Here is a 57,097-nt window from a genome sequence, read left to right on the forward strand (position 1 = left end):
TCATGCGCTTTTCGTCAACGGCGACGCGGGCGGCGGAGCCTTCGAGTTCTGCGAGGCCTTCGGCGACGTCGAGTTTGTCGAGGGCGGCCTTGGCGCGCACGATGGCGGCGGAGTCATTGGCGGTGACGGCGCGGGCTTCGATGGCGGCAGCAGCGCCGGCGCCGTCGAGGCGGTCCATGTTGGCTTCGGTGGCGTGGCCGGCGTTGGCGCCTTTGGCAACTACTTCGCCGTCTTCTTCTTTGTCGAACTCGTCCCAGCTCAGCATGACGTGTCGTCTCCTGCGTGAGGGCTCTAAGGTGCCCGTGTGAAACCGGATGGTTGGGTGTTCACACGGCCCAAAGGCCGCGGTGGATCTTAAGGAATCGTTTGTTGCAGCTAACGCACGCATTAAACGGAATCAGGGTTACGGGTGTTCTGCTTGAGGCTTGAGGGGCGGAGCAATGCTTACTGGCTCCAGCGGGGGCCTCAGGTCTGGCTCTTCGTCCCAGTGTAAAGGGATATTGCAGGCCCGATTTACCCGCGCATTATAGGGAAAAATTCGACTTTGTGTTGCGGCGGATGGTCTCGGTGAGCGGCCAAAATGGTGGTGTTTGCAGCCAAGGTCCGGGTTTACAAGGCTTTGCCTGGCTTGGATTTTTTTGACGGGCGGTAGGCGTTTGTTTCAGCGCGCCGAACTGGGGCAGATTCGGTCTGGAAGTTCTTGCGCCGTTTGGCGCAAGAACGGGTCGCGGGGGGTTACTGGGCTGCGGCTTTGATGCTGGCAAACATCTGCTTGCCAGCCTTGGCGGGGTCCGCGTCTTTATTGCTCATGAAGTTGCTGACCACATCAAACACCGCCCCTTGCACCGCCTGGGACGTGGACATGTTGAAGGCCATGCTCGGCTCCAGCGTGCCGGCGTTCTCGGCTTCGGCGAAGTCCTTGGCGGAAGCCTGGGCACAGCTGTCGAACTGGCTCATGTCCAGGCCCTTGATCACCGGGATGGAGCCTTTGTTCTGGTTGAACACGCTCTGGAATTGCGGCTCCAGGGCGATCTTGGCCAGGTCGTCGCGAGCCGCGTTGTTGCCCGGCGTATCATTTTTACTGGACGGTTTGAACATGGCCAGTGAGTCGATGGTGTAGCTATAAATGCCTTGTGAGCCGGGGAAGGGCACGCATTCATAATCGGCCCCGGCTTTTTTACCCGCCGCGGTCCACTCACTCTTGGCCCAGTCCCCCATGATTTGCATGCCGGCCTGGCCATTGATGACTTTGGCGGTTTCCATGTTCCAGTCCTGGCCTGCGCCGTTGGGGTCCATGTAGGTCTTCAGCTTGCGCAGCGCGACGAAGACTTCGGTCATTTTGGGGCCGGTGAAGGTGGCTTCGTCGTTGTCGATAAAGGCTTTCTGGAAGCCATCGGCGCCCAGGATGCTGAGCACCAGGCCTTCAAATACGGTGGTGTCCTGCCAGGGTTGGCCGCCGTGGGCGATGGCGATGAAGCCGGCGGCCTTGAGTTTGTCGCCGGCGGCGTAGAGTTCTTCCAGGGTGGCCGGGGCTTTGGACACGCCGGCTTTCTTGAGCACCTCGGGGTTGATCCATAACCAGTTGATGCGGTGGATGTTGAGCGGTACGGCGACGTAGTGGTCGTCGAACTTCATCAGTTGCGCAATGCTTTCGGGCAGCAGGCTGTCCCAGTGATTGGCCTTGGCGACGTTGTCGACGCTGGTCAGCAGGCCCAGCTTGCCCCACTCCTGAATGTCCGGAGCTTTGATCTGCGCGGCAGAGGGCGGGTTGCCGGAGACGGCGCGGCTCTTGAGGACGGTCATGGCAGCAGCGCCACCGCCGCCGGCCACGGCACTGTTTTGCCAGATGAAGCCGTCTTTCTCGATCAGTTGTTGCAGCACCTGTACAGACTTGGCTTCCCCGCCCGAGGTCCAGTAGTGGACGACTTCAACAGTGCCTTTGCTGTCGGCTGCGTGAGCGGCGAACGTGCAAAGGCTGGCGAGGGAGATGGCAACGGCAAGGCGATGGGGGATTTTCATGTGGGATAACCCTTTTTGTTGTTTTGGGGAGCGGTGCTTATTCCAGCCCCAGCCCTTTGCGGCCGAGGGTGTTCAGTTGCGGCGTCATGAAGCGGTCTTTCCACTCTTTCTCGTAGTCCTCCCGGGCAAAGTCATCCGGCGAAACCCCTTGCTCGAACGCCCTGAGCACATCCTTGGCGTACCGCAGGTTTTTCGGGCACATGGGCGCGGCGGGCACGTACATCACGTTGCCCCAGCCCTGTTGGTTTTCGACGGGGGCGACGCTGTGGATCACGTCGCAGTGCCACCACACCGAATCGCCGGCCTGTACGTCCGGAATCGGGGTCATGCCCTGGACCAGCAGCGGGTGCCATTTCTCTGAAACTGGCAGCACCTTGCCCGGCGCGACGCCGCACAGCTCATCCTCGGGGACATCGTCCAGCAACGGGCGCAGCAGCATGTATGCCATGGCTTTGGGGATCGGCAAGGTATGCAGCACGCCCTGGTCGGCCTGCATGTCGCACAGTGCGGTCCAGCCCTGGAAGGTGCGGAAGGCCGAACATTTCACTGTGTCCTTGTAGGCGTATTCATCGACTTCGGTACGATGGGCGGCGTCCCAGGGGTCGTAGGACTTGAAGTCGTTGCGGTAGATCTTGTCGAACAGCTTGAGGTAGGCGGGGTGCAGCCAGCGTTCCAGGGCGCCCGAGTCGGTGTGGGGGCCAAGCCCTTTGGAGGTGGTGCCGGGTGGGCGGCGGCGGACGCGGTCGGGGTACAGCGCATTGATGTCTGGGTCGAACCATTGCCGGCCTTGGGAGTTGTAGGTCCACAGGCGGTTCAGGAACGACTGTGCGGCGCCCATGCGCTGGTGTTGGCGCAGTTGCATCTGGGCGTCGGACCAATAGATGGGGAATATTTCCGGGCGTGAGGCTTCGAGGTTGCCGAAGAAGTTGTCAGCCGGGCCGCGATACACCTCGTCGAAATGGTTGTGGTCGAGGTAGTCCAGCAGGCTCTTGTCCCACGCGAGCACCTGTTCCCTGGGGAAGTGGTTGCGGATCACCAGGCAGCCCCGGCGCTTGATGAGGGCTCGTTGTGCTTCGGTGACCTGGCCGGTGGCGATGGTTTCAAAGTCGAGTTCGGGCCAGGCAGACTGCTGGGCCTTGATCGAGGCGATTTCAGCCCTGATGAACTCGCTGACCTCGGCGAACAGCGCAGGCACGTCGCCGATCTGCGCGCGCAGGGCCTTTTTCATGGCGACGATGCTGCGCTTGTAGTCGTCCGGCAGCTCGGCACATTCGAAGGCGTGGTAATTGCTCATTGGGTGACCTGTATTGTTGTTGTGCATACAGGTATGGAATCACCTCGGCCCGTCTGGGGGGCAGCCTGGTTTGCAGCGTTTGGCAGTACGATTGTGGCGTTTGTTTCGAGGCGTATAGAAGAATCGGCTTATTGAAAGTGATGCCCGTGTTGAAGCCGAAACTGTGACGGCGTCATGCCCTTGTGCGCCTTGAACTGCCGATTGAACAACGCCTGGGAGGCATAGCCGACCTGTTCGGAAATCGCGCTGACCGCCAGGTTGCCCCGCATCAATAAAGCGCAAGCATGTCCGATGCGTAGCCGGACGATGTAGTCCAGCGCCGTGCAGCGTGTGTGTTTGCGGAACATGCGATGGAAGGCTGAAACGCTGACGCAGGCCATTTGCGCCAGCTCGGGAATGCCGACAGGTTGCGCATAGTGGCCGTGCAGGTAGTCCAGAACGCGGCGGATGCGCGCGTCTTCAACGATGTGAGGGGCGGCGTTTTCCGTCGCGATGCGCTGCGCGGCGATATCCCGGGACAATGTGTTGAGCACGCTGAGCAACGAGATCAGTCGCTGGGAAGCGTCTTGCTCGACCATTGCTTCGATCACCGGGCGCAGCGCCCGGGACGTAGCATCACTGAAACTCAACGCCTGTCGCGCTGCAGCCAATAGCGCACGCGTCGACCCCATCTCCGGAAACAGTTGCACCAGCGAGTCCGCCCAGGCCTCGGAAAACCAGATGACCAGGGCAATGTGCGGTTTGGCGGGGTCGATCAGCTCGGCGGAAGACCAGCTATGGGGCACGTTCGGGCCCACCAGCACCAGGTCGCCGTCATCGTACAGCGCCACATCGTTGCTGATATAGCGGTGCCCGCGGCTGTTGAGGGTGAGGGTCAGTTCGTATTCGGGATGGTGATGCCATTCAAACGGAATCGCCTCCGGTAGACGCCTGTTCAGCAGGGTCCAGGAGGTGTTCGCCTCGGTGGGGATTTTTTCGAAACTGGCTCGCATGAATGCATCCTGCCTTGCAGGTGAGGTGGCGGCGCCACAATCGTAGCATTCGATTCAAGCGGTAGGGGATAAGCCGGCTCTTTGCCGCAAGAACGATTTCTTGCGGCGAGTAAGATCAGGTTCAGTTCAAACTAACGAAGTTATTATCCGTTAGAGCAACCGTTACCCATGACCTGATATTGAAGAATATGACGCTGACCTTGTGAGTCTTCATATTCCATTTTTACCGGTACAACTTTGCATACATCCGGGACTTCACTCATGGACACTACTTTGGCGACGTCCAGATGGGTGCTGTAAGTGTAATCCTCAACAATCGGGGTGCTCTGGCTGGCTACGTCAGTCGGGGCTTCGTCGGCCAGGGCGGCGGTGGCGCACAAGCTGCTAAGGGCCATAACTAATAACGCTTTCATTTGACTATTTACCTTTTGGCGGTCGAAAGGGGTCACGGGGCCCTTGTGAGGCCACGTGTGTAACTTGATTGGGAAGTTCGGATTAACGTTGCCTTCGTGGGGGCTGTTACGTTGTTAATCACAGTGCCTTGATGGCGAGGTTGATTTTAGGCGTCCGAGTTATATTCATATACCCGTGCTTTTGATAAACACTATTGGTGGTTTTTGTAACAATCGCGAAATGAAGGTTTTTTCAGAAACCTGCAAAGCGCCACGGGCCGCGGGCCAGAGCGCTGCCAGTGGATAGGTGGGCAATTTGTAGGGGCTTGTTACTACCATCGTCGAATGGTTCTATAGGTCCGGCCCGGCTACAACAGGGCCATACAACAACAACTATGTCACCGAGGTAAGAAAGATGAGTGCGGCTTCTCTGTACCCCGTTCGCCCCGAAGTAGCAGCCAATACGCTGACCGATGAGGCGACCTACAAGGCCATGTACCAGCAGTCGGTGGTCAACCCCGACGGTTTCTGGCGCGAGCAAGCCAAGCGCCTTGACTGGATCAAGCCTTTCACCACGGTGAAGCAGACCTCCTTCGACGATCACCATGTCGACATCAAATGGTTTGCCGACGGCACCCTCAACGTTTCCTACAACTGCCTGGACCGCCACCTCGCCGAGCGTGGCGACCAGCCAGCAATCATCTGGGAGGGCGACGACCCTGCCGAAAGCCGCACCATCACCTACCGCGAGCTGCATGAAGAAGTCTGCAAGTTCGCCAACGCCCTGCGCGGCCAGGATGTGCACCGCGGCGACGTGGTGACTATCTATATGCCGATGATTCCCGAAGCCGCGGTCGCCATGCTGGCCTGTGCCCGGATCGGTGCGATTCACTCGGTGGTGTTTGGCGGGTTCTCGCCAGAGGCCCTGGCCGGTCGGATCATCGACTGCAAATCCAAGGTGGTGATCACCGCCGACGAAGGCATTCGTGCCGGCAAGAAGATTTCCCTGAAGGCCAACGTCGACGACGCCCTGACCAACCCGGAAACCAGCAGCATCCAGAAAGTCATCGTGTGCAAGCGCACCGGTGGCAACATCAAGTGGAACCAGCATCGCGACATCTGGTACGAAGACCTGATGAAAGTGGCGGGCACCGTGTGTGCGCCGAAAGAGATGGGCGCCGAAGAAGCGCTGTTCATCCTTTACACCTCCGGCTCCACCGGCAAGCCGAAGGGCGTGCAGCACACCACCGGCGGCTACCTGTTGTACGCAGCCCTGACCCACGAGCGCGTGTTTGACTACCGCCCGGGCGAAATCTACTGGTGCACTGCCGACGTCGGCTGGGTCACCGGCCACACCTATATCGTCTATGGCCCACTGGCCAACGGCGCGACCACGCTGATGTTCGAAGGCGTGCCGAACTATCCGGACATCACCCGGGTGGCGAAGATCGTCGACAAGCACAAAGTGAACATCCTCTACACCGCACCGACCGCGATCCGCGCCATGATGGCTTCCGGCACCGCCGCCTGCGAAGGCGCCGATGGCAGCAGCTTGCGCCTGCTGGGTTCGGTGGGTGAGCCGATTAACCCGGAAGCGTGGGACTGGTACTACAAGAACGTCGGCCAATCCCGTTGCCCGATCGTCGATACCTGGTGGCAGACCGAGACCGGCGGCAACATGATGAGCCCGCTGCCGGGCGCCCATGCGCTCAAGCCGGGTTCGGCGGCGCGCCCATTCTTTGGCGTGGTACCGGCGCTGGTGGATAACCTCGGCAACCTGATTGAAGGCGTGGCCGAGGGTAACCTGGTGATCCTGGATTCGTGGCCGGGCCAGGCACGTACGCTGTATGGCGACCATGACCGGTTTGTGGACACCTACTTCAAGACCTTCCGTGGCATGTACTTCACCGGTGACGGTGCGCGCCGTGACGAGGATGGCTACTACTGGATCACCGGTCGGGTGGACGACGTGCTGAACGTCTCCGGCCACCGCATGGGCACCGCCGAGATTGAGAGCGCCATGGTTGCGCACCCGAAAGTTGCGGAAGCGGCGGTGGTGGGTGTGCCTCATGACATCAAGGGCCAGGGCATCTATGTGTATGTCACGCTGAAAAACGGCGAAGAGCCGAATGAAGCGTTGCGCCTGGAGTTGAAAAACTGGGTGCGTAAAGAGATCGGGCCGATTGCTTCACCGGATGTGATCCAGTGGGCACCGGGCTTGCCGAAAACCCGTTCGGGGAAAATCATGCGCCGGATCCTGCGCAAGATTGCCACCGCTGAATACGACGGGTTGGGCGATATCTCCACCCTGGCGGATCCGAGTGTGGTGGCGCATTTGATCGAGACGCACAAGACCATGAACGTCGCGTAAGGCGGGTTTGTGGGACGAAGCCCCATTCGGCGTAGGCCGGGTGGGGCTTTTTTGTGCGATCGGACAGGCGACCTATAACCCCTGTGGGAGCGGGCTTGCTCGCGAAGGCGGTGTATCAGTTAGTGGTGTGCTGGCTGACACACCGCCTTCGCGAGCAAGCCCGCTCCCACATTTTGATTGCATTCCAAGATTGGTCATTCAGTGGCGCGACTTACACAAGGCCAATAAATATCGGATTGTGTTGTAGGAAGTTTCTGAATGTTACCGAGCCCGGCAAATGTGTAACCTCATGCCCAAACATGAGGCAAAGTGCTACGCCTTTGCCCCGAAAACCCGCGTCTTAGACGCCCTGAAAAATTAGATCCAACGCTACACTTGCCGTGCTAGAAGGGTTTGCGAATAATAGGCCCGCAACTTGCAGCGTTAACAGGTTTAATATCTTTTGCCTCTGCATAAAATCAAGAGGCTGTCAATGTGCTGGAACCGCTTTCTCGGTGCTTCTGTAAATTGTTGTCGCATTGAGGAAATATCGGCTTCCGGCCTGTCGTTAGAATGCCGATCACTCGCTCGTCGTCGCCGATGCTGAACTGGCGCAGGACGCAGCACCGCTATTCGGTTTCACTCATTCGCATCGTGGGCCCTGGCTCATACTGCTGTTTTGCCCTATACCGATGGAGTCCCAAGATGAAGAAACTCGTGCTGTTGGGCGCCCTGGCGCTGTCCGTGCTGTCCATGCAGGCTTTCGCCGAAGGCAAGCCACTGAAGATTGGTATTGAAGCGGCTTACCCTCCGTTTGCCTCCAAGGCACCGGACGGCAGCATCGTCGGTTTTGACTACGACATCGGCAACGCCCTGTGTGAGCAGATGCAGGTCAAGTGCACCTGGGTCGAGCAGGAATTCGACGGCCTGATCCCGGCGCTGAAAGTGCGCAAGATCGACGCCATCCTGTCCTCGATGTCCATCACCGACGATCGCAAGAAGTCCGTGGACTTCACCAACCGCTACTACCTGACCCCAGCTCGCCTGGTATTGAAGGAAGGCACTGCCGTCAGCGACAGCCTGGATGAATTGAAAGGCAAGAAAATCGGCGTGCAGCGCGGTTCGATCCACGACCGTTTCGCCAAGGAAGTGCTGGCTCCCAAAGGCGCCACCATTGTTCCTTACAGCTCGCAGAACGAAATCTACCTGGACGTAGAAGCCGGTCGCCTTGATGGCACCGTAGCCGACGCCACCCTGTTGCAGGAAGGTTTCCTCGACACGCCAGCCGGTAAAGGCTACGCGTTCACCGGCCCGGCCTTCACTGACGCCAAGTACTTCGGCGACGGTATCGGCATCGCGGTACGTAAAGGCGACAAGGAAAACCTGGACCGCATCAACGCTGCAATCGCTGCGATCCGTGCCAACGGCAAGTACAAGGCAATCCAGGACAAGTACTTCAACTTCGACATTTACGGCCCAGAAGCCAAGTAAACCGTCGCAGCTGTCTGTCCAGAATGGCGCAAGCACCAGGATCTCTGAAGTTTGCGCCATTTTTTCATCCCCCTTTTCGAGGACCTGAATCATGTTGAAAGGCTACGGGGCTGTCATCCTCGATGGCGCTTGGTTGACGCTTCAGCTCGCCTTGTCGTCCATGGCCCTGGCCATTGTTCTGGGTCTGATCGGGGTCGCGTTGCGCCTCTCGCCGGTGCGCTGGTTGGCCTGGCTGGGCGACCTGTACTCCACGGTGATCCGCGGGATCCCCGACCTGGTGCTGATCCTGCTGATTTTCTACGGTGGTCAGGACCTGCTTAACCGCGTTGCGCCGTTGCTCGGCTACAACGACTACATTGACTTGAACCCCTTGGCCGCCGGTATCGGCACCCTGGGTTTCATCTTTGGCGCCTACCTTTCGGAAACCTTCCGTGGCGCCTTCATGGCCATTCCCAAGGGCCAAGCCGAAGCCGGCCTGGCGTATGGCATGAGCCCGTTCCAGGTGTTTTTCCGGGTGATGGTGCCGCAGATGATTCGGCTGGCGATCCCCGGGTTTACCAACAACTGGCTGGTACTGACCAAGGCCACCGCATTGATTTCGGTGGTGGGCCTGCAAGACATGATGTTCAAGGCCAAGCAGGCGGCAGACGCCACCCGCGAACCTTTTACCTTCTTCCTCGCAGTGGCGGCGATGTACCTGGTGATCACCAGCGTGTCGTTGCTGGCCCTGCGTCATCTTGAGAAGCGCTACTCGGTAGGCGTAAAGGCGGCTGATCTATGATCTTCGACTACAACGTCATCTGGGAGGCCATGCCGCTGTACCTCGGCGGCTTGCTGACCACCCTGAAACTGCTGGCCATTTCGCTGTTCTTCGGCTTGCTCGCGGCCTTGCCCCTGGGCCTGATGCGTGTGTCCAAGCAGCCGATCGTCAACGGTGTTGCCTGGCTCTACACCTATGTGATTCGCGGCACGCCGATGCTGGTGCAGCTGTTCTTGATCTACTACGGCCTGGCCCAGTTCGAAGCGGTGCGCGAAAGCTTCATGTGGCCACTGCTGTCCAGCGCGACCTTCTGCGCGTGCCTGGCGTTTGCCGTGAACACCAGCGCCTATACCGCCGAGATCATCGCCGGCAGCCTCAAGGCCACGCCCCACGGCGAGATCGAGGCAGCCAAGGCCATGGGCATGTCGCGCTACAAGCTGTACCGCCGGATCCTGCTGCCATCGGCCCTGCGCCGGGCGCTGCCGCAATACAGCAACGAAGTGATCATGATGCTCCAGACCACCAGCCTTGCGTCCATCGTCACCCTGATCGACATCACCGGTGCCGCACGCACGGTGAACGCCCAGTACTACTTGCCGTTCGAAGCCTATATCACTGCGGGTGCGTTCTACCTGTGCCTGACCTTCATCCTGGTGCGCCTGTTCAAGTTGGCCGAAGGCCGCTGGCTGAGCTACCTGGCTCCACGGAAGCATTGATATGGAACGTATCGATCACCTGTTGCCCTGGGGTCACCTGGGCTGCGAACGCCAGCTGACGGTGTTCCGTTTCGGCAGCGGCGAGCGCAAGGCTTATATCCAGGCCAGCCTGCACGCGGATGAATTGCCCGGCATGCGCGCCGCCTGGGAGCTGAAAAAGCGCCTGACGGAACTGGAACAGCAAGGCGCCCTCAACGGCGTGATCGAGCTGGTTCCCGTCGCCAATCCGATGGGCCTGGGGCAACTGCTGCAAGGCAGTCACCAGGGCCGTTTCGAGATCGGCAGCGGCAAGAATTTCAACCGCGACTTCGTTGAGTTGAGCGAGCCGGTTACCGAGTTGCTCAACGGCAAGCTGGGGGATGATCCTCACGCCAATGTGCGCTTGATCCGCCAGGCCATGAGCGATGCGCTCAATGCGTTGCCGGCGCCGAGCAGCCAGTTGCAAGGCATGCAGCGGGTGTTGCTGAGCCATGCCTGCACCGCCGACGTGGTCCTCGACCTGCATTGCGACGCCGAAGCCGCGTTGCACATGTACGCGCTGCCGCAACACTGGCCGCAGTGGCGTTCGCTGTCGGCGCACCTGAATGTGAAGGTCGGCCTGCTGGCGGAAGATTCCGGCGGCAGTTCGTTTGACGAAGCCTGCTCGCTACCGTGGCTGCGCCTGTCCCGGGCGTTCCCCGAGGCGCAGATTCCCCTGGCGTGCCTGGCGACGACTCTGGAGCTGGGTGGCCAGGCCGATACTGGCCGTGACGAAGCGATTTTCCACGCTGAAGGCATCCTGGCGTTCCTCGCCGAGCAAGGCCTGATCCGTGGTGAATGGCCCGCGCCGCAGCACGAGCCCTGCGAAGGCCTGCCCTTCGAAGGCACCGAGTTGTTGTTCGCGCCCCACGCCGGCGTGATCAGCTACCTGCGTAAAGCCGGTGACGTAGTCGAAGCCGGCGACCCGATATTTGAAGTGATCGATCCCTTGTCCGACCGCGTGAGCATTGTTTGCGCGGGCACGCCTGGGGTGCTGTTTGCCGTTGAACGGCTACGTTATGCCCAAGCGGGTTTCTGGCTGGCCAAGGTGGCGGGGCGCGAAGCGCTGCGGCACGGGCGCTTGCTCAACGACTGACCAACTGTTTTTGTGAGAACCGACCGCATGTACAAACTTGAAGTCCAAGACCTGCATAAACGCTATGGCAGTCATGAAGTGCTCAAAGGTGTTTCCCTGGCCGCCGCGGCCGGTGATGTGATCAGCATCATCGGGTCCAGTGGCTCGGGCAAAAGTACCTTTTTGCGCTGCATCAACCTGCTGGAGCAGCCCCACGCCGGCAAGATTCTGCTCAATAACGAAGAGCTGAAACTGGTGGCCAACAAAGACGGCGCCATGAAGGCTGCAGACCCGAAACAGCTGCAACGCATGCGTTCGCGACTGTCGATGGTGTTCCAGCATTTCAACCTGTGGTCCCACATGACCGCGCTGGAAAACGTCATGGAAGCACCGGTGCACGTCTTGGGCATGTCGAAAAAAGACGCCCGGGAAAAGGCCGAGCACTACCTGGCCAAAGTCGGTGTGGGCCATCGTAAGGATGCGTTCCCTGGCCACATGTCCGGCGGTGAACAGCAACGCGTGGCGATTGCCCGTGCCCTGGCGATGGAGCCTGAGGTGATGCTGTTCGACGAACCCACCTCGGCCCTTGACCCGGAGCTGGTGGGCGAAGTGCTCAAAGTGATGCAGGACCTGGCCCAGGAAGGCCGGACCATGGTGGTGGTGACCCACGAAATGGGCTTTGCCCGTGAAGTCTCCAACCAACTGGTGTTCCTGCACAAAGGCATCGTCGAAGAGCGTGGCAACCCGCGCGAAGTGCTGGTCAGCCCACAGTCCGAGCGTTTGCAGCAGTTTCTTTCCGGCAGCTTGAAGTAAACAGAACTGCTTTTATGCACTGAATTAGTGCAAGCTTCACAATCCTGAGGTTGCCCAATCCCCTGTGGGAGCGGGCTTGCTCGCGAAAGCGGTGTATCAGTTGATACATCCGGTGACTGATCCACCGCATTCGCGAGCAAGCCCGCTCCCACATTTGGATCTTCACCCGCTTTAGAGATTTGTGTTGGTTTACGGGCTAGCATTGGCCTTTGTCTTCATTACTGTTACTCGCTTCGGATAGCACTCCATGACTGCCCATCGAATTGGTTTCCTGATTTGGCCCAGCACTAAAGCACTGACGCTTGCGCTGGCTGAGGAGGCCTTGCGCGTTGCTCAGCGGGTGCATCCGGACGTGGTGTACGAACTCTCGTTTTTGCAGGCCGAGCCGCCAATGGACGGCGCCTGGCAACTGCCGGGTGAGCCCTGGGCTGGCAAGCTGGAAGGTTTCCAAAAGCTGTTCCTGCTGGCCGATGAGCCACCGACCGTCATCGCCTCCCAGCTCAGCACCGCCCTCAAGCAACTGGTGCGTGCCGGGTGTGTGATCGGCGGCCTGTCGGCCGGTGTGTATCCGCTGGCCCAGCTCGGTCTGCTCGACGGTTACCGCGCCGCTGTGCACTGGCGCTGGCAGGACGATTTCGCCGAGCGTTTCCCCAAGGTCATCGCCACCAGCCATCTGTTCGACTGGGACCGTGACCGCCTGACCGCCTGCGGTGGCATGTCGGTACTCGACCTGCTGCTGGCAGTGCTGGCCCGTGACCACGGCGCCGAACTGGCCGGGGCAGTCTCGGAAGAACTGGTGGTGGAGCGCATCCGCGAAGGCGGCGAGCGCCAGCGCATTCCGCTGCAAAACCGCCTGGGTTCCAGCCATCCAAAGCTGACCCAGGCGGTTTTGCTGATGGAGGCCAACATCGAAGAGCCGCTGACCACCGACGAAATCGCCCAGCATGTGTGCGTGTCCCGACGACAGCTCGAGCGGATCTTCAAGCAATACCTCAATCGCGTCCCCAGCCAGTACTACCTGGAACTGCGCCTGAACAAGGCCCGCCAGATGCTCATGCAAACCAGCAAGTCGATCATCCAGATCGGCCTGTCCTGCGGCTTCTCCTCGGGGCCGCACTTCTCCAGCGCCTACCGCAACTTCTTCGGCGCCACCCCTCGTGAAGACCGCAACCAGCGCCGCAGCAGCAGCCCGTTCGAATTGTCGTCGGTGCCGTCCGAGCGGGGCTAGGCATCAATGCTCGGCCGGCATCTCCAGGCATGGCGCTGTTCCTGTGCGCGGATGAGATCAACAGCAGACCAAAACGGCCATCGGCGACGGCATTGGATAGTTGTGCCTCACCGACCGCCCAAAACCGGCCCGGGCGGTTTAAACTGCGCCATTGCGATGCTATTTGTCGCATTGGCGTAAACCCGCGAAAATCGCGGGTTGGCGCTATAAGAAGTTGTCGCTTGGCGGCAAGGCCGCGCTGAAAACTGTCCTTACAATCCCTGCATCGCCCGCCAGTTTCAGGCAGGCGTTCCTCTTCAGGAGACTCCGATGTCCGTTGAGCAAGCCCCGGTGCAACGTGCCGATTTCGACCAGGTCATGGTTCCCAACTACGCACCTGCCGCTTTCATCCCCGTGCGTGGCGCAGGTTCCCGCGTATGGGACCAGGCGGGCCGAGAGCTGATCGACTTTGCCGGCGGCATCGCGGTCAACGTATTGGGCCACGCCCACCCGGCGCTGGTCGGTGCACTGACCGAACAGGCCAACAAGCTGTGGCACGTGTCCAACGTCTTCACCAATGAGCCGGCCCTGCGCCTGGCCCATAAGCTGATCGACGCCACGTTTGCCGAGCGTGTGTTCTTCTGCAACTCCGGCGCCGAAGCCAACGAGGCCGCCTTCAAGTTGGCCCGTCGTGTCGCGTTCGACCGCTTCGGCACCGAGAAATACGAAATCATCGCCGCGCTGAACAGCTTCCACGGCCGTACCCTGTTCACCGTGAACGTGGGTGGCCAGTCGAAGTATTCCGACGGCTTCGGTCCGAAAATCGTCGGCATCACCCACGTGCCTTATAACGATCTGGAGGCGCTGAAAGCCGCCGTTTCGGACAAGACCTGCGCCGTGGTGCTGGAGCCGATCCAGGGCGAAGGCGGCGTGCTGCCGGCAGAACTGTCGTACCTGCAAGGCGCCCGCGACCTGTGCGACGCGAACAACGCGCTGCTGGTGTTCGACGAAGTGCAAACCGGCATGGGCCGCAGCGGCGAGTTGTTCGCCTATCAGCATTACGGCGTCGTGCCGGACATCCTCACCAGCGCCAAGAGCCTGGGCGGCGGTTTCCCGATTGCCGCCATGCTGACCCGCGAAGACCTGGCCAAGCACCTGGTGGTCGGCACCCACGGCACCACCTACGGCGGCAACCCGCTGGCGTGCGCGGTGGCGGAAGCGGTGATCGACGTGATCAACACCCCGGAAGTGCTGGCTGGCGTTAATGCCAAGCACGACTTGTTCGTTTCCCGTCTGGAGAGGATTGGCCAGCAATACGGCATCTTCACCGAAGTGCGTGGCCTGGGCCTGCTGCTCGGTTGCGTGCTGAGCGATGCCTGGAAAGGCAAGGCCAAGGACATCTTCAACGCCGCCGAGCGCGAAGGCTTGATGATCCTGCAAGCCGGCCCGGATGTGGTGCGTTTCGCCCCGAGCCTGGTGGTGGAAGATGCCGATATCCAGGAAGGCCTGGACCGCTTCGAACGTGCGGTGAAAAAGCTGACGCAAGCCTGATGGACCGTTGGGTGCCCGGCGAGTCGGGCGCCCAACACAAATTTTGTATGCCGGACTCTTTAGTTGAAGCTGTGAAGATCAAATGTGGGAGCGGGCTTGCTCGCGAATGCAGTGGCTCAGTCACCTGAAATGTTGAATGACACACCGCTTTCGCGAGCAAGCCCGCTCCCACACTTGACCTCACTGATTTCAAGATCGTGTCCGGCATTTTTTCCTGTGAGTTTTTCGAGTTAAGGAGTGACACCATGCTGGTGATGCGCCCCGCGCAAATGGCTGATCTGGGCGAGGTACAGCGTCTGGCTGCGGACAGCCCGATTGGTGTCACCTCCTTGCCGGATGATGTCGAACGCCTGAGCGACAAGATCGCTGCGAGCGAAGCGTCCTTCGCCGCCGAGGTCAGCTTCAACGGTGAAGAAAGCTATTTCTTCGTCCTGGAAGACACCGACGCCGGCAAGCTGGTGGGCTGTTCGGCCATCGTTGCCTCGGCCGGCTACTCGGAACCGTTCTACAGCTTCCGTAACGAGACCTTCGTGCACGCTTCCCGCGAGCTGAAGATCCACAACAAGATCCACGTGCTCTCGCAGTGCCATGACCTCACCGGCAACAGCCTGCTGACCAGCTTCTACGTGGTGCCGGAGCTGGTGGGTTCGCCGTGGTCGGAGCTCAACTCCCGTGGCCGCCTGCTGTTCGTGGCCGGCCACCCGGAGCGCTTCGCCGATTCGGTGGTCACCGAGATTGTGGGCTACAGCGACGAGAACGGTGATTCGCCGTTCTGGGACGCCATCGGCCGCAACTTCTTCGACCTCAACTACGCCGCTGCCGAGCGCCTGTGCGGGTTGAAGAGCCGGACCTTCCTCGCCGAGCTGATGCCGCACTATCCGATCTACGTGCCGCTGTTGCCCGACGAAGCCCAGGAAGCCATGGGCCAGGTGCACCCGCGGGCGCAGATCACCTTCGACATCCTGATGCGCGAAGGCTTCGAGACCGACCATTACATCGACATCTTCGACGGCGGCCCAACCCTGCATGCGCGCGTCTCGGGCATTCGCTCGATCGCCCAGAGCCGTGTGGTGCCGGTGAAGATCGGTGAGATGGTCAAGGGTGTCGGCCGCCAGTACCTGGTGAGCAACGGCCAGTTGCAGGATTACCGCGCGGTGATGCTGGAGCTGGACTACGCGCCGGGCAAGCCAGTGACCCTGGACCTGGAAACCGCCGAAGCCCTGGGCGTCGGCGAAGGTGCCAGCGTTCGACTGGTAGCGGTTTAAGAATGAGTTTCGCGGGTGGCTTGCAAGGCGGCCCGTTTGAGGAGATAGCATGATCGTTCGTCCCGTACGCAGCAGCGATTTACCGGCCCTGATTGATCTGGCGCGCAGCACCGGCACCGGCCTCACCACCTTGCCGGCCAACGAAGAGCGCCTGACCCATCGGGTCGGCTGGGCTGAAAAGACCTTTCGCGGCGAAGCCGGGCGCGGTGATGCGGACTACCTGTTCGTGCTGGAAAACGACGAAGGTCGCGTGGTGGGGATTTCCGCCATCGCCGGTGCAGTCGGCCTGCGCGAACCCTGGTACAACTTCCGGGTCGGCCTGACGGTCAGCGCCTCCCAGGAGCTGAACATCTACCGTGAAATCCCGACGCTGTTTCTGGCCAACGACCTGACCGGCAACTCCGAGTTGTGCTCGTTGTTCCTGCACGCCGATTACCGCAACGGCCTTAACGGCCGCATGCTGGCCAAGGCGCGCATGCTGTTTATCGCGGAATTCCCGCAGCTGTTCGGCAACAAGATCATCGCCGAGATGCGCGGCATGTCCGACGAAGCCGGGCGCTCGCCGTTCTGGGAAAGCCTGGGCCGGCACTTCTTCAAGATGGAATTCAGCCAGGCCGACTACCTCACCGGCGTGGGCAACAAGGCGTTTATCGCCGAGCTGATGCCGAAGTTTCCGCTGTACACCTGCTTCCTGTCTGAAGACGCGCGCAACGTGATCGGCAAGGTCCACACCGACACCGAGCCGGCCCTGAGCATGCTCAAGAGCGAAGGTTTCAGCTACCAGGGCTACGTCGACATCTTCGACGCGGGCCCGGCGGTGGAGTGTGAAACCACCAAGATCCGCGCCGTGCGCGACAGCGAAGCGCTGGTGCTGGCGATTGGTACGCCGGGCGACGACGCCACGCCGTTCCTGATCCATAACCGCAAACGTGAAGATTGCCGTATCACCGCCGCGCCGGCGCGGTTGGCTGCGGGCACCCTGGTGGTCGATCAACAGACCGCCAAGCGCCTGCAACTGATCGCCGGTGATCAAGTGCGTGCCGTACCGTTGTCCGCTGCCCGGGAGTCGAAATAATGAATTCGCTATACATCGCAGGTGAATGGCTGGCTGGCCAGGGTGAAGTGTTTGAGTCGCTGAACCCGGTGACCCAGCAGGTGGTGTGGTCGGGTAATGGCGCCACCGCCGAGCAGGTCGAGTCCGCCGTCCAGGCCGCACGCCAGGCGTTTCCGGCCTGGGCCAAGCGTTCGTTGGAAGAGCGCCTGAGCGTGCTGGAAGCCTTCGCCGCCAACCTGAAGAGTCGTGCTGACGAACTCGCCCGCTGCATCGGTGAGGAAACCGGCAAGCCTTTGTGGGAATCGGCGACTGAAGTCACCAGCATGGTCAACAAGGTCGCGATCTCGGTGCAAAGCTACCGCGAGCGTACCGGCGAGAAGAGCGGCCCATTGGGCGACGCCACTGCCGTGTTGCGCCACAAGCCCCACGGGGTGGTGGCGGTGTTTGGCCCCTACAACTTCCCGGGTCACTTGCCTAACGGGCATATCGTGCCGGCCTTGCTGGCGGGTAACACCGTGCTGTTCAAGCCGAGCGAGCTGACCCCGAAAGTCGCCGAGCTGACCGTGCAATGCTGGATCGACGCCGGCCTGCCGGCGGGCGTGTTGAACCTGCTGCAAGGCGCACGGGAAACCGGGATCGCCCTGGCGGCGAATCCGGGCATCGACGGTCTGTTCTTCACCGGCTCCAGCCGCACCGGCAACCATCTGCACCAGCAATTCGCCGGGCGCCCGGACAAGATCCTCGCGCTGGAAATGGGCGGCAACAACCCGCTGGTGGTGGACGAAGTGGCCGATGTGGATGCGGCCGTGTACACCATTATCCAGTCGGCGTTTATCTCCGCTGGCCAGCGTTGCACCTGTGCCCGTCGCCTGCTGGTGCCGGAAGGCGCCTGGGGCGATGCGTTGCTCGCACGCCTGGTGGCGGTGAGCTCGACCATCGAAGTCGGCGCATTTGACCAAACGCCTGCGCCGTTCATGGGCTCGGTGATTTCCCTCGGTGCTGCCAAGGCGTTGATGGATGCCCAGGAATTGCTGTTGGCCAATGGCGCCGTGGCGCTGTTGGAAATGACTCAACCCCAGGCCCAGGCTGCGTTGCTGACGCCGGGGATTATCGATGTGACCGAGGTCACGGAACGCGCTGACGAAGAGCTGTTCGGCCCACTGCTGCAAGTGATCCGCTACGCTGATTTCGAGGCGGCGATTGCCGAGGCCAACAACACTCAATACGGCTTGGCGGCCGGGTTGCTGTCGGATTCCGAGGCGCGTTACCAGCAGTTCTGGCTGGAAAGCCGCGCCGGGATCGTCAACTGGAACAAACAGCTGACGGGTGCTGCGAGCAGCGCGCCATTTGGCGGGGTAGGGGCTTCGGGCAACCATCGCGCCAGCGCCTATTACGCGGCGGACTATTGCGCGTACCCGGTGGCCTCCCTTGAGACCCCGAGCCTGGTGCTACCGGCGACGTTAACCCCGGGTGTGACGCTGATCTAAATGTGGGAGCGGGCTTGCTCGCGAAGGCGGTGTGTCATTCAACATTTCAGGCGACTGAACCACCGCTTTCGCGAGCAAGCCCGCTCCCACACTTGATTTGTGGTGTGTTCAAGTAATTTGATGCCTATAAAAATACAGATGTTCGTGGAGCCTCGCCGATGAAATCCTGTGAAGTCAATTTTGACGGTCTCGTGGGGCCGACCCATAACTACGGCGGTTTGTCCTACGGCAACGTCGCGTCCCAAAGCAACAGCCAGCAGTCCTCCAACCCGAAGGAAGCTGCGCTGCAAGGCTTGGCGAAGATGAAGGCCCTGATGGAAATGGGCTTTGTGCAAGGTGTGCTGGCGCCCCAGGAACGTCCGGATGTGGCCGCCTTGCGCAACCTCGGTTTTGCCGGCACCGACGCACAAGTCATCCAGCAGGCCGCCAAGCAAGCCATGCCGCTGCTGGTTGCCAGTTGCTCGGCGTCGAGCATGTGGGTGGCCAATGCCGCGACCGTCAGCCCGAGCGCCGACACCTTTGACGGCCGCGTGCATTTCACCGCAGCCAACCTCAACTGCAAATACCACCGCAGCATCGAACACCCGACCACCAGCCGCGTGCTGGGGGCGATGTTCGCTGACCAGAAGCACTTCGCCCACCACGCCGCATTACCGGCGGTGGCGCAGTTCGGTGACGAAGGCGCGGCCAACCACACGCGTTTCTGCCGTGACTATGGCGAGGCGGGCGTAGAGTTTTTCGTGTTCGGCCGCAGCGCGTTCGACACCCGCTACCCGGCGCCGCAAAAGTACCCGGCACGCCAGACCCTCGAAGCTTCCCAGGCGGTCGCGCGCCTGCACGGCCTGCGGGACGACGGCGTGGTCTACGCCCAGCAGAACCCGGCGGTGATCGATGCCGGTGTGTTCCACAACGATGTGATCGCGGTGGGCAATGGCGAGGTGCTGTTCTATCACGAGGATGCCTTCCTCAATACTGAGCAGATGCTCGGTGAATTGCAGGGCAAGCTCGGCAAGCTCGGTGGCAATTTCCAGTCGATCTGCGTGCCACGGGCCCAGGTGGGGGTTGAAGACGCGGTGCGTTCCTACCTGTTCAACAGCCAGCTGCTGACCCGCGCCGACGGTTCGATGCTGCTGATCGTGCCGGAAGAATGCCGCGCCAACGAGCGTGTCTGGCAGTACCTGCAAGGCCTGACGTCCTCCGGCGGGCTGATCCGCGAAGTCAAAGTCTTCGACCTCAAGCAAAGCATGCAGAACGGCGGTGGCCCGGCGTGCCTGCGCTTGCGTGTAGCCTTGAATGAAACCGAACTGGCGGCGGTCAACCCAGGGGTTATCATGACGGCGCCGTTGTACGACACGCTGACCCAATGGGTCGACAAGCACTACCGCGACAGCCTGCGGGAAACCGACCTGGCTGACCCGCAATTGCTGCTTGAGTGCCGGACGGCACTGGATGAACTGACGCAAATCCTTAAACTGGGCTCGGTTTATCCTTTCCAGATCAATTAACGCCGCACGGCTGAGAACTATTTATGACCACCGACACCCTGAAACTGATCCTTGAAGATACCGACGGCACCCAGCTGGAAACCTCCTGCACCCGCGTCGCCGTGGTGTGGCAGGGCAAGGAGATCTGGATCCAGCACGACGGCCGTGGCCAACTGCTGATCGGCGTGGACGTGGAAGAAGGCGACGCGGAATACGCCAACCTGCTGATGCGCCCATTGGCCACCAACCTGATGAGCCTGCAACTGGAAATGGAACCGGCCGACGTTGAAGGTGATGACGACGATCACGTCCACGGTCCTGGCTGCAACCACTAAGGAAGCTGCGTATGCTCGCCCTCGGCAAACTGCTTGAACTGACCCTCGCCGGTCGCGAACCGGCGCAAAAAATTCAACTGACTGTCGAGGGCGTGCAACTGCGCTGGCTCAGTGAGGGCGCGCTGGAAGTGCGGCCTCCTGAGGCGCGGGACAACGGCAGCGACGTACTGCTGTCGTCCGGCATCCATGGCAACGAAACCGCGCCGATCGAATTGGCCGACCGCTTGCTGCAGGGCATCGCCCGTGGGGAGATCAAGCCCCGTACCCGTATTCTGTTCCTGTTCGGCAACCCCGAGGCCATGCGCCGCGGCGAGCGTTACCTCGAACTGGACGTCAACCGGCTGTTCAATGGCCGTCACGAACAAAACATCGGCCCCGAAGCCATGCGCGCCGCCGAGCTTGAGCAGTTGGCCCGCACCTTCTTCAGCGTGCCTGGGCGTAGCCGTTTGCACTACGACCTGCACACCGCCATCCGTGGCTCGAAGATCGAGCAGTTCGCACTGTACCCGTGGAAGGACGGTCGCCAGCATTCACGTCGTGAACTGGCGCGCCTGCGAGCCGCTGGCCTGGAGGCGGTGCTGTTGCAGAACAAGACGTCGATCACCTTCACGGCGTTTACCTACGAGCAGCTGGAGGCCGAGTCCTTCACCCTGGAGTTGGGCAAGGCCCGGCCGTTCGGGCAGAACCAGGGCGTGGACGTATCGCGCCTGGAAACCCGCCTCACGCAGATCATCGAAGGCAACGAGCCGGCCACCGAGAGCCTGGATGGCCTGCAGCTGTTCAGCGTCTCCCGGGAAGTGATCAAGCACAGCGATACCTTCGTCCTGCATTTGCCGGCGGACGTGGAAAACTTTTCGGAGTTGGAGAAGGGTTATCTGCTGGCCGAGGACATTGCCAAGACCCGCTGGGTAATCGAGGAGGAGGGCGCACGCATCATCTTCCCGAACCCGAAGGTCAAGAATGGCTTGCGAGCAGGGATATTGATTGTGCCGACCACGGATGCCGGCCTGGCCTGAATCCCGAGACCGACTCGGTCAAATGTGGGAGCGGGCTTGCTCGCGAAGGCGGTGTATCAGTCAGACATGTATTGACTGACACTCCGCTTTCGCGAGCAAGCCCGCTCCCACATTTGCTTTGCAGTGTTGCTTAAACCGCGAGAGCCCGTGGCTCATTGCGACGCAGTGCGCGAACCTTGTGCAGGGTGTCGGCGCAGGTGCGTGCCGCTTCCTGGCCCTTGTGCACGAAGTGCTCATAGAAGAACGTATGGTGCTCGCTGCCCGCGTGGAAGTGGTGCGGGGTCAGGGATACCGAGAACACCGGCACTTCGGTTTCCAGCTGGACCTGCATCAGGCCGCTGACCACGGACTGGGCCACGAACTCGTGACGGTAGATCCCGCCGTCCACCACCAGGGCGGCCGCGACGATACCGGCATAACGGCCGGACTTGGCCAGCAGCTTGGCGTGCAGGGGCATTTCAAAGGCGCCGCCGACTTCGAAGAAATCGATGTCCGATTCCTGGTAGCCCTGGGCGATCATTTCGGCGAGGAAACCTTTACGGGATTGGTCGACAATATCCTTGTGCCAGCAGGCCTGGATAAACGCGACGCGCTCGCCGTGGTGGTTTTTGCTTTTGCTGTCGATTGCGGTGGGTTGCATGTTCTGACTCCTGTTTAAGAAAAAAACAGGGCGTTATGAATCGAATGGGATTTAAGGGTACGCACAGCGGGCTCATGTGAACATGACGTCAGCGCGGCCCTTAGGTGCCAATCCCGTTCTCTCTTCATCCGGACTATGACCGTCGGCCCCGGGATCACACCGGGTCTGCTGACCTTGTCGCCGTCCTGCCGAGGCAGTTCGAGGCACCAAGCGCTCGCGGGCTATGCACGTTGCGTGCAATTACCGCCGGTGGGGAATTACACCCCGCCCTGAGAACGTTGCCGCCAGAACCCTGGCGGCGGAGAGTTTTTATCATGGTTTTTCAGAAACTGCACGGTTGGTTTATCGATAACCTATATCGGTTTGTTTGGTTGGTATTCGATTGTGCAAGCACGGGGCTTGATATTCCGCGGGTTTGCCCGCAGTAATCGTCAACACAAGAAACGCTCCAATCCGCTAGAGGCTAGTTTGATGAACGTGATTGACCTGCGCAGCGACACAGTGACCCAACCGACCCCTGGCATGCTCGAGGCGATGGCCACTGCCGCCAGCGGCGACGACGTCTACGGCGAGGACCCGAGCGTCAATCGCCTGGAAGCCGAACTGGCCAAGCGCCTGGGTTTTGCCGCCGCGTTGTTCGTGCCCACCGGCACCATGAGCAACCTGCTGGCGTTGATGGCGCACTGTGAGCGTGGCGAGGAATACATTGTCGGTCAGCAGGCCCACACCTACAAATACGAAGGCGGCGGCGCGGCGGTTCTCGGCTCGATCCAGCCACAACCCCTGGAAGTGCAGGCCGACGGTTCCCTGAACCTGGAGCACGTGCTGGCCGCGATCAAGCCGGACGACTTCCACTTCGCCCGTACCCGCTTGCTGGCGCTGGAAAACACCATGCAGGGCAAGGTCCTGCCGCTGGAATACCTGGCGGCCGCGCGAGCCTTTACCCGGGAACACGGCCTGGCCTTGCACCTGGACGGCGCGCGGCTCTACAACGCGGCGGTCAAGCTGGGTGTGGATGCGCGGGAAATTGCCCGGCACTTCGATTCGGTGTCGGTGTGCCTGTCCAAAGGCCTGGGCGCGCCGATCGGCTCGGTATTGTGCGGCTCCACCGCGTTGATCGCCAAGGCCCGCCGTTTGCGCAAGATGGTCGGTGGCGGCATGCGCCAGGCCGGTTCGCTGGCGGCGGCGGGGCTGTACGCCCTGGATCACCAGGTGCAGCGCCTGGCCGACGACCACGCCAACGCCCAATGGCTGGGTGATGAACTGCGCAAGGCGGGTTATACGGTGGAGCCGGTGCAGACCAACATGGTCTACGTCGACATCGGTGATCGAGCCCAGGCCTTGAAGGCGTTTGCCGCCGAGCGCGGGATCAAGTTGAGCGCGGCGCCGCGCCTGCGCATGGTCACTCACCTGGACGTCAGCCGGGCGCAGATCGAGCAAGTGCTCGCGACATTTGTCGAGTTTTCCCGGAAATGACAGTGCAGACCGTCTAATTGACTGTTTCTATCACATAAACACGCTGTACCACGGGCAAAGGGCCGATATAATGCGGCCCTTTGCCGTCGCTCCGTCTGATGACGTTTAGCACTGGCCTTTGGCCGCAGCCTCCGTGGAAGAACCTAATGAAAAGCGCAGAAATCCGTGAAGCCTTCCTTCGCTTCTTCGAAGAGCAAGGTCACACCCGTGTCGCCTCCAGCTCCTTGATCCCAGGCAATGACCCAACCCTGCTGTTCACCAACGCGGGGATGAACCAGTTCAAGGACTGCTTCCTGGGCCAGGAAAAGCGCGCCTACACCCGCGCCACCAGCAGCCAGAAGTGCGTACGCGCCGGCGGCAAGAACAGCGACCTGGAAAACGTGGGCTACACCGCCCGCCACCACACATTCTTCGAGATGCTGGGTAACTTCAGCTTCGGCGACTATTTCAAGAAAGACGCGATCACCTTTGCCTGGACCTTCCTGACCGGCGTGCTGAAGCTGCCGAAGGAAAAACTCTGGGTGACCGTCTACGCCACCGATGACGAAGCCTACGACATCTGGACCCAGCAAATCGGGGTGCCAGTCGAGCGCATGATTCGCATCGGCGACAACAAGGGCGCGCCTTACGCGTCCGACAACTTCTGGACCATGGGCGATACCGGCCCGTGCGGCCCGTGCACCGAGATTTTCTACGATCACGGCGCCGACATCTGGGGTGGCCCACCGGGCTCGCCGGAAGAAGACGGCGACCGCTACATCGAAATCTGGAACAACGTGTTCATGCAGTTCAACCGCACCGCCGATGGGGTGTTGCATCCGTTGCCAGCGCCGTCGGTGGACACCGGCATGGGCCTGGAGCGGATCAGTGCGGTGATGCAGCACGTTCACTCCAACTACGAGATCGACCTGTTCACCAACCTGCTGAGCGCTTCGGCCGCGGCCATTGGCTGTGCCAACGACAACCAGTCGTCGCTCAAGGTGGTGTCGGATCACATCCGTTCCTGCGGCTTCCTGATCGCCGATGGCGTGCTGCCGTCGAACGAAGGCCGTGGCTATGTGCTGCGCCGCATCATTCGTCGCGCCTGCCGTCACGGTAACAAGCTGGGCGCCACCGGCAGCTTCTTCTACAAGATCGTTGCCGCGCTGGTGGCCGAGATGGGCGATGCGTTCCCGGAACTCAAGCAGCAGCAAGCCAACATCGAGCGCGTGCTCAAGGCTGAAGAAGAGCAGTTCTCCAAGACCCTGGAGCACGGCCTGAAGATCCTCGAGCAGGACCTGGTCGAGCTCAAGGGCACCGTGGTGCCGGGCGACGTCGTGTTCAAGCTGTACGACACCTACGGTTTCCCGATGGACCTGACCGCCGACATCGCCCGCGAACGCGAGCTGACCATCGACGAGGCCGGGTTTGAGCGTGAGATGGAAGCCCAGCGCGTCCGTGCCCGTTCCGCCAGCTCCTTTGGCCTGGACTACAACACCCTGGTAAAGGTTGATGTGGCGACTTCGTTCATTGGTTACGAAGCCACCGTTGGCTCGGCCAAGATCGTGGCTATCTATAAGGACGGCAAGTCGGTTGACGTGCTGAACGAAGGTGACGAGGGTGTTGTGGTCCTCGACCAGACCCCGTTCTACGCTGAATCCGGTGGCCAGGTTGGCGACTGTGGTTTCCTGAGCTCCACCTCCGGTCGTTTTGAAGTGCGCGACACCACCAAGACCGGCGGTGCGTTCCTGCATCACGGCGTGCTGGTGCTGGGCAACCTGACCGTCGGCGCGCCGGTGGACACTCAGGTAGATGCCGACGTACGGCATGCAACTGCCTTGAACCATTCTGCCACTCACTTGCTGCACGCTGCGTTGCGTCAGGTGCTGGGTGAGCATGTGCAACAGAAGGGTTCGTTGGTCGATAGCCAGCGCCTGCGTTTTGACTTCAGTCATTTCGAGGCGATCAAGCCTGAGCAGTTGAAGGCCCTGGAAGACATCGTCAACGCCGAGATTCGCAAGAACACCCCGGTGGAAACCGAAGAAACCGATATCGAGACCGCCAAGCAAAAAGGCGCCATGGCGCTGTTTGGCGAGAAGTACGGCGACGAAGTGCGCGTATTGAGCATGGGCGGCAGCTTCTCGGTGGAGCTGTGTGGTGGTATTCACGCCAGCCGTACCGGCGACATCGGCCTGCTGAAAATCATCAGCGAAGGCGGCGTGGCTTCCGGCGTACGTCGTATTGAAGCGATCACCGGTGCTGCGGCCCTGGCCTACCTCAATGCGGCAGAAGAACAACTCAAGGAAGCGGCCGGCCTGGTCAAGGGCAGCCGCGACAACCTGATCGACAAGCTCTCCGGCGTACTGGAGCGCAACCGTCAGCTGGAGAAACAGCTGGAGCAGTTGCAGGCCAAGGCGGCCAGCGCGGCGGGCGACGATCTGTCGGCTTCCGCCCTGGACGTCAAGGGTGTGAAAGTGCTGGCCGTACGCCTGGACGGTCAGGACGGCAAGGCGCTGTTGGCCTTGGTCGATCAGTTGAAGAACAAGCTCGGCCGCGCAGTGATCCTGCTCGGCAGTGTCCATGAGGAAAAGGTCGTTCTGGTTGCCGGTGTAACCAAAGACCTGACTGGCCAACTCAAGGCCGGTGATTTGATGAAGCAAGCCGCCGCGGCAGTGGGCGGGAAGGGCGGTGGTCGTCCGGACATGGCGCAAGGCGGTGGTGTTGACGCCGGCGCCCTGGACGCGGCCCTGGCCCTGACCGTGCCGTTTGTCGAGGCAGGTATTTAAGGCGCTGTTAATGAGCCCGTGGTCTAGTCGCGGGCTCAGTCAGTGCTGGTTGATTGAATAACAGGCGCCCCTTTACGGGCTGAGGCGGCTTAGAAATGGCTTTGATCGTACAGAAATTTGGAGGCACCTCGGTCGGCTCTGTCGAAAGAATCGAGCAGGTCGCCGACAAGGTTAAGAAATTCCGCGATGCCGGCGATGACCTGGTGGTGGTGCTGTCGGCCATGAGCGGCGAGACCAATCGCCTGATCGATCTGGCCAAGCAAATCAGTGGCGATCAGCAACCGGTTCCCCGTGAACTGGACGTGATCATTTCCACCGGTGAGCAGGTGACCATCGCATTGCTGGCCATGGCGCTGAACAAGCGTGGTGTGCCGGCGGTGTCCTACACTGGCAACCAGGTCCGCATTCTTACGGATAGCGCGCACACTAAAGCCCGCATCCTGCAGATTGATGACCAGAAGATTCGCGCTGACCTGAAAGCCGGTCGTGTGGTAGTTGTCGCCGGTTTCCAGGGCGTCGACGAGCACGGCAACATCACCACCCTCGGTCGTGGCGGTTCCGACACCACTGGCGTGGCTCTGGCGGCAGCCCTGAAGGCTGACGAATGCCAGATCTACACCGATGTGGATGGCGTCTACACCACTGACCCGCGGGTCGTGTCCGTGGCTCAGCGCCTGGACAAGATCACCTTCGAAGAGATGCTGGAAATGGCCAGCCTCGGTTCCAAGGTGTTGCAGATCCGTGCCGTTGAGTTCGCCGGCAAATACAACGTTCCGCTGCGCGTACTGCACAGCTTCAAGGAGGGTCCGGGCACCCTCATTACTATTGATGAAGAGGAATCCATGGAACAGCCGATCATTTCCGGTATCGCTTTCAACCGTGATGAAGCCAAGCTGACTATCCGTGGCGTGCCAGACACCCCGGGCGTGGCTTTCAAGATCCTGGGCCCTATCAGTGGCGCGAACATCGAAGTCGACATGATCGTGCAGAACGTCTCGCACGATAACACCACCGATTTCACCTTCACCGTGCACCGCAACGAGTACGATGCGGCGGAGCGGATCCTGCAGAACACTGCGAAGGAAATCGGCGCCCGTGAAGTGGTCGGCGATACGAAGATTGCCAAGGTGTCGATCGTGGGCGTGGGCATGCGTTCCCATGCGGGCGTTGCCAGCCGCATGTTCGAAGCCCTGGCCAAGGAAAGCATCAACATCCAGATGATCTCCACATCGGAAATCAAGGTGTCGGTGGTGATCGAAGAGAAGTACCTGGAACTGGCTGTACGCGCACTGCATACCGCTTTTGAGCTGGACGCTCCGGCCCGACAGGGCGAGTGATGCGTTGCCAGGAAGGCGCGGTTATCCGCGCCTTTCATTTTTTTGCCGGGTGTGTGGTTAAGACCTGTTCTTTTACCTGCGCTCGACAATACTTAGGCGTGTAGGGCTATGGCCATTTGGTTGTAGGTCGAATGCCTTTTTTTTGCAGACTGTTGTTCCCGAAATGAAATGCGTGAGGAGAAAGGTATGCTGATTCTGACTCGTCGATGCGCAGAAAGCCTGATTATTGGTGATGGCGAAATCACCGTGACCGTGCTCGGCGTCAAAGGCAATCAAGTGCGTATCGGGGTTAACGCTCCGAAAGAGGTGGCTGTCCACCGCGAGGAAATCTACCTGCGGATCAAGAAAGAGAAGGACGAAGAACCAAGCCATTAATTTTTATCGTTTTTTATGTTTGCAAACGGGGATGAAGCTGGTTAATATACGCCCCGTGTTGCGGAGAGCTGGCCGAGTGGCCGAAGGCGCTCCCCTGCTAAGGGAGTACACCTCAAAAGGGTGTCGGGGGTTCGAATCCCCCGTTCTCCGCCATTATTTGCTTAGTACGTTGCAATCTGGTTTTTTCGCTAAGTTGTTGAAACTAAACGAAAAAATAGCTTTACATAGAGATTGAACGGCCTATAATGCGCGGCAACAAATGCACTCGTAGCTCAGCTGGATAGAGTACTCGGCTACGAACCGAGCGGTCACAGGTTCGAATCCTGTCGAGTGCACCAAACAACAAAAAGCCCGCCTAGTGCGGGCTTTTTGCCGTCTGGGGTTTTTATTTCCCGGGGCGCCTTTTTCTCCCGCCCATGTGTTTTCCTCTCAAGCTGCGTCGTCGCAGTTCATATGTGTGGCCAATGCTCAGCTTTGTGTCGCAAGCGCTTGTTCTTTCCAGTTTTTTGACGTTAAACGCGGCCGCCCGGTGTATCATTGCGCCCGTCAGCCCCGCCGGGGCTTGTGGAACACCTCCATGGACTTACCCAGTAGTTACTCAGTACCCCGTTTTACCAATCATGAATTGACTGATTGATCCTTCCGGCGTGCCCCGCTGCTGGGAGTGGAGTTCGCCTATGACCGAAGTTGAAGTAAAGAAAACACAAGAAAGCCTGCAGGATCGCCTGGCTCAAGTCGTCGAGCTGCTGCAGCGCCAGCGCGTGGTCGAAGACCTGACGCATCGCCAGGAAGGCGCGAACAATGACCGGGTCGAGAACCTGGTCCACCGGCAAAACCTTGTCGAGTTGCAACGCAAGCTCGATGACCTGCACTCCGCCGACGTTGCCTACATCCTCGAAGCCTTGCCGCTGAATGACCGCCTGACCCTTTGGCAGTTGGTCAAGGCTGACCGCGACGGCGACATCCTCCTCGAAGTATCCGACTCCGTCCGTGAAACCCTGATCGCCGACATGGACGATCACGAGCTCCTGGCGGCCGCCAAGGACATGGATGCCGACGAACTCGCTGACTTGGCTTCCGAGCTGCCGCGTGACGTCGTCCATGAGCTGATGGAAACCCTCGATGGCCAGCAGCGCGAGCGTGTGCGCTCGGCGTTGTCCTACGACGAGGAGCAGGTCGGTGCGTTGATGGACTTCGAGATGGTCACCATCCGCGAAGACGTCAGCCTGGAAGTGGTTCTGCGCTACCTGCGCCGGTTGAAAGAGCTGCCAGGCCACACCGACAAGCTGTTCGTGGTCGACTACGAAGGGATCCTCAAGGGCGTACTGCCGATCAAGCGCCTGCTGGTCAATGATCCGGACAAGAAAGTCGCGGACGTCATGGCCAGTGACCCGGTGAGTTTCCATCCGGACGAAGACGCTTACGACGCGGCCCAGGCGTTTGAGCGTTATGACTTGATCTCGGCCCCGGTGGTCGACAAGAACGGCAAGCTGATCGGCCGTCTGACCATCGATGAAATGGTCGACCTGATTCGTGAGGAGAGCGAAAGCGAAGTCCTCAACATGGCCGGTCTGCGGGAAGAAGAGGATATTTTTGCGTCGGTCTGGAAATCCCTGCGTAACCGCTGGGCCTGGCTGGCGGTGAATTTGATTACCGCGTTTATTGCTTCACGGGTGATCGGCCTGTTTGAAGGCTCCATCGAGAAGCTCGTGGCCCTGGCTGCACTGATGCCGATTGTGGCGGGTATTGGCGGTAACTCGGGTAACCAGACCATCACCATGATCGTCCGCGCCATGGCGCTGGATCAGGTGGGGACCGGGCATGGCAAGCGTTTGATGCGCAAGGAGCTTGCGGTCGCGCTGATCAACGGCCTGGTGTGGGGCGGTGTCATCGGTATCGTGGCGTACCTGCTGTATGGCAGCTGGTCGCTCGGCGTGGTCATGACGGCGGCCATGACGCTTAACCTGCTGCTGGCAGCGTTGATGGGGGTTCTGATTCCAATGACCCTGGTGCGCCTTGGACGAGACCCGGCGATGGGCGCCAGTGTGATGATCACGGCCATGACCGACAGTGGCGGCTTCTTCATCTTCCTGGGCCTGGCAACCATCTTCCTGCTTTGATCCCTTCCATGGATCGGGGGCATTTGCCCCTTGATCCTTTCCTGACCAAATCCCGGGCAAAAAAAAGCCAGCGCATGGCTGGCTTTCAGCTTTCAGTTGCCAATCAGTTGGCTTCTGCAGCTGCCTCAACGTCGTGGGCGATCAGCGAGACGAGAGCATTTTGCTGGCGGTGGGAGAGCTGACGAAAACGCTGCAGCAGTTCGCGTTCGTGCAGTGACAGCTCGGGGCTGTCCAGGCGCATGCTCAGCTCGTCGCCCAGCGCACCTTCCTGAATCAGGCTTTGTTCCAGGCGTGCGATGATTTCAGAGTTCATGCTGCGGTGATGATTGCGAGCCACCTCGGCAATGCGTTCCCGCATTCCGTCTGGCAGACGTACGACGAACTTGTCAGCCGTACGGCTGGAATAAATTGCCTGTTTCAATGGGCGCATATATTTAACCGGTTAGTTCAGGGGAGCGGTTTTTGGAATTGGCCGCAAGATGCATGTTAGGACAAGGTTTGCTGCCAAATGTTCAACCTGAATTGCAAAGAGGCCGCATCATGCCTCAGATTTGCCAGTTCCTTGGCGTCAATTCTGTGACAAATATTGAACCGGCTACCGGCTTTATGCCAGTACTCATTTCAAAATTTGCGGACTGGTTGGAAAACTTTCCGCGGACGCACCCAAATGAGTGTTGAGCCCGCAGACCCTGGGCGCAAAAGGCTTTTCGGGCGCACATCCTATAGCAATATGGCCTTTTGCCCTTAACTTTAAGATTAGTGGCAAATTGCCAATTTACGAATGCGGAGCGACATATGGTCGGCTGTCCGGACGGACGAGCCGAGGCGTGGCAGCGATTTTAGCGAGGGCGACGAGCGGGGGGATTCAGCGCAGTACGGGATCGAATTTGATGCGGCGACCAATGAAGACTGCCAATACCCACAGGCTGCCAAACACGCCGGCGGCGACGAAGGAGACTGTCTGTACGTCTTGCGACAATACGTTCAGGCCGAGGCCGGCGGCGGCCAGTGCCAGGGTCAGAAACAGCCAGGCGGACTTGTTCATGGAATGCTCCGGTAAGCGGTTCAGAAAACCCAGTGTTCAGTGGCAGGAGCAGCTTGAGTGCCCTGGGTCAGTTGCAGTGGGGATTGCATGTTCGGCTTCATGACAGCCAGTTGCGGGCGCTGTTGCAGGTGATGGGGAATCGCCTGGCTGACCTGCGCGGCGTCGTCGGAAGTGGTGGACTGAAAATGGAACATCACCAGCGCAGCCAGTGCAACGGTATTGAGGGCTAGTAGAAGTGCGCTGTTCATGTGCATGTTCTCCGCAGATGGCTGGGCCGGACTGTATTTGTAGGATAAAGCATTGCAGGTGTCGTGCCAGTCTTTAATTGATAATAAATCCTTTAAAATCAAACATTTATATAGTGTCCAGATTGCCATGCTGTTGCAATTTGCAATGATGGCATTTTGGGGGAGTGCATTTTGCACGATGGTCAGAACCGTCCGTAATCGTTGAGCGGAATACCACCGGCTGTCACTGGCATGGGCCTACACTCAAAAAGCCAACGGACGACATGACAAAATTCACCTGCGCCGTTAACATGCACGCCGTCCGTCGCCGTGCCCATCGCCGGTTGGCTGTCATTAGTCCCAGTAGCTCAATTGGATAGAGCATCCCCCTCCTAAGGGGAAGGTTGGCCGTTCGAACCGGCCCTGGGACACCACTTCACCGTTGCTGCCCATGCGGCCTCGACGTCCGCAAGCCCCGATCAGATTTATCTGGCGGGGCTTTTTTGTGGCCGGGCGTTTGAGTGCGGCAGTCTTTTCAAACACCAACCGAACCTTGCCCGCGTTTGAGGTTCACACGGGAGGCAAGAGCGGGGCGGCGCAAGTATTCGTCTGCATCCTGTACCTCGCGGGTGACTGGCGAGCGTCTGACACGTAGTCAATTGGCATGAGCAAAATATTCCCCGGCAACCGCATGTTTTGGCTGTCCGGACCCGACGACCCGGGACTATCATTCCGGTAGTCCTGACACCCACAGCAAGGAGCCGCTCGGAACGCCGATGCGCCAGATCTGGAAACCTTTTCGAGCCCTTTATTTTGCTTCCCTGATGATGCTGATCGGCTCTGGCCTGCTCAGTACTTACCTGGCCTTGCGCCTGGCGGCAGATCACGTCGACAGCCTGTGGGTCGGTGCGTTGATGGCCGCCAACTATTTTGGCCTGGTGTTGGGGGGCAAGATCGGTCACCGCCTGATTGGCCGCGTCGGGCATATCCGGGCCTACGCCACCTGTGCCGGGATCGTCGGCGCGGCGGTGTTGGGCCACGGGCTGATCAACTGGCTGCCAGCCTGGATTGTGCTGCGGATGATTGTCGGCCTGGGCATGATGTGCCAGTACATGGTCATCGAGAGCTGGCTTAACGAACAAGCTGAGGCCAAGCAACGCGGTGCGGTGTTCAGCGGCTATATGATCGCCTCGTACCTGGGCCTGGTGCTGGGCCAGTTGATCCTTGTGATGCACCCACAGTTGGGGCTTGAGTTGCTGATGCTGGTCGCGCTGTGTTTCGCGCTGTGCCTGGTGCCGGTGGCCATGACTCGCCGCATTCACCCGGCGCCGCTGCATCCGGCACCGATGGAGCCGCGCTTCTTTATCAAGCGGGTGCCGCAGTCCCTCAGTACGGTGTTGGGGGCCGGGCTGATCGTCGGCTCGTTCTACGGTTTGGCGCCGCTGTACGCGTCTCAGCAAGGGCTGACCACCGAGCAGGTCGGCCTGTTCATGGGTAGCTGCATTTTCGCCGGGCTGCTGGTGCAGTGGCCATTGGGCTGGCTGTCCGATCGATATGACCGCGCGCTGTTGATTCGCTGTTTCGCCTTGTGCCTGGCGGTGGCCGCGTTGCCGTTGGCGATCATGACCCAGGTACCACTGGAAGTGCTGTTCGTCGCGGGCTTTCTCTGTTCCCTGGTGCAGTTCTGCCTGTACCCGCTGGCTGTGGCGTTTTCCAACGACCACGTCGAGGGCGATCGCCGGGTGTCGCTCACTGCGATGTTGCTGGTGACCTACGGCATCGGCGCCAGTGTCGGCCCGCTGTTGGCCGGTGTGGTGATGAAGCTGTTCGGCAGCCATATGCTGTATGCGTTTTTCAGCGTGTGCGGATTGATCCTGGTGTGGCGCATCCGGCCCAAGGCGGTCACCAACCTGCATCAGGTGGACGACGCACCGCTGCATCACGTGGCGATGCCCGACAGCATGTCCAGCTCGCCCCTGGTAGCATGCCTCGATCCGCGAGTGGACGAACAGGTGGTGCAGGACCAGATGCAGACCGCCGTTGTGGATCCCGAGCCGGAAGTCGATCCCGAACTGGATCAGCCGGAGCCTGTCACCGAGCCACCAGAGCATCCGGACCCGGATGATCACCCACACGACTTGAGCAGGGCGCGCCCCTGAAAGCAAAAACGGGCAGCCCCCTTGAGGGACTGCCCGTTTTTTTGTCGCGACCTTTATTGTTTAAAGGTCGTCGTCCTTGTCAAACCGGCGCGCTTCACGCTGCAGTTGATACACAAACCGCTCGACCTGGCGCTGCACCAGCCCGCTCATGTTATGAAAACGTAGGCCGGCGAAGGTGGTGTTGATCCTTTCTTCGAAGTGCAGGTAACGCAGTTCTACCGAGGTGGTCATGCTGCCAAAGGGTAGCGCGGCGATAAATCGGTCGTAGACCTGGCCCAGTTGCAGGCGCTCGGAAATATCCCCTTCGAAGCGCAATTTGCAGCCGGTGGCGGAAATATCCAGCAACTTGCCGCTGATGGGGGCCTTGAGTTTGTCGCCGCCCAGTTCGACGCTCACCAGTTGCGCCAGCTTCAACGCCGCGCGGAAGGCGTTGCGACGCTGATGGTAAATCACCTCGCCAGGCATGCTGCCGCGGTAAATACGGTGGCCGCCGGCTTCATCGAGGGTCAGGGTGCCGTTGCTTTCCCAGGCTACCCGCACCCCCTCGTGAAAACCTTCGATCCGGAAAGCTTCGCCATTCTCGAGGTAGCGTTCGCCGTCGCGCGGGACCATTTCGTCCAGGGCCAGTGTCTTGCTGTCCCGGTCGATTTCCACCAGGTAGCTTTGAAACCGCTGGTTGCGTTCATGGAAGGTGATGATCAGCGGATCATGGCTTTCTTGCAGCATCCGCAAGGTGCCAGCGATTTCCAGCGGCGTGGTGAGTACCTTGGGTGGCTGCGGAGCATCTTCCGCGTTAAGGGTGTTGAACACGGTTCTTCCATCTCCAGACAAAATACGACTACACGCAAGTGCTGTCATTTTGCCAGTATGTGGCGCGACTTGGATAGGGCGCGCTCAAACTGGTTTCAGGCTTGGCTGCGGGTGCTTGGCTTGGCCAGGCGTGAGGTGGAGCCTTGAGCGTTGTAGAGAGCCGGAGGCTCGCCGCCGTGGAGGATACGCAACTGATTGGCGGTCGTGGCTTGCTGAAGCTGGATGGCCTGGCCGTTGAGGAGGTTGGTTTCCTGGCACAGGGTCAGCAACTGGTTGAGTTCTTTGCTCTGGGCCAGCAACTGGTCGCCCACCGTGGAGTGGCTGGCGAGTTGTTCCAGGCCCTTGTGGTCGGCCGTGAGGCCCAGGCTGATCAGAATCTGGCTGCGCTTCTTGCCGTGCTGTTCCAGCAGGACGATCAGCGATTGCTTACGCGCCAGGATTTCTTCCAGCATGCGCATGTCCCGGCCGTACAGGGCCAGTGATTCTTCTCGAAGGAGCTCCAGCAGCTGCTGTGCGGGAGGCAGGTCTTCAATGATCAGTTGTAGCAAGTTTTCGTCGTGCATGGCTGGCCTTGGGGTTTAAGCGTCCAAAAGCCTGGCGCAGGCCTTTGCCTAGCGCTCGGCTTCGAAGTTAAGCAGTTTGCTGGCTACACGGTTGCTGTCGACCTTATAGCTGCCATCGGCAATCGCCTGTTTCAATTCGGCCACACGGGCTTTATTGACAACTGGCTGATCGCTCAGCGAGTCAGTGACCTTCTGCAACTGTTGAGCCTCATTGCTCAGGTGTACCGATTCCCCGCTTTGGCTCGCACCGGCCTGTTCTGTCTTGGCAGGCAGAGGCTGGGACTTGGCTTCAACGCTGTCTTTGGCACCGTTGGTGCGCGAAGAACCGGGCGTTGGCAGGGCGTTATTCAAACGACTGAAATCGATGACCATGTTAAAAAAACCTCTGGGTATTTGGACGCTTGCCATGTTTTCGGCCATACCCGGACAAACTTTAGGCTCGATTGACAATAAACCTATGCGCGATGCCGCTTTGCGCACAGTGTAGGAAAAGCTGGCGTCCGATGCCAGTGATCTATAAAGCCACCTCAACCTGCCCCGGCGCAGTCACCCGGGCCTTGATCACGCGGTTGGAATTCAGGTTCTTGACGCGAATCTGTTCACTCATGCCGCCGTTGGACAGGGCTTCCCCCGGCATTTTTACATTCAGGCCACCGCTGCTGGCGGAAATCACCACCTGGTCACCTTTGCGCACGACTTCGGCCTGCTCTAGATGGACCAGGGTAATCACCTGGTCGGCGACCATTGGTCGGGTAAGTTTCTGCCCGAGTGCCTGGTCAAGGGACGTGAGGTAGCTCTGGGTGATCATGCTGATGTCGCGCTCGCGCATCGCGACGTCATCATAACCAATGATTCCGGTACGTTTCAGCGGGCGCGTCACCACCACCACTTCGCGAAACAGTTTGACCTGGGCCGGCACGAACACCGTCCAGGGCGAGGCGCCTTCGCAGCGCACTTTCACGGTCACGCGCCCGATGGGCTGGGCGGGGCTTTCCAGGGAAGCTGTCAATTCTCTGTCGCACATGGGCATGCGCAGGCGCGGATCCAGCTGGTTGACCTGGATTTCGTAGCGGCCCGGTGTCTGCGTCGTGGCCAGATAATCTTCTACAGTGAACTCAAGAAAGCCTTGAGTGACGCCGATAAGCAGATCAGGCAAGGTGACGTTATCGGCGCGGGCCGGCTGGCCCGTAGCCAAGGCAAGCAACGCCATCGAGACGCAGAGCAATCTGCGGTACTGTGGGGATCGGAGGCGTCGGGAAACTGTCGTTTTGATGTCCATGGCCAATAAAAAAGCAAAGCTCGTGCCGTTTAGTGTTGGGTACGCGTCGTACCCCTAAGTTTTAGCGTAGGAGTCTGGGCATGGCCGGTGTAATGGATTCAGTGAACCAGCGCACACAGCTGGTGGGGCAGAATCGCCTGGAGTTGCTGTTGTTCCGTCTGGACGGCAAGCAGCTGTACGGGATTAATGTCTTCAAGGTTCGCGAAGTGTTGCAGTGTCCCAAGCTGACAATAATGCCCAAGTCCAGCCCGGTGGTTTGCGGTGTGGCGAACATTCGTGGCGCGACCATCCCGATTCTTGACCTGGCAATGGCCACCGGTTCGGCGGGGTTGCAGGACCGCGAGAGCCCGTTCGTGATCATTACCGAGTACAACACCAAGACCCAGGGTTTCCTGGTGCGCTCGGTGGAGCGCATCGTCAACATGAACTGGGAAGAGATCCATCCGCCGCCCAAGGGCACCGGTCGCGATCACTACCTCACGGCGGTGACGCGGGTCGACAACCAGTTGGTGGAAATCATCGACGTGGAGAAAATCCTCGCCGAAGTGGCCCCGACCTCCGAGGCGATATCGGTGGGCGTGGTAGACGCCGAAACCGCGCACAAGGCGATCTCGCTGCGGGTGCTGACGGTGGACGACTCTTCGGTTGCGCGCAAGCAGGTGTCCCGTTGCCTGCAGACCGTTGGGGTCGAAGTGGTGGCGCTCAATGACGGTCGCCAGGCCCTGGATTACCTGCGCAAGCTGGTGGATGAGGGCAAGAAGCCGGAAGAAGAATTCCTGATGATGATCTCCGACATCGAGATGCCGGAAATGGACGGCTACACCCTCACGGCCGAGATACGCAACGACCCACGCATGCAAAAACTACATATCATCCTGCATACTTCGTTGTCGGGTGTATTCAATCAGGCGATGGTCAAGAAGGTCGGTGCCGATGACTTCCTGGCCAAATTCCGCCCTGATGACCTGGCATCCCGGGTAGTCGACCGGATCAAGGCAGCAGATCACGGCTAGGGGCCTTTTCCCTGGCGGTCACACGATTTAAGAGGCGGTATCATTGTCTACGGGTAATTTGGATTTCGAACAGTTCCGGGTCTTCCTGGAAAAGGCCTGTGGCATATTGCTCGGTGAAAACAAGCAGTACCTGGTATCCAGCCGTCTCAACAAACTGATGGAGCAGCAAGGCATCAAGTCCCTCGGGGAGTTGGTGCAACGGATCCAGGGCCAGCCACGCAGCGGGCTCAAGGAGATGGTGGTCGACGCCATGACCACCAACGAAACCTTGTGGTTTCGCGATACCTATCCGTTTGAAGTGCTCAAGAACAAGGTGCTGCCCGAGGCGATCAAGGCCGCTCCCGGCCAGCGCCTGCGCATCTGGTCGGCGGCCTGTTCGTCGGGACAGGAACCGTATTCGATTTCGATGGCCATCGATGAGTTCGAGCGGACCAACATGGGCCAGTTGAAAGCCGGGGCGCAAATCGTGGCCACGGATTTGTCCGGCACCATGCTCACCAACTGCAAGACCGGCGAGTACGACAGCCTGGCGCTGGGGCGCGGGTTGTCCCAGGAGCGCTTGCAGCGTTTCTTCGATCCCAAGGGAGCAGGGCGTTGGGCGGTCAAGGCGCCGATCAAGAGCCGGGTGGAGTTTCGTTCGTTCAACCTGCTGGACAGTTATGCCAGCCTGGGCAAGTTCGACATGGTGTTTTGCCGCAACGTGCTGATCTACTTCTCGGCCGAGGTGAAGAAAGACATTCTGTTGCGCATCCACGGCACCCTCAAGCGTGGCGGTTATCTGTTCCTGGGGGCTTCCGAGGCGCTGAACGGTTTGCCGGATCATTACCAGATGGTGCAGTGCAGTCCTGGAATCATTTACCAGGCCAAGTGATGAATGCTTGGACAAAAAGGGAGGCCTGCACAGGCCTCCCTTTTTTTACGGCCGCAAAGCGGCAAGCCCTCATTGCCGCTTTACTGGCGTTTCGCGGAAACCCTTTGCCGCTTTTCTGGCATTGCCGCCGGCAATTCCCTCGCAAACCCTTGATTTACGGGGCTCAAGCAACTTGGCATGGCCCTTGCTAAATCCTTGTTACGAAAAGCAGGTCAGCCCCTAAAGGTTTCCGCCATGAGCATCAGCTTCGATAAAGCGCTTGGTATCCACGAACAAGCACTGGGCTTTCGCGCCCAGCGTGCCGAAGTCCTGGCCAACAACATCGCCAACGCCGACACCCCGAACTACAAGGCTCGGGACCTGGACTTCTCTGCCGTGCTCGCCGCCCAGCAAGACAAGACCAAGAACGGCACCTTCGCCCTGAACATGACCAACAGCCGTCATATCGAGGCGCAAGGCCTGGGCAATGGTGACGAGTCGCTGCTGTATCGCACGCCGATGCAACCGTCGATCGACCAGAACACCGTGGACGCCCAGTTGGAGCAATCGGCCTACGCCGAGAACTCAGTGAACTTCCAGGCCAGCTTCACCCTGCTCAACAGCAAATTCAAAGGGCTGATGTCAGCCCTGCGTGGAGAATAAGCCATGTCCCTCGCCAGTGTTTTCAATATTGCCGGTAGTGGCATGAGTGCGCAGACCACGCGCCTCAACACCGTCGCCAGTAACATCGCCAACGCCGAGACCGTGTCTTCGAGCATCGACCAGACCTACCGCGCCCGGCACCCGGTGTTCGCCACCATGTTCCAGGGCGGCCAGGGCGGCCAGAGTGGCAGCGGCGATTCGCTGTTCCAGAACCAGGATGCCGCAGGCCAGGGCGTGCAGGTGCTCGGTGTGGTCGAAGACCAGAGCAACCTCGAAGCCCGCTACGAGCCGAACCACCCTGCCGCGAACGAAAAAGGGTACGTGTACTACCCCAACGTCAACGTGGTCGAGGAAATGGCCGACATGATTTCCGCCAGCCGCTCGTTCCAGACCAACGCGGAAATGATGAACACCGCCAAAACCATGATGCAGAAGGTCCTGACCCTGGGTCAGTGATAAGGGGCGCCAAATAATGGCCATTGTTGATAACAGTTCGACGAACACGGCAGTCCAGGACCTTTTTAATTCCAAGGTCAAGACGGCGACAGATAACACCAGCGTCGGTGACGCCGCCAAGTCGGCGACGGGCAACCAGGCGATGGGCAAGGACGCGTTCCTGCAATTGCTGGTGACCCAGCTGAAAAACCAGGACCCGCTGTCGCCCCAGGACAATGGCGCGTTCGTCGCACAGTTGGCGCAGTTCAGCAGTCTGGAAGGCATCAACAACCTGAATGACTCGGTGAATGCGATTTCCAGCAACTTCAGCTCCTCCCAGGCGCTGCAGGCTTCGTCGCTGGTGGGGCGTTCGGTCATCACCCAGACCGACAAGGCGATGGTGGATACCAGCAAGAGCATGACCGGTTCCGTGGCGGTGACGGCGGCGACGGGCAACGTCTCCGTCAAGATCACCGACAAGGATGGCAACGTCGTTCGCACCATCGACATGGGCGCCCAGAGCGCCGGCAACTCCAGCTTCGTCTGGGACGGCAAGACCGATGCGGGTGAGACGGCGCCACCCGGCACCTACACCTTCAATGCCACCACCAAGAATGACAAGGGTGACTCGGTGGCCCTCGCCACCTCGCTGCCGGCAACGGTGACCAGCGTAACCCTGGGCACGAACGGCGCTGAAATGGTGCTGAACCTGGCGGGCGGCCTGGGCAGTATCAAGCTGTCGCAAATTCAGACTATCGGTACATAGAGCCGGCTAAATACGGCAAAAGGAGAGAACAATGTCTTTTAACATCGGCCTTAGCGGCCTCTATGCGGCCAACAAACAACTGGACGTGACGGGCAACAACATCGCCAACGTCGCGACCACCGGCTTCAAGTCGTCCCGTGCGGAATTCGCGGATATCTACGCGGCTTCCAAGCTGGGTACCGGCCAGAACAGCATCGGCAATGGCGTGAACCTGGCGGCCGTGTCCCAGCAGTTCACCCAGGGTGACGTCAACAACAGCGGCGGCACGCTCGACATGGCGATCCAGGGCGGCGGCTTCTTCGTGCAGAAGGGCAGCGACGGTTCGCTGGAATACACCCGCAACGGTGCGTTCCGGGCCGACAAGGACGGCTACATCACCAACAACACCGGCACCTCGCGCCTGCAAGGCTACGCAGCGGATGCCGATGGCAACATCCAGAAGGGCGGCTTGACCGACCTGCAACTCAACCTGTCGTACCTGCCGCCGAAGGCTTCGAGCAAGGTGGATTCCACCAGTAACCTGAACTCCTCCGAGACGGCGATCGACCAGACGGCGCACCCGTTTGATCCGACCAAACCGGACAGCTTCACCACTCAATATTCCACCACGCTCTACGATACGCAGGGCAACGCGCATCCGATGGTGCAGTACCTGGTGAAGACCGACTCCAACACCTGGAAGTCCTACACCCTGATCGATGGGCGCAACCCTGACGGCTCGCCGATCAGCGGCACCGGTACTGACGTGAAAGCGCCAGTCGCCTCGACGCTGTCGTTTGACACCTCCGGCAAGCTGACCGGGATCGTTACCCCGCCAGCCACCGCTTCCAATACCACCCTGACCATTTCCGACTGGAAGCCGGGCGGCCTGGTCAATGGTGTCTGGACGCCTAACGGTGCGGCCGCCAACGCAGACGGCGTTGCCGTCAACATGGGGAACATCACCCAGTACAACTCCGCCACCTACCGCAACCCGCCGACCACCGATGGCTACGCCACCGGGCAAATCACCGGGCTGAAAATCGACGGCAGCGGCGTACTGTTCGCCACGTTCAGCAACCAGCAGAGCAAGGCCATCGGCCAGATCTCCCTGGCCAGCTTCAACAACGAGCAGGGCCTGCAGCCAGCCGGCGGCACCACCTGGAAAGAAACCTTCGCGTCGGGCCAGCCGGGTTTTGATACCCCGCAAGTCGGCACCCTGGGTTCGATCGTGGCCAACTCCCTGGAGAACTCCAACGTCAACCTGACCAACGAGCTGGTGGACCTGATCAAGGCCCAGAGCAACTATCAGGCGAACGCCAAGACCATCTCCACCCAAAGCACCATCATGCAGACCATCATTCAGATGACCTGATGTTGTCGCTTTAACTCGCTTTACCGAAAAGCCCCTCGCGTGAGGGGCTTTTTTTTGGACGTTCAGATAACGCCTATAGGCGGGGGCGTCACAGGCGGATACACGGCTGTCGGAACGGTACAAGGCCGGCCGGGCGATATCTGGAGCGGATTCAGTCAGGGCCCTGGCGGCAACTGCATCACTGTTTCAGCGATAAAAGCCGCCATGATGCACGTCGGCCAGAAGCCCACCGATGTTTTCAAGGAGGTGAAATACCTGCGCGAATCGCGACGGTGTTGTTCCAGGCAAAAGAAAACCCCCGATACGCCGTAGGCCTATCGGGGGTTTTTCAACCTTGGGTGGTTAGACCCAGGGTGTGCTCAGCTTATTGGCAAGCTTCGCAATCCGGCTCGTCGATCGCGCAGGCTTTAGGCACTGGCGCCGGGCCGGCAGGTGCGGCGAGAACCGAATCATCACCGTGGTTGCCGCCGCTGGAAACAGCGTTCAGCTTGCCGGTGTTGATGGTCGACTTCTCGGTGCTGGTGGCAGCCAGGGCACGGAGGTAGTAAGTGGTTTTCAGGCCACGGTACCAGGCCATGCGGTAGGTCACGTCGAGCTTCTTGCCCGACGCGCCGGCGATGTACAGGTTCAGCGACTGAGCCTGGTCGATCCACTTCTGGCGACGGCTGGCGGCGTCGACGATCCACTTGGTGTCCACTTCGAAGGCAGTCGCGTAGAGCTCTTTGAGTTCTTGCGGGATGCGCTCGATCTGCTGCACCGAACCGTCGTAGTACTTCAGGTCGTTGATCATGACCGAGTCCCACAGGCCACGGGCTTTCAGGTCGCGAACCAGGTACGGGTTGATCACGGTGAATTCGCCCGACAGGTTCGATTTCACATACAGGTTCTGGTAGGTCGGTTCGATCGACTGCGACACGCCAGTGATGTTGGCGATGGTGGCGGTCGGTGCGATGGCCATGATGTTGGAGTTACGAATGCCTTTCTGCACACGGGCACGTACCGGCGCCCAGTCCAGGGATTCGTTCAGGTCAACGTCGATGTACTTCTGGCCACGTTGCTCGATCAGGATCTGTTGCGAATCCAGCGGCAGGATGCCTTTGGACCACAGCGAACCCTGGAACGTCTCGTAGGCGCCACGCTCGTCGGCCAGGTCGCAGGAAGCCTGGATCGCGTAGTAGCTGACCGCTTCCATGGACTTGTCGGCGAACTCGACTGCAGCGTCCGAACCGTAAGGAATGTGCTGCAGGTACAGCGCGTCCTGGAAGCCCATGATGCCCAGGCCGACCGGACGGTGCTTGAAGTTGGAGTTCTGCGCCTGGGGTACCGAGTAGTAGTTGATGTCGATAACGTTATCGAGCATGCGAACAGCGGTGTTCACGGTGCGTTCCAGCTTGGCGGTGTCCAGCTTGCCGTTGACGATGTGGTTCGGCAGGTTGATCGAGCCCAGGTTGCAAACGGCGATCTCGTCCTTGTTGGTGTTCAAGGTGATCTCGGTGCACAGGTTCGAGCTGTGGACCACGCCCACGTGCTGCTGCGGGCTGCGCAGGTTGCACGGGTCTTTGAAGGTCAGCCATGGGTGGCCGGTTTCAAACAGCATGGAGAGCATTTTGCGCCACAGGTCTTTGGCCTGGATGGTCTTGAACAGCTTGACCTTGCCCGGGTACTCGGTGAGGGCTTCGTAGTACTCGTAGCGCTCTTCGAAAGCCTTGCCGGTCAGGTCGTGCAGGTCCGGTACTTCGGATGGCGAGAACAGGGTCCACTTGCCGTCATCGAAGACGCGCTTCATGAACAGGTCAGGGATCCAGTTGGCGGTGTTCATGTCGTGGGTACGACGACGGTCATCACCGGTGTTCTTGCGCAGCTCGATGAACTCTTCGATGTCCATGTGCCAGGTTTCCAGGTAGGCACATACAGCGCCCTTGCGCTTGCCACCCTGGTTCACGGCTACGGCGGTGTCGTTCACTACTTTGAGGAACGGTACAACGCCCTGGGACTTGCCGTTGGTGCCCTTGATGTACGAACCCAGCGCACGCACCGGGGTCCAGTCGTTACCCAGGCCGCCAGCGAATTTGGACAGCATGGCGTTGTCGTGGATCGCGTGGTAGATGCCCGACAGGTCATCCGGCACGGTGGTCAGGTAGCAGCTGGACAGCTGTGGACGCAGGGTACCGGCGTTGAACAGGGTCGGGGTCGACGACATGTAGTCGAAGGACGACAACAGGTTGTAGAACTCGATGGCACGGTCTTCTTTCTGCTTCTCTTCGATCGCCAGGCCCATGGCCACGCGCATGAAGAACACTTGCGGCAGTTCGAAGCGGATCCCGTCCTTGTGGATGAAGTAACGGTCGTACAGGGTTTGCAGGCCCAGGTAAGTGAACTGCTGGTCGCGCTCGTGGTTGATCGCCTTGCCGAGTTTTTCCAGGTCGAAGGTGGCCAGGATCGGGTTCAGCAATTCGAATTCGATACCCTTGGCGATGTAGGCCGGCAGGGCCTTGGCGTACAGGTCGGCCATCTCGTGGTGGGTGGCGCTGTCGGCGACTTTCAGGAAGCCCAGGCCTTCGGCACGCAGGGTGTCCATCAGCAGGCGCGCGGTGACGAACGAGTAGTTCGGCTCACGCTCGACCAGGGTACGGGCGGTCATCACCAGTGCGGTGTTGACGTCGGTCAGGGCCACGCCGTCGTACAGGTTCTTCAGGGTTTCGCGCTGGATCAGGTCGCCATCGACTTCTTCCAGGCCTTCGCAGGCCTCGGTGATGATGGTGTTCAGGCGGCCCAGGTCCAGCGGTGCAAACGTACCGTCGGCCAGGGTGATGCGGATCGACGGGTGAGCTTGTACGGCAGCTTCTTCGGCCGGGGAACGTACGGCACGTTCCTTGGCGCGCGAGTCACGGTAGATCACGTAGTCGCGGGCGACTTTCTGCTCGCCGGCACGCATCAGGGCCAGTTCGACCTGGTCCTGGATTTCTTCGATGTGAATGGTGCCGCCCGATGGCATGCGACGCTTGAAGGTTGCGGTGACCTGTTCGGTCAGGCGGGCAACGGTGTCGTGGATGCGCGACGAGGCAGCAGCGGTGCCGCCTTCAACTGCAAGAAACGCTTTGGTGATCGCGACGGTGATTTTGTCATCGGTGTAAGGAACGACAGTGCCGTTACGCTTGATCACACGCAATTGGCCGGGCGCGGTGGCGGACAGATCCAGGTTCGAATCAGCGGCCTGCGGCACGGAGCCCTGCGGGTTCTCGCGAGTTGTGTCGGTTTGCATGGGGGGTTGTCTCCACATTCTATATTTATTTGGGCACCATCACGGTGCCCACCGTTCCGTCCTGAAGCACTTACAACAGGCCAGGGGCCTGGCATAACAACTTCGGGACAGGAGGAAGGGAGCTGTTCGCGCCGCTTCCATGCCGAAGTCTTCGGTTACAAGCCTTGGGGCTCTTTACCGTATTCCTGGTGGGTGACAGTTTCGTACTGCAACACCCGTACCGTTTTCGCCTGATCGGGGCAGAAAGCGGCTGCCATCCGCGTGCGCGGTTTGGTCTTCTGAAAAAGGCTTAAGTTCACCAAACAGGAGCAAGAAAGAGCTTGAGTTTCTTGTCTGATTTGTGTTTGGTCTTTTCGCTGAAAACCCTACATGTAGGGTTTTTTTGGCGACGACCTACAAGATAATGCGTTTTGGGGGGCTTAGCAACGGACTACCTGTGGATAACGCTGTGGGTAAAATGTGTATGAAACGTGGAATGGCCGTGTAGGCCGCAGTACTGCTGCATTGCGCCGTTTGTCACCGAATATTCCGAGGTAAAAACAACCGGTTGGATTTTTGCGGGCGCGAACCCTATCACAAAAAAACACGATGTCCGAACGCATTTGCGCGCTTGTGGCAGAGGGCCGGCCCGTTGCTACAATCGGCGGTTATCCATACAGTTTATGCCTCGCCTACATGACAACTGTAGGAGCGGGCTTGCCCGCGAAGGACGTCAACGATGACGCTGGAAACCTGAATAAACGCGGCGCCCTCGAGTTTTCTCGGGCAAACCCGCCCCTACAATAATTAGAACCGAGGTAACGCATGGAGCAAGAAGCCTGGCAGGTATTGATTGTCGAGGACGACGAGCGACTGGCCGAGTTGACCCGTGACTACCTGGAGAGCAACGGCTTGCGGGTGTCGGTGGAAGGCAATGGCGCCCTCGCGGCGGCGCGGATCATCGCCGAGCAGCCGGACCTGGTGATCCTCGACCTGATGTTGCCCGGTGAAGACGGCCTGAGCATTTGCCGCAAGGTGCGCGAGCGCTACGACGGGGTGATCCTGATGCTGACCGCGCGCACCGACGACATGGACCAGGTGCTGGGCCTGGACATGGGCGCCGACGATTACGTGTGCAAACCCGTGCGTCCACGCCTGCTGCTGGCACGCATCCAGGCCCTGCTGCGGCGCAGCGAAAGCGTCGAGCCGGCACTCCCCGAAAAACAGCGGCGCCTGCAATTCGGCCCGCTGGTGGTGGACAACGCCCTGCGTGAAGCCTGGCTGCACGAAGGCGGCATCGAACTGACCAGCGCCGAATTCGACCTGCTGTGGTTGCTGGTGGCGAATGCCGGGCGGATCCTGTCCCGGGAAGAAATCTTCACCGCCTTGCGCGGTATTGGCTATGACGGCCAGGACCGCTCCATCGACGTGCGCATCTCGCGCATCCGCCCGAAAATCGGCGACGACCCGATCCACCCACGCCTGATCAAGACCATTCGCAGCAAAGGCTACCTGTTCGTCCCCGAAGCTGCGGCTGACCTGACGCCGTGAACTCAATCTTCCTGCGCATCTACGGCGGCATGTGCGCGGCGCTGATTCTGGTGGCGTTGCTCGGCGTACTGGCCTTGCACCTGCTCAATGAAGTGCGCAGCGGCCAGTACCGCGAGCGCCTGGCCCACGGCACCTTCGCGCTGATGGGCGACAACCTGCAACCCATGAGTGCCATCGAGCGCCGCCGTGCCCTGGCAGTGTGGGAGCGCTTGCTGGGTATCCCGCTGCAATTGCAGACCGTGGCCGAGGCGCACCTGGACCTGACCCAGCGTACCCGTCTGCAACGCGGCCAGGTGTTGGTGGAGCAAACCGGGCCTCATGCGGCCAGGGTACTGCGCTTGGTCAGTGACCAGGAGCAACTGTTGCTGACCGGTGAGGTGCAGCAAATCAGCGAACAATTGGCCCGCGCGACGATTTACCTGCTGGCCGATGAGCTGGTGCGTTTCCCGGTGGCGGAGCAACCGCAGAAACTCGCAGACCTGAAGGAAGCCAAGGGCTTTGGTTTCGAGATGCACCTGGTGATGCTCAATCAGGCCGATATGGACGAAGACCAGCGCCGCCGCGTGTCCGAAGGCGATACCGTGATGGCCCTGGGCAAGGGTGGGGATTCGATCCGGGTATTTGCCGGCATGGTCGGCACGCCGTGGGTCCTGGAAATCGGCCCGCTGTATCAGATGAATCCGTACCCGGCGCAATGGCTGATCCTGATTGCGCTGATCAGCCTGACCTTGATCGGCTTGATCGTCTATTTATTGGTGCGCCAGCTGGAGCGGCGCTTGAGTGGCCTGGAAGCCGCCGCCACGCGCATCGCCAAAGGCAGCCTGGAAGTGCGGGTGCCGGCCCGCGGCGCCGATTCGGTGGGGCGCCTAGCGGCAGCGTTCAATGGCATGGCCGAGCACCTGCAACGCCTGTTGGCGATCCAGCGCGAACTGGTGCGGGCGGTGTCCCACGAACTGCGCACGCCGGTGGCGCGCCTGCGGTTCGGCCTGGAGATGATCGGCGACGCGGCCACGCCTGAAGCGCGGCGCAAGTATATGGAGGGCATGGACAGCGACATCCAGGACCTTGATGGCCTGGTGGACGAAATGCTCACCTACGCGCGGCTGGAACAGGGGGCGCCGGCACTGAATTTCCAGCGGGTCGACCTCAATGCGTTGCTGGATCAGGTGATTGATGAACTGTCACCGCTGCGCCCGGAAATCAACGTGGCGCGGGGCATCTGCCTGTCCTCGGCACATTGGGACGATGCATGGGTGGAGGCCGAGCCGCGCTACCTGCACCGTGCCCTGCAAAACCTGGTGAGCAACGCCATGCGCCACGCCCAGGGGCAGGTGCTGATCAGTTACCAGGTGGGCCAGGTGCGTTGCCGCATCGACGTGGAAGACGACGGGCCGGGCGTACCGGAAAGTGCCTGGGAGCGGATTTTCACGCCGTTCCTGCGCCTGGATGACAGCCGGACCCGCGCGTCGGGTGGGCACGGCCTGGGGTTATCCATTGTGCGGCGGATCATCTATTGGCACGGTGGCCGGGCGTTGATCAGCAAGAGCAACAATCTGGGTGGCGCGTGTTTCAGCCTGAGTTGGCCACGGGATCAGGAGAAGGTCTAGGCCTGGACGGCCACCAGGCTCAACAACTGCCCGCCATCCACCGCAAACTGCGCCTCCAGCTCCTTGCCATGGCACCACTCTGCGGACAGGTCCGTCAGCAACCGCAGCCGCGCATGGCCGGTATCCGACCACTCCAGCAACTCGGCATGCTCAAAATAAAAGCGCTTCTGCACGATCGGGTAGAGCGCCTTGAACAGGCTCTCTTTCGCCGAAAACGTCAGCGTCACCAGTTGTGCAACCTGCTCCCGCGGCCCGGCGGCCATGCGCAGCATTTCATCCGGAGTGAGAATTTCCCCGGCCAGGCGTTCCGCCCGCTCCAGGGGCAGCAGGTTCTCCAGGTCCATCCCCAGCCCGCGCCACTGTGACTTGTGGGCGACGATGGCCGCTGCATGGCCGGTGCTGTGGGTGATCGAACCACTGATGTGCGCGGGCCAGACCGGCGCGCGGTCCTCGCCGATCGCCGGTACGCAATCCAGCCCGTCCAGCTGTTGCAGGGCCGCGCGGGCGCACAGGCGACCGGCCAGGAACTCCGCCTGCCGCTTGGCCACCGAACGCTGGATGCTCGCGGGTGGCGGCACGGCGCTGCGCTGGAAATCGCCGATGGCCAGCAGGGCCGGGTCAAAACGGGTGCTCAGCAAGACCGTGCCGGGCAAGGCATCGGGCAACGGCCAATGGGCGTCAAGTGGGGTGCAGCAGGCGGGTAGGGAATTCATGCCGGGTATTTTGCCGAGTTGCAGGGCCGCTGGATAGCCTGCGGCCGGGCATACGTAAATAACTCTTTACACAGTAGCCGGCCTCGGTTCAGCCCAGGTTCAGAGAGTGTTCAGGGGGAGTTCAGGGGCGTCTGCGTAGTCTGGCCCCGTACCCAAAGCCCAAGCGTATGAGGTAGCACCATGACTGCGATCAAGAAGCTGATGTTGGCCTTAACCATGCTCAGCGCCACCGCTGGCGTCCAGGCCTCTGATTCGAGTTTCGCGGGTTTCTCCAAGGAGAAGAGCAAAAAGCCCTACAGCCTTCTCCAGCGGGTGAGCTTTGAGGATGCCGGTGAACAGGCGGCCCCATGGGGCCAGTCCCTGGGCCAGCACACCCCGCAGTCAGACTATCGCGTGGGCAACGAAAACCTGTCAGGTCACTTCAACGGCAGTAAATTGCGCCAGCAAGACCTGCAGGGCCGCTATGATATACCCCAGTTGGAAAGTTGATTTGCCTTGGAGAGCTTTATGAAATTGCTGGTTGTCGAAGATGAGGCGTTGCTGCGCCATCACCTGTTGACCCGCCTTACCGACAGCGGTCACGTGGTCGAGGCCGTCGCCAATGCCGAAGAGGCGCTGTACCAGACCGGGCAATTCAACCACGACCTGGCGATCATCGATTTGGGCCTGCCCGGCATGGGCGGCCTGGACCTGATCCGCCAATTGCGCGCCCAGGCCAAGACCTTCCCGATCCTGATCCTGACCGCCCGTGGCAACTGGCAGGACAAGGTTGAAGGCCTGGCAGCAGGTGCCGACGACTACGTGGTCAAGCCGTTCCAGTTCGAAGAGCTGGAAGCGCGGATGAACGCACTGTTGCGCCGCTCCAGCGGTTTCACCCAATCCACCATCGTCGCCGGGCCGTTGCTGCTGGACCTCAATCGCAAGCAGGCGTCCCTCGACGAACAGCCGCTGGCGCTGACCGCCTACGAATACCGCATCCTCGAATACCTGATGCGGCATCACCAGCAAGTGGTCGCCAAGGACCGCCTGATGGAACAGCTCTACCCCGATGACGACGAGCGTGATCCGAACGTGATCGAAGTGCTGGTGGGCCGCCTGCGCCGCAAGCTGGAAGGCCCGGCGGGTTTCAAGCCGATCGACACCGTGCGTGGCCTGGGCTACCTGTTCAATGAGCGCTGCCGTTGATTCGCTCGCTACGTGTACGTTTGATGCTCGCGGCCACCACCCTGGCCGTGCTGTTTATGCTGGCCTTGTTGCCGGCCATGCAGGGCGCCTTCAGCCTGGCCCTGCAGGACTCCATCGAGCAGCGCCTGGCGTCGGATGTCACCACGCTGATTTCGGCTGCCCGGGTTGAAAACAATCGCCTGCTGATGCCCGCGCAGCTGCCGGACGAGCGTTTCAACCTCACCGACAGCCGCCTGCTGGGCTACATCTATGACCGCGAAGGCCATTTGGTCTGGCGGTCGCGCGCCACCCAGGAAGAAAACATCAACTACAAGCCGCGCTATGACGGGCGCGGCAACGAGTTTGCTCGGATCCGCGAGGCCAACGGCCAGGAATTTTTTGTCTATGACGTCGAGGTCAAGCTGCTGGGCGGCAAGAGCGCGGCGTTCAGTATCGTCGCCCTGCAACCGGTGCGTGAATACCAACTGACCCTCGAAGGCCTGCGGGAAAACCTCTACCTGGGCTTCGGCGCCGCCTTGCTGGTGCTGCTGACCCTGTTGTGGCTGGGCCTGACCTGGGGCCTGCAGGCGCTGCGCCGGCTGAGCCAGGAACTGGATGAAATCGAAGGCGGTACCCGGGAAAGCCTCAGCGAGCAACACCCGCGCGAGCTGCTGCGCCTGACCGGCTCCCTGAACCGGTTGCTCCACAGCGAGCGGGAGCAACGCACCCGTTACCGCGATTCCCTGGATGACCTGGCCCACAGCCTGAAAACCCCGTTGGCGGTGTTGCAAGGCGTGAGTGAAGACATGGCCCAGCGCCCCGAAGATCGGGACCAGGCCTGGGTACTGCAATCGCAGATCGAGCGCATGAGCCAGCAGATCAGCTACCAATTGCAGCGCGCCAGCCTGCGTAAAAGCGGCCTGGTGCGCCACCAGGTGCGGCTGGAGCCGGTGCTGCAAAGCCTGTGCGACACGCTGGACAAGGTTTATCGCGATAAGGGCGTGAAGGTCGCCTTTGAACTGCCGGACGAATGCGACGTGCCGATCGAGAAGGGCGCCTTGCTGGAACTGCTCGGCAACCTGCTGGAGAACGCCTATCGCCTGTGCCTGAGCGAAGTGCGCATCACCTTGCAGGAAAGCCTGGAGGGCACCGAGTTGTGCATCGAAGACGATGGCCCCGGCGTGCCGCCGGACCAGCGTGCGCGCATCCTGCAGCGGGGCGAGCGGCTCGACCGCCAGCATCCGGGGCAGGGGATTGGCCTGGCGGTGGTCAAGGACATCATTGAAAGCTATGGCGCCCGGCTGACCCTTGGGGATTCACCGCTGGGTGGGGCTGCGTTCAAGATCCACTTCCCGGCTGTTTGATCTTTATTGACTGTGCCGGCCTCTTCGCGAGCAAGCCCGCTCCCACATTCGATGGCATTCCCAAGGTGGAACTCGGTCAAATGTGGGAGCGGGCTTGCTCGCGAAGAGGCCAGTCGCATCAATACACACCTAGGTTTCTTGTGCTCTATAGGCCCCCGGCGTCAGCCCGGTCCACTTCTTGAACGCCCGATGAAACGCCGACGGTTCGGAAAACCCCAGCTGCTCGGCGATCTCCTGCAACGACAAATCCGCCCGCCCCAAATGATAGATCGCAATGTCCCGGCGCAACTCATCCTTGAGCGCCTGAAAGCTGGTGCCTTCCTCCCGCAAATGCCGACGCAGGGTCTGCGGGCTGATATGCAGGTGCTGGGCGACGGCTTCGAGGTCGGGCCAGGGCGTGCGGTCGCGGCTCAATAGGCGGCGCAACTGGCTGCTCAGGCTGTCGCCTTCATCCGGCCGCGACAGCAGGTCGGCCGGGGAGCGTTCGAGGAAATGCTTGAGGGTGCGCTCGTCCTGCAACAACGGCAGGCTCAGGTAGCGGCTGGGGAACACCAGGCTGCTGGTGGGCGCCGCGAATACCTGTGGGCAGGGGAACAGCAAGTCGTACTCACCGGCGTGGGGCGGCGTCGGGTAGCTGAAGGTGGCCTGGTGCAGGCGGATGCGCTGGCCAATCAGCCAACTGCCGAGTCGATGCCAGATCACCAGCAGGCATTCGCTGAGGAAGTGATCCGGGTCCCAGAGTTGCGAATCGTCCAGGCTCAGGCGGGCCATTTCCCCTTCACGTGTCAGACGCCAGCGCGGACCCTGCGGGAATAGGCTATAAAATAATAAGCCGCGTTCCAGAGCCTTCTCCAGGGTGCGGCAGTGAATCAGCGCGTGGCACATCATGGCGAAGGTGCCGCGCTTGCTCGGGCCTTCGGCGAAGCCCAGGTATTCGTCATCCAGCGCCAGCCACAGCATTTGCAACAACTGGGTGAATTGCTCGGGGGCGATGCGGGCGCGGGGCTCGCTCAGCAGTTCCGCAGTGATGCCGACCTGCTGCAGCAGGCCCGAATAATCGTAGCCGGCCCGGCGAGCACCGCCGAGAGCGGCTCGGGCGTAGTGACTGGCGATGGTTCGTTCACGCATGAGGGGCCTCGTCCATTGAGTGGCGGATGTTAGCCACCCCGGGCGGGTGCAACAAGGCGGATATCCGCCAAATTGTAGGACGAGATCAGGCGAGCAGGCGGAAATCCGCCACTGTCTGTAGGCATAACCTTAAGCTGGAAATCGCCCGAGCGCTGATGTCTAAAGGCCTTCAGGGAGTTTCAGCAGAAGTGGCACGACGCTTGCGATACAGAGCGCAGGGAGACCGCCTCGAGCAGGCTCTCAAACAACAAATCCCTCCAGTGCAGGAGGGTTCGCAATTCAAGTGTCGTGGGCAATGGCGGATATTTGCCACACGGGACGATTGAGGAACTTTGCAATGACGACTCGTCAGCCACTGTACAAATCCCTGTATTTCCAGGTGATCGTTGCAATCGTTATCGGTATTTTGCTCGGTCACTTCTACCCGCAGACCGGCGTGGCCCTCAAGCCACTGGGTGACGGCTTTATCAAGCTGATCAAAATGGTCATCGCCCCGATCATCTTCTGCACCGTTGTCAGCGGCATCGCTGGCATGCAAAGCATGAAATCGGTCGGCAAGACCGGCGGCTACGCGCTGCTGTACTTCGAAATCGTCTCCACCATCGCCCTGCTGATCGGCCTGGTCGTGGTCAACGTCGTGCAACCGGGCGCCGGCATGCATATCGACGTGGCTACCCTGGACGCCTCCAAAGTCGCGGCCTACGTGACTGCCGGTGCCGACCAGAGCATCGTTGGCTTCCTGCTGAACGTGATCCCGAACACCATCGTTGGCGCGTTCGCTACCGGTGACATCCTGCAAGTGCTGATGTTCTCGGTGATCTTCGGTTTCGCCCTGCACCGCCTGGGTGCCTACGGCAAGCCGGTGCTGGACTTCATCGATCGTTTCGCCCACGTGATGTTCAACATCATCAACATGATCATGAAGCTCGCGCCACTCGGTGCCCTGGGCGCCATGGCGTTCACCATCGGTGCCTACGGCGTAGGTTCGCTGGTGCAGCTCGGTCAGCTGATGATCTGCTTCTACATCACCTGCATCCTGTTCGTGGTGCTGGTATTGGGCGCCATCTGCCGCGCACACGGCTTCAGCGTCCTGAAACTGATCCGCTACATCCGTGAAGAACTGCTGATCGTACTGGGTACTTCCTCGTCCGAATCCGCACTGCCACGCATGCTGATCAAGATGGAACGCCTTGGCGCCAAGAAGTCGGTAGTCGGCCTGGTTATACCGACTGGCTACTCCTTCAACCTGGACGGTACTTCGATCTACCTGACCATGGCTGCCGTGTTCATCGCCCAGGCGACTGACACCCACATGGACATCACCCACCAGATCACCCTGTTGCTGGTACTGCTGCTGTCGTCCAAGGGCGCTGCTGGCGTGACCGGTAGTGGCTTCATCGTACTGGCCGCTACCCTGTCGGCTGTTGGCCACCTGCCGGTTGCCGGCCTGGCGCTGATCCTGGGTATCGACCGCTTCATGTCCGAAGCCCGCGCACTGACCAACCTGGTTGGCAACGCTGTTGCAACCCTGGTTGTGGCCAAGTGGGTCAAGGAACTGGACGAAGACAAGCTGAAAGTCGAACTGGCTTCCGGTGGTCGCGGTATCTCCGACACCCGTGAAGAAGACGACCTGGGCGTGGCCGAAGGCCCGGCTCCAACCGCCGTCAAGTAAGGCTGCAGCGTTTGTGAAAAACCCATCTTCGGATGGGTTTTTTTATGCCTTCGGGAAGCATCAGTCACTTCGGATGATGGTTTATGTGATTGCCGCCGACCGCCGGGTTTGCCTACTCTGTGGCCAATCGAATCGGAATCGGAGTCCGCATGTCAGGTCCCTTGGCGTCCCTCAAAGTACTGGATTTCTCCACCTTGCTGCCGGGGCCGTTCGCCTCGTTGCTGCTGGCCGACATGGGCGCCGAGGTGTTGCGCATCGAATCCCCCACGCGCATGGACCTGCTGCGAGTACTGCCGCCCCATGACCAGGGCGTGTCGGCCAGCCATGCCTATCTGAACCGCAACAAACGCAGCCTGGCCCTGGACCTCAAGCAGGCCGAGGCGGTGGCGATCGTGCGGCAACTGGTGGCGGACTACGACATCGTCCTCGAGCAGTTCCGGCCCGGGGTCATGGAGCGCCTGGGCCTGGGTTACGAGGCGTTGAAGGCGATCAACCCAAAGCTGATCTACGTCTCCATCACCGGCTACGGCCAGACCGGCCCCTACAAGGATCGCGCCGGCCATGACATCAATTATCTGGCCCTGGCAGGCATTGCCAGCTACACCGGGCGCCAGGACAGCGGGCCGTTGCCCTTGGGTGTGCAGTTGGCGGATGTGGGGGGCGGCTCGTTGCACGCGGTGATCGGTTTGCTGGCGGCGGTGATTGCCCGGCAGCACAGTGGGGTGGGGCAATACCTGGACGTGAGCATGACCGACTGCGCCTTCAGCCTGAATGCCATGGCCGGCGCCGGTTACCTGGCGTGCGGCGTGGAGCCGGCGTGGGAGAATCAGGTGCTCAATGGCGGCAGTTTCTATGACTATTACCGATCGCGGGAAGGACGCTGGTTGTCGGTGGGCAGTCTGGAGCCGGCGTTTATGCAGCAGCTGTGTACGGCGCTTGGCCGCCCTGAATTGGCGGCAATGGGCCTATCGCCCAAACCCGAGCAGCAGAAAGCCCTCAAGCTGGCGCTGCAGGTCGAGTTCGAGAAACGCAGCTTTGATGAGCTGTGTGAGCTGTTTGCCGGGATTGATGCGTGTGTCGAGCCGGTGCTGAATCTGAGCGAGGCCGTTGAACACCCGCAGTTGAAAGCCCGGGGGCTGGTCAGCCAGGTGCCGCGGGGCGATGGTTCCAGCCAGGCGCAAATCGCCTGCCCGCTGAAGTTTTCCGAGGGCTTGCCGGCGGCCAGGCACATAGGCGCGGCGGTGGGCGCTCACAGCGATGAGGTGTTGGCGGAGTTGGGATTCAGTGCTCAGCAGATAGATGATCTGCGGCGTGCCAAGGTAGTTCAGTAGCGCCTGGGCCGGCCCCTTCGCGAGCAAGCCCGCTCCCACATTCAACCGAGTTCCATCGTTGGAATGCGATCAAATGTGGGAGCGGGCTTGCTCGCGAAGGGGCCCTTAAATCCACCACAAACCTCACTCGACGCGGGTTTCCCCGGTAAACACCAAAGTCTGCCGGCACCTGCGGCACAAATACCGCCGCCCCTGGCCCACCAACCCGTGACGCTGGGGCGAAAACGGGAAGTCACTGTCGGCACACGGACAGCGGTAGATATACCGCGTCACGCGCCGCCGCTGGATTTCATAGGTGTGGCAGCGGTCCGGCGGCAGTTCGTAAACCCCACGCATGATCAACTGCCATTCCTCGCCATGGGGCTGGATGCGCTCGCCGAACAATTGGTGGGCAATCAGGTGCGCCACTTCATGGGCGACTGTCTGTTTAAGGAAGTGTTGGCTGTTTTCACGGTAGAGCTGCGGGTTGAAGCGCAGCAGGTTCTCGTGCAAATGCGCGACACCGGCCTTCTGGCCCCGCAGCTTGAGGCTGACCTGGGGGCGTTTGAAGCTTCGTTTGAAAAAGGATTCGGCTTGCAGGAAACAATCTTCGACGCGGGTATTGAGTTGCTCGGGCATGCTGTACATATCTCCAGAGACGTCCAGTATGCCGCAAACAAGGGTGTATCCGAATCTGTCAGGCGCCGAATGGTCATGCATAACGCACAAAGCCACCTTGCGGTGGCTTTTCCTGCGGGTAAACCGCGTCAGTTGGTGTAGATCGGGCCTACGCCCAGCCCCCAGACGATCACGGTAAAGGCCATGATCGCCACCAGCACCACCAGGCCTACCGCCAGTACCGAGCTGGAAAACAGGAAGCCCTCGTCCGGGTGGATGTTCATGAAGGTCGGCAGCCCCACGTACAGCAGATACACCGTGTAGCAAATGGCCGCCGTGCCCACCACCATGCCCAGCCACATATGCGGGTACAGCGCCGCCAGCCCGCCGATAAACAGCGGTGTCGCGGTGTAGGTGGCAAACGCCACGCAGCGCGCCATGCTGGGGTTGGCGTCATAGGTGCGGGCCATCCAGTGAATGAACGCGCCCATCACCGCCACGCCGCCGAGCATCGCCGCGTAGGACATGAGGGTCATCCACAACGCGCTTTCCACCGTCAGCATCACCGGGGCGCGGCTGCCGATGACCCAACCCACCTGAGTGGTACCGATAAAGGCTGAGACAGCGGGGATGGCCGCGAGAATCAGCGTGTGGGTGAGGTACATGTGGCCGATGCTTTCTTCTTTATCGCCACGAATTTCCCGCCATTCCTGATCGGGGTGGGTGAAAAGTCCCACGACGTGATGGATCATGCCAGTCACTCCTGTCGTTATTACCATCGCCCCCCAGCGGAGCGCCCACGGGCCAATAGGCCTGAAAGGTCTGGATATATGTGCGACCTTATGTCGCAGTATAGGAAGTGATGACCGGAAAAAGTGTGGGGCTTTAGAGCAAATTGCGCTGTAAACATTGGGCTTAATCGCGGCGGGGTCTGTTGATTGGAATGCGGTCAACTGAGGGAGCGGGCTTGCTCGCGAATGCGGTGGGTCAGCTAAACACCTGGCGAATGACACTTCGCGTTCGCGAGCAAGCCCGCTCCCACATTGGAACTCGGTCGTCCATCCCGGTAAAATACCCGGCTTTTCGTCACACACCTTTCGCGGATCCAAGCGCCATGGGCACTCTTACGGTCAACCAGAACAAACTGCAAAAACGCCTGCGTCGCCTGGCCGGCGAGGCAGTCGCCGATTTCAATATGATCGAAGAGGGCGACAAGGTCATGGTCTGCCTGTCCGGCGGCAAGGACAGCTACACGATGCTCGACGTGCTGATGCACCTGCAAAAGGTCGCGCCGATCAAGTTCGACATCGTTGCCGTGAACATGGACCAGAAGCAGCCGGGTTTTCCCGAGCATGTGCTGCCGGCCTACCTCAAGGAATTGGGGATCGAGTACCACATCGTCGAGAAAGACACCTATTCGGTGGTCAAGGAGCTGGTCCCGGAAGGCAAGACCACCTGCTCGCTGTGCTCGCGCCTGCGCCGTGGCACGCTCTATACGTTTGCCGACGAAATCGGCGCGACCAAGATGGCTCT

Annotated in this window: 51 protein-coding genes, 3 tRNA genes, 1 pseudogene and 1 riboswitch (1 of these 56 cut by a window edge); of the genes and pseudogenes, 37 read left to right on the forward strand and 18 right to left on the reverse strand. The window is 60.4% G+C overall.

All coding sequences use genetic code 11. The annotated features are described in order from the left end of the window. From A462_RS16235 to A462_RS16215, 5 genes and pseudogenes are all read right to left on the reverse strand, one after another. Window positions 1–265 (reverse strand): annotated as a pseudogene (locus A462_RS16235) (ribonucleotide-diphosphate reductase subunit beta); the annotation flags it as partial. Window positions 266–735: 470 nt separating this feature from the next. Then, window positions 736–2,019, reverse strand: coding sequence for an ABC transporter substrate-binding protein (locus A462_RS16230; RefSeq protein ID WP_003214355.1), 1,284 nt, complete (start codon window positions 2,017–2,019; stop codon window positions 736–738). 37 nt (window positions 2,020–2,056) lie between these two features. Beyond that, complete coding sequence (locus A462_RS16225) at window positions 2,057–3,313, reverse strand: DUF1479 domain-containing protein (protein ID WP_008435248.1); 1,257 nt, start codon at window positions 3,311–3,313, stop codon at window positions 2,057–2,059. A 128-nt stretch (window positions 3,314–3,441) separates the two neighbouring features. Continuing rightward, complete coding sequence (locus tag A462_RS16220; protein WP_008435249.1) at window positions 3,442–4,305, reverse strand: helix-turn-helix domain-containing protein; 864 nt, start codon at window positions 4,303–4,305, stop codon at window positions 3,442–3,444. 143 nt (window positions 4,306–4,448) lie between these two features. After that, a complete protein-coding gene (locus tag A462_RS16215) occupies window positions 4,449–4,718 on the reverse strand; it encodes a DUF2790 domain-containing protein (RefSeq protein WP_008435250.1) in 270 nt (89 codons plus the stop codon). A gap of 394 nt (window positions 4,719–5,112) precedes the next feature. Here A462_RS16215 and acs point away from each other — a divergent pair, with 394 nt between their 5' ends. The 14 genes from acs (at window position 5,113) to astE (ending at window position 21,319) form a co-directional block, all read left to right on the forward strand. Continuing rightward, entirely contained in the window at window positions 5,113–7,068 is a 1,956-nt protein-coding gene (gene acs / locus A462_RS16210; RefSeq protein ID WP_003214346.1) for an acetate--CoA ligase, read from the forward strand. Between the two features lie 684 nt (window positions 7,069–7,752). Further along, entirely contained in the window at window positions 7,753–8,538 is a 786-nt protein-coding gene (locus A462_RS16205) for an ABC transporter substrate-binding protein (protein WP_003214343.1), read from the forward strand. Between the two features lie 91 nt (window positions 8,539–8,629). Then, complete coding sequence (locus A462_RS16200) at window positions 8,630–9,319, forward strand: ABC transporter permease (protein ID WP_003214341.1); 690 nt, start codon at window positions 8,630–8,632, stop codon at window positions 9,317–9,319. Next, on the forward strand, window positions 9,316–10,014 hold the full coding sequence (locus A462_RS16195) for an ABC transporter permease (protein WP_008435252.1): 699 nt from the start codon (window positions 9,316–9,318) through the stop codon (window positions 10,012–10,014). Before A462_RS16200 ends, A462_RS16195 begins: the two co-directional genes overlap by 4 nt. A 1-nt stretch (window position 10,015) precedes the next feature. Next, window positions 10,016–11,128: a succinylglutamate desuccinylase/aspartoacylase family protein gene (locus tag A462_RS16190; RefSeq protein ID WP_008435255.1), complete on the forward strand. Its 1,113-nt coding sequence runs from the start codon at window positions 10,016–10,018 to the stop codon at window positions 11,126–11,128. Window positions 11,129–11,155: 27 nt separating this feature from the next. Further along, window positions 11,156–11,920, forward strand: a complete 765-nt coding sequence (locus A462_RS16185; protein WP_008435257.1) for an ABC transporter ATP-binding protein — start codon at window positions 11,156–11,158, stop codon at window positions 11,918–11,920. A gap of 247 nt (window positions 11,921–12,167) precedes the next feature. Next, entirely contained in the window at window positions 12,168–13,148 is a 981-nt protein-coding gene (locus A462_RS16180; RefSeq protein WP_008435259.1) for a GlxA family transcriptional regulator, read from the forward strand. Between the two features lie 309 nt (window positions 13,149–13,457). After that, window positions 13,458–14,678 carry an aspartate aminotransferase family protein gene (locus tag A462_RS16175; protein ID WP_008435260.1) on the forward strand — a complete coding sequence of 407 codons (1,221 nt, stop codon included), beginning with the start codon at window positions 13,458–13,460 and terminating at the stop codon, window positions 14,676–14,678. Window positions 14,679–14,923: 245 nt separating this feature from the next. Then, window positions 14,924–15,943 (forward strand): arginine/ornithine succinyltransferase subunit alpha, encoded by a 1,020-nt coding sequence (aruF, locus tag A462_RS16170; protein ID WP_003214328.1) that lies wholly within the window; start codon window positions 14,924–14,926, stop codon window positions 15,941–15,943. Between the two features lie 49 nt (window positions 15,944–15,992). Beyond that, window positions 15,993–17,018 carry an arginine N-succinyltransferase gene (astA, locus tag A462_RS16165; RefSeq protein WP_003214325.1) on the forward strand — a complete coding sequence of 342 codons (1,026 nt, stop codon included), beginning with the start codon at window positions 15,993–15,995 and terminating at the stop codon, window positions 17,016–17,018. Beyond that, entirely contained in the window at window positions 17,015–18,484 is a 1,470-nt protein-coding gene (gene astD, locus A462_RS16160; RefSeq protein ID WP_168197533.1) for a succinylglutamate-semialdehyde dehydrogenase, read from the forward strand. Before astA ends, astD begins: the two co-directional genes overlap by 4 nt. A gap of 158 nt (window positions 18,485–18,642) precedes the next feature. After that, window positions 18,643–19,989, forward strand: coding sequence for an N-succinylarginine dihydrolase (gene astB, locus A462_RS16155; protein ID WP_008435262.1), 1,347 nt, complete (start codon window positions 18,643–18,645; stop codon window positions 19,987–19,989). A gap of 23 nt (window positions 19,990–20,012) precedes the next feature. Next, window positions 20,013–20,303 (forward strand): hypothetical protein, encoded by a 291-nt coding sequence (locus tag A462_RS16150; RefSeq protein ID WP_003214319.1) that lies wholly within the window; start codon window positions 20,013–20,015, stop codon window positions 20,301–20,303. Window positions 20,304–20,314: 11 nt separating this feature from the next. After that, window positions 20,315–21,319: a succinylglutamate desuccinylase gene (gene astE / locus A462_RS16145; RefSeq protein WP_008435263.1), complete on the forward strand. Its 1,005-nt coding sequence runs from the start codon at window positions 20,315–20,317 to the stop codon at window positions 21,317–21,319. A gap of 130 nt (window positions 21,320–21,449) precedes the next feature. Here astE and A462_RS16140 read toward each other — a convergent pair whose 3' ends face one another. After that, on the reverse strand, window positions 21,450–21,959 hold the full coding sequence (locus A462_RS16140) for a 6,7-dimethyl-8-ribityllumazine synthase (protein WP_003214313.1): 510 nt from the start codon (window positions 21,957–21,959) through the stop codon (window positions 21,450–21,452). 111 nt (window positions 21,960–22,070) lie between these two features. Then, window positions 22,071–22,240: riboswitch (FMN riboswitch) on the reverse strand. Window positions 22,241–22,430: 190 nt separating this feature from the next. On the opposite strand from A462_RS16140, the gene ltaE reads away from it, so the two are divergent. The 7 genes from ltaE to mgtE all read left to right on the forward strand — a co-directional run bounded on the left by ltaE (window position 22,431) and on the right by mgtE (window position 30,032). Further along, entirely contained in the window at window positions 22,431–23,435 is a 1,005-nt protein-coding gene (ltaE, locus tag A462_RS16135; protein WP_032899380.1) for a low-specificity L-threonine aldolase, read from the forward strand. Window positions 23,436–23,581: 146 nt separating this feature from the next. Continuing rightward, on the forward strand, window positions 23,582–26,200 hold the full coding sequence (alaS, locus tag A462_RS16130; protein WP_003214310.1) for an alanine--tRNA ligase: 2,619 nt from the start codon (window positions 23,582–23,584) through the stop codon (window positions 26,198–26,200). Window positions 26,201–26,295: 95 nt separating this feature from the next. Next, entirely contained in the window at window positions 26,296–27,537 is a 1,242-nt protein-coding gene (locus tag A462_RS16125) for an aspartate kinase (protein ID WP_003214308.1), read from the forward strand. Window positions 27,538–27,723: 186 nt separating this feature from the next. Continuing rightward, window positions 27,724–27,912 carry a carbon storage regulator CsrA gene (csrA, locus tag A462_RS16120; RefSeq protein ID WP_002554426.1) on the forward strand — a complete coding sequence of 63 codons (189 nt, stop codon included), beginning with the start codon at window positions 27,724–27,726 and terminating at the stop codon, window positions 27,910–27,912. 62 nt (window positions 27,913–27,974) lie between these two features. Next, window positions 27,975–28,065 (forward strand) — tRNA-Ser (locus A462_RS16115). Window positions 28,066–28,173: 108 nt separating this feature from the next. Next, window positions 28,174–28,250 (forward strand) — tRNA-Arg (locus A462_RS16110). Between the two features lie 339 nt (window positions 28,251–28,589). Further along, window positions 28,590–30,032: a magnesium transporter gene (gene mgtE / locus A462_RS16105; RefSeq protein WP_003214265.1), complete on the forward strand. Its 1,443-nt coding sequence runs from the start codon at window positions 28,590–28,592 to the stop codon at window positions 30,030–30,032. A gap of 103 nt (window positions 30,033–30,135) precedes the next feature. Here the strand turns inward: mgtE and A462_RS16100 are convergent, their stop codons facing one another. The 3 genes from A462_RS16100 to A462_RS16090 form a co-directional block, all read right to left on the reverse strand. Further along, entirely contained in the window at window positions 30,136–30,462 is a 327-nt protein-coding gene (locus tag A462_RS16100; RefSeq protein ID WP_003175643.1) for an Arc family DNA-binding protein, read from the reverse strand. A gap of 435 nt (window positions 30,463–30,897) precedes the next feature. Beyond that, window positions 30,898–31,077 carry a PA3371 family protein gene (locus tag A462_RS16095; protein ID WP_003214263.1) on the reverse strand — a complete coding sequence of 60 codons (180 nt, stop codon included), beginning with the start codon at window positions 31,075–31,077 and terminating at the stop codon, window positions 30,898–30,900. Between the two features lie 20 nt (window positions 31,078–31,097). Continuing rightward, window positions 31,098–31,325 carry a hypothetical protein gene (locus tag A462_RS16090; protein ID WP_003214261.1) on the reverse strand — a complete coding sequence of 76 codons (228 nt, stop codon included), beginning with the start codon at window positions 31,323–31,325 and terminating at the stop codon, window positions 31,098–31,100. 336 nt (window positions 31,326–31,661) lie between these two features. Between A462_RS16090 and A462_RS16085 the strand changes: the two genes are divergently transcribed. Both A462_RS16085 and A462_RS16080 read left to right on the forward strand, forming a co-directional pair. Continuing rightward, window positions 31,662–31,738: transfer RNA gene (locus A462_RS16085), tRNA-Arg, on the forward strand. Window positions 31,739–32,080: 342 nt separating this feature from the next. Then, window positions 32,081–33,463 (forward strand): MFS transporter, encoded by a 1,383-nt coding sequence (locus A462_RS16080; RefSeq protein WP_008435273.1) that lies wholly within the window; start codon window positions 32,081–32,083, stop codon window positions 33,461–33,463. Between the two features lie 60 nt (window positions 33,464–33,523). On the opposite strand, the gene A462_RS16075 is transcribed toward A462_RS16080, so the two are convergent. From A462_RS16075 to flgA, 4 genes are all read right to left on the reverse strand, one after another. Then, window positions 33,524–34,273: a flagellar brake protein gene (locus A462_RS16075; RefSeq protein WP_003214258.1), complete on the reverse strand. Its 750-nt coding sequence runs from the start codon at window positions 34,271–34,273 to the stop codon at window positions 33,524–33,526. Between the two features lie 95 nt (window positions 34,274–34,368). After that, window positions 34,369–34,836, reverse strand: a complete 468-nt coding sequence (gene flgN / locus A462_RS16070; protein WP_003214256.1) for a flagellar protein FlgN — start codon at window positions 34,834–34,836, stop codon at window positions 34,369–34,371. A gap of 48 nt (window positions 34,837–34,884) precedes the next feature. Further along, on the reverse strand, window positions 34,885–35,208 hold the full coding sequence (gene flgM, locus A462_RS16065) for a flagellar biosynthesis anti-sigma factor FlgM (protein ID WP_003214254.1): 324 nt from the start codon (window positions 35,206–35,208) through the stop codon (window positions 34,885–34,887). Between the two features lie 142 nt (window positions 35,209–35,350). Further along, window positions 35,351–36,115, reverse strand: coding sequence for a flagellar basal body P-ring formation chaperone FlgA (gene flgA, locus A462_RS16060; protein WP_032899382.1), 765 nt, complete (start codon window positions 36,113–36,115; stop codon window positions 35,351–35,353). A gap of 80 nt (window positions 36,116–36,195) precedes the next feature. On the opposite strand from flgA, the gene A462_RS16055 reads away from it, so the two are divergent. From A462_RS16055 to flgE, 6 genes are all read left to right on the forward strand, one after another. Further along, complete coding sequence (locus A462_RS16055) at window positions 36,196–37,128, forward strand: chemotaxis protein CheV (protein WP_003214250.1); 933 nt, start codon at window positions 36,196–36,198, stop codon at window positions 37,126–37,128. A gap of 43 nt (window positions 37,129–37,171) precedes the next feature. After that, window positions 37,172–37,999, forward strand: coding sequence for a protein-glutamate O-methyltransferase CheR (gene cheR, locus A462_RS16050; RefSeq protein WP_003214248.1), 828 nt, complete (start codon window positions 37,172–37,174; stop codon window positions 37,997–37,999). A gap of 234 nt (window positions 38,000–38,233) precedes the next feature. Continuing rightward, window positions 38,234–38,641 carry a flagellar basal body rod protein FlgB gene (gene flgB, locus A462_RS16045; RefSeq protein WP_003214246.1) on the forward strand — a complete coding sequence of 136 codons (408 nt, stop codon included), beginning with the start codon at window positions 38,234–38,236 and terminating at the stop codon, window positions 38,639–38,641. Between the two features lie 3 nt (window positions 38,642–38,644). Further along, entirely contained in the window at window positions 38,645–39,097 is a 453-nt protein-coding gene (gene flgC, locus A462_RS16040; protein WP_003214244.1) for a flagellar basal body rod protein FlgC, read from the forward strand. Window positions 39,098–39,113: 16 nt separating this feature from the next. After that, a complete protein-coding gene (gene flgD, locus A462_RS16035) occupies window positions 39,114–39,842 on the forward strand; it encodes a flagellar hook assembly protein FlgD (protein WP_003214242.1) in 729 nt (242 codons plus the stop codon). 31 nt (window positions 39,843–39,873) lie between these two features. After that, on the forward strand, window positions 39,874–41,196 hold the full coding sequence (gene flgE, locus A462_RS16030; RefSeq protein WP_008435291.1) for a flagellar hook protein FlgE: 1,323 nt from the start codon (window positions 39,874–39,876) through the stop codon (window positions 41,194–41,196). Between the two features lie 364 nt (window positions 41,197–41,560). On the opposite strand, the gene A462_RS16025 is transcribed toward flgE, so the two are convergent. Continuing rightward, entirely contained in the window at window positions 41,561–44,458 is a 2,898-nt protein-coding gene (locus tag A462_RS16025) for a ribonucleoside-diphosphate reductase subunit alpha (RefSeq protein ID WP_008435294.1), read from the reverse strand. Between the two features lie 804 nt (window positions 44,459–45,262). Here A462_RS16025 and A462_RS16020 point away from each other — a divergent pair. Together A462_RS16020 and A462_RS16015 are read left to right on the forward strand one after the other, a co-directional pair. After that, a complete protein-coding gene (locus tag A462_RS16020; RefSeq protein ID WP_008435295.1) occupies window positions 45,263–45,988 on the forward strand; it encodes a response regulator in 726 nt (241 codons plus the stop codon). Then, on the forward strand, window positions 45,985–47,595 hold the full coding sequence (locus A462_RS16015; protein WP_008435298.1) for an ATP-binding protein: 1,611 nt from the start codon (window positions 45,985–45,987) through the stop codon (window positions 47,593–47,595). The genes A462_RS16020 and A462_RS16015 overlap by 4 nt, the downstream gene beginning before the upstream one ends. On the opposite strand, the gene A462_RS16010 is transcribed toward A462_RS16015, so the two are convergent. Beyond that, entirely contained in the window at window positions 47,592–48,308 is a 717-nt protein-coding gene (locus A462_RS16010) for a 4'-phosphopantetheinyl transferase family protein (protein WP_008435301.1), read from the reverse strand. The genes A462_RS16015 and A462_RS16010 overlap by 4 nt on opposite strands. A 180-nt stretch (window positions 48,309–48,488) precedes the next feature. Here A462_RS16010 and A462_RS16005 point away from each other — a divergent pair, with 180 nt between their 5' ends. The 3 genes from A462_RS16005 to A462_RS15995 are packed head-to-tail and all read left to right on the forward strand — an operon-like array spanning window position 48,489 to window position 50,836. Next, complete coding sequence (locus A462_RS16005) at window positions 48,489–48,797, forward strand: hypothetical protein (protein WP_003214230.1); 309 nt, start codon at window positions 48,489–48,491, stop codon at window positions 48,795–48,797. An 18-nt stretch (window positions 48,798–48,815) separates the two neighbouring features. Continuing rightward, entirely contained in the window at window positions 48,816–49,493 is a 678-nt protein-coding gene (locus tag A462_RS16000) for a response regulator transcription factor (protein WP_003214228.1), read from the forward strand. Next, window positions 49,490–50,836 carry an ATP-binding protein gene (locus A462_RS15995; protein ID WP_008435304.1) on the forward strand — a complete coding sequence of 449 codons (1,347 nt, stop codon included), beginning with the start codon at window positions 49,490–49,492 and terminating at the stop codon, window positions 50,834–50,836. The genes A462_RS16000 and A462_RS15995 overlap by 4 nt, the downstream gene beginning before the upstream one ends. 129 nt (window positions 50,837–50,965) lie before the next feature. On the opposite strand, the gene A462_RS15990 is transcribed toward A462_RS15995, so the two are convergent. Next, the gene (locus tag A462_RS15990; RefSeq protein ID WP_003214223.1) at window positions 50,966–51,964 is read right to left on the reverse strand and encodes an AraC family transcriptional regulator; all 999 of its coding nucleotides are present in this window, start codon (window positions 51,962–51,964) and stop codon (window positions 50,966–50,968) included. Between the two features lie 337 nt (window positions 51,965–52,301). On the opposite strand from A462_RS15990, the gene A462_RS15985 reads away from it, so the two are divergent. Together A462_RS15985 and A462_RS15980 are read left to right on the forward strand one after the other, a co-directional pair. Then, window positions 52,302–53,636, forward strand: a complete 1,335-nt coding sequence (locus A462_RS15985) for a dicarboxylate/amino acid:cation symporter (protein ID WP_008435307.1) — start codon at window positions 52,302–52,304, stop codon at window positions 53,634–53,636. Between the two features lie 149 nt (window positions 53,637–53,785). Beyond that, window positions 53,786–54,967, forward strand: coding sequence for a CaiB/BaiF CoA transferase family protein (locus A462_RS15980; RefSeq protein WP_008435317.1), 1,182 nt, complete (start codon window positions 53,786–53,788; stop codon window positions 54,965–54,967). A 123-nt stretch (window positions 54,968–55,090) separates the two neighbouring features. Here the strand turns inward: A462_RS15980 and A462_RS15975 are convergent, their stop codons facing one another. Both A462_RS15975 and A462_RS15970 read right to left on the reverse strand, forming a co-directional pair. Beyond that, entirely contained in the window at window positions 55,091–55,585 is a 495-nt protein-coding gene (locus A462_RS15975; protein ID WP_004371405.1) for a SprT family zinc-dependent metalloprotease, read from the reverse strand. Window positions 55,586–55,713: 128 nt separating this feature from the next. Beyond that, entirely contained in the window at window positions 55,714–56,316 is a 603-nt protein-coding gene (locus tag A462_RS15970; RefSeq protein WP_004371402.1) for a Yip1 family protein, read from the reverse strand. 362 nt (window positions 56,317–56,678) lie between these two features. On the opposite strand from A462_RS15970, the gene ttcA reads away from it, so the two are divergent. Further along, window positions 56,679–57,097: the 5' portion of a tRNA 2-thiocytidine(32) synthetase TtcA gene (ttcA, locus tag A462_RS15965; RefSeq protein ID WP_008435321.1), read on the forward strand. The gene runs 406 nt beyond the window's last position; only the first 419 of its 825 coding nucleotides appear in the window; it begins with the start codon at window positions 56,679–56,681; the stop codon falls past the right edge of the window.

Origin of the sequence: Pseudomonas sp. Ag1 (assembly GCF_000278565.1) — a bacterium.
Classification (GTDB): Bacteria; Pseudomonadota; Gammaproteobacteria; order Pseudomonadales; family Pseudomonadaceae; genus Aquipseudomonas.

Excerpts from the sequence above, each read along its gene's own strand:
- alaS (WP_003214310.1), top strand. The coding sequence starts at position 23,582 with ATGAAAAGCGCAGAAATCCGTGAAGCCTTCCTTCGCTTCTTCGAAGAG.
- A462_RS15975 (WP_004371405.1), bottom strand. The coding sequence starts at position 55,585 with ATGCCCGAGCAACTCAATACCCGCGTCGAAGATTGTTTCCTGCAAGCC.
- astB (WP_008435262.1), top strand. The coding sequence starts at position 18,643 with ATGAAATCCTGTGAAGTCAATTTTGACGGTCTCGTGGGGCCGACCCAT.
- A462_RS16220 (WP_008435249.1), bottom strand. The coding sequence starts at position 4,305 with ATGCGAGCCAGTTTCGAAAAAATCCCCACCGAGGCGAACACCTCCTGG.
- flgC (WP_003214244.1), top strand. The coding sequence starts at position 38,645 with ATGTCCCTCGCCAGTGTTTTCAATATTGCCGGTAGTGGCATGAGTGCG.
- A462_RS16055 (WP_003214250.1), top strand. The coding sequence starts at position 36,196 with ATGGCCGGTGTAATGGATTCAGTGAACCAGCGCACACAGCTGGTGGGG.
- A462_RS16005 (WP_003214230.1), top strand. The coding sequence starts at position 48,489 with ATGACTGCGATCAAGAAGCTGATGTTGGCCTTAACCATGCTCAGCGCC.
- flgN (WP_003214256.1), bottom strand. The coding sequence starts at position 34,836 with ATGCACGACGAAAACTTGCTACAACTGATCATTGAAGACCTGCCTCCC.
- A462_RS16080 (WP_008435273.1), top strand. The coding sequence starts at position 32,081 with ATGCGCCAGATCTGGAAACCTTTTCGAGCCCTTTATTTTGCTTCCCTG.
- ltaE (WP_032899380.1), top strand. The coding sequence starts at position 22,431 with ATGAACGTGATTGACCTGCGCAGCGACACAGTGACCCAACCGACCCCT.
- A462_RS15985 (WP_008435307.1), top strand. The coding sequence starts at position 52,302 with ATGACGACTCGTCAGCCACTGTACAAATCCCTGTATTTCCAGGTGATC.
- flgB (WP_003214246.1), top strand. The coding sequence starts at position 38,234 with ATGAGCATCAGCTTCGATAAAGCGCTTGGTATCCACGAACAAGCACTG.
- A462_RS16180 (WP_008435259.1), top strand. The coding sequence starts at position 12,168 with ATGACTGCCCATCGAATTGGTTTCCTGATTTGGCCCAGCACTAAAGCA.
- flgA (WP_032899382.1), bottom strand. The coding sequence starts at position 36,115 with ATGGACATCAAAACGACAGTTTCCCGACGCCTCCGATCCCCACAGTAC.
- flgD (WP_003214242.1), top strand. The coding sequence starts at position 39,114 with ATGGCCATTGTTGATAACAGTTCGACGAACACGGCAGTCCAGGACCTT.
- A462_RS16100 (WP_003175643.1), bottom strand. The coding sequence starts at position 30,462 with ATGCGCCCATTGAAACAGGCAATTTATTCCAGCCGTACGGCTGACAAG.
- A462_RS16225 (WP_008435248.1), bottom strand. The coding sequence starts at position 3,313 with ATGAGCAATTACCACGCCTTCGAATGTGCCGAGCTGCCGGACGACTAC.
- flgM (WP_003214254.1), bottom strand. The coding sequence starts at position 35,208 with ATGGTCATCGATTTCAGTCGTTTGAATAACGCCCTGCCAACGCCCGGT.
- A462_RS16020 (WP_008435295.1), top strand. The coding sequence starts at position 45,263 with ATGGAGCAAGAAGCCTGGCAGGTATTGATTGTCGAGGACGACGAGCGA.
- A462_RS16195 (WP_008435252.1), top strand. The coding sequence starts at position 9,316 with ATGATCTTCGACTACAACGTCATCTGGGAGGCCATGCCGCTGTACCTC.
- A462_RS16205 (WP_003214343.1), top strand. The coding sequence starts at position 7,753 with ATGAAGAAACTCGTGCTGTTGGGCGCCCTGGCGCTGTCCGTGCTGTCC.
- A462_RS15970 (WP_004371402.1), bottom strand. The coding sequence starts at position 56,316 with ATGATCCATCACGTCGTGGGACTTTTCACCCACCCCGATCAGGAATGG.
- A462_RS16230 (WP_003214355.1), bottom strand. The coding sequence starts at position 2,019 with ATGAAAATCCCCCATCGCCTTGCCGTTGCCATCTCCCTCGCCAGCCTT.
- A462_RS16140 (WP_003214313.1), bottom strand. The coding sequence starts at position 21,959 with ATGCAACCCACCGCAATCGACAGCAAAAGCAAAAACCACCACGGCGAG.
- A462_RS16090 (WP_003214261.1), bottom strand. The coding sequence starts at position 31,325 with ATGAACAGCGCACTTCTACTAGCCCTCAATACCGTTGCACTGGCTGCG.
- A462_RS16010 (WP_008435301.1), bottom strand. The coding sequence starts at position 48,308 with ATGAATTCCCTACCCGCCTGCTGCACCCCACTTGACGCCCATTGGCCG.
- A462_RS15980 (WP_008435317.1), top strand. The coding sequence starts at position 53,786 with ATGTCAGGTCCCTTGGCGTCCCTCAAAGTACTGGATTTCTCCACCTTG.
- A462_RS16095 (WP_003214263.1), bottom strand. The coding sequence starts at position 31,077 with ATGAACAAGTCCGCCTGGCTGTTTCTGACCCTGGCACTGGCCGCCGCC.
- acs (WP_003214346.1), top strand. The coding sequence starts at position 5,113 with ATGAGTGCGGCTTCTCTGTACCCCGTTCGCCCCGAAGTAGCAGCCAAT.
- A462_RS16125 (WP_003214308.1), top strand. The coding sequence starts at position 26,296 with ATGGCTTTGATCGTACAGAAATTTGGAGGCACCTCGGTCGGCTCTGTC.
- A462_RS16175 (WP_008435260.1), top strand. The coding sequence starts at position 13,458 with ATGTCCGTTGAGCAAGCCCCGGTGCAACGTGCCGATTTCGACCAGGTC.
- astE (WP_008435263.1), top strand. The coding sequence starts at position 20,315 with ATGCTCGCCCTCGGCAAACTGCTTGAACTGACCCTCGCCGGTCGCGAA.
- A462_RS16185 (WP_008435257.1), top strand. The coding sequence starts at position 11,156 with ATGTACAAACTTGAAGTCCAAGACCTGCATAAACGCTATGGCAGTCAT.
- astA (WP_003214325.1), top strand. The coding sequence starts at position 15,993 with ATGATCGTTCGTCCCGTACGCAGCAGCGATTTACCGGCCCTGATTGAT.
- A462_RS16190 (WP_008435255.1), top strand. The coding sequence starts at position 10,016 with ATGGAACGTATCGATCACCTGTTGCCCTGGGGTCACCTGGGCTGCGAA.
- A462_RS16025 (WP_008435294.1), bottom strand. The coding sequence starts at position 44,458 with ATGCAAACCGACACAACTCGCGAGAACCCGCAGGGCTCCGTGCCGCAG.
- aruF (WP_003214328.1), top strand. The coding sequence starts at position 14,924 with ATGCTGGTGATGCGCCCCGCGCAAATGGCTGATCTGGGCGAGGTACAG.
- flgE (WP_008435291.1), top strand. The coding sequence starts at position 39,874 with ATGTCTTTTAACATCGGCCTTAGCGGCCTCTATGCGGCCAACAAACAA.
- mgtE (WP_003214265.1), top strand. The coding sequence starts at position 28,590 with ATGACCGAAGTTGAAGTAAAGAAAACACAAGAAAGCCTGCAGGATCGC.
- csrA (WP_002554426.1), top strand. The coding sequence starts at position 27,724 with ATGCTGATTCTGACTCGTCGATGCGCAGAAAGCCTGATTATTGGTGAT.
- A462_RS15990 (WP_003214223.1), bottom strand. The coding sequence starts at position 51,964 with ATGCGTGAACGAACCATCGCCAGTCACTACGCCCGAGCCGCTCTCGGC.
- A462_RS16215 (WP_008435250.1), bottom strand. The coding sequence starts at position 4,718 with ATGAAAGCGTTATTAGTTATGGCCCTTAGCAGCTTGTGCGCCACCGCC.
- A462_RS16000 (WP_003214228.1), top strand. The coding sequence starts at position 48,816 with ATGAAATTGCTGGTTGTCGAAGATGAGGCGTTGCTGCGCCATCACCTG.
- A462_RS16150 (WP_003214319.1), top strand. The coding sequence starts at position 20,013 with ATGACCACCGACACCCTGAAACTGATCCTTGAAGATACCGACGGCACC.
- A462_RS16200 (WP_003214341.1), top strand. The coding sequence starts at position 8,630 with ATGTTGAAAGGCTACGGGGCTGTCATCCTCGATGGCGCTTGGTTGACG.